The organism is Sorangium sp. So ce887 (assembly GCF_051521455.1).
Taxonomy (GTDB): domain Bacteria; phylum Myxococcota_A; class Polyangia; order Polyangiales; family Polyangiaceae; genus Sorangium.
Map to the genome: position 1 here is coordinate 12,535,451 of NZ_CP150354.1, position 57,514 is coordinate 12,592,964.

The following is a 57,514-nucleotide window of genomic DNA, read 5'->3' on the forward strand; positions in this document are numbered from 1 at the left end:
ATGATCACCTCCGAGCCGAGCAGGCGCACCGCGGTGGCGGCGCGCAGGAGCTCGTCGGCGCACTGGCCGTCGATCCGCGGCACCCCGGTGATGTCGAGGATCGCGACGTGCGCGCGGCGGGCCGCGACGCCGCGGACCAGCGTCTCCTGCACGCGGCGCGCCCGCTGCGCGTCGAGGGCGCCGACGAGCGGCATCACGACGATATCGTCGCTGATGGGGATGAGCGGGGTCGACAGCGCCGCCAGGATCTCGTTCTGCGCCCGGAGGGCCTCCTCCCGGGCGCGCCGCGCCTCGGTCTCCGCCTCGGCGCGCTTGCGCTCGGTGATGTCCCGCACGATCACGACCGCCTCGGCCTGCTCGCTGCCGGCGATCCGGACCTCGTAGTCGCGCGTGCCCTCTCGGAGCTGCTCCTGGTACTCGAAGACGTGCGTCGCCTCGTCGGCCAGCGCCCGCGCGACGAGCTCGGTGATCTGCTCTGCCACGCGGGCAGGGAACACGTCGGCGACGTGCCGGTGCACGAAATCCTCGGCGCGGAGCGACGGCCTCGACTCCCTCGACGCCTTGAAGTCCAGGCAGATGCCGTCGCTGCTGATCCGGAGGATCGTGTCGGGGATGGCGTAGAGCAGCGCGCGGTTGTTCGCCTCGCTCCGGCGCAGGGCCGCCTCGACGCGCTTGCTGCCGATGAAGTGGCCGGCCTTGGCGGCGATGGCGAGCAGCACGTCGAGCAGCCCCGGGTCGGGCTCGCGCGGCTCGGCATCCATGAGCTCCAGCACGGCCGCGACCTGCGCGTCGGCGCGGACCGCGATGGGGAGCTCGACCGCGAAGCGGAGGCCGGCGCCCCGCGCCGCCCGCGCGCGCGGGTCGTCCTCGACCGCGTCGAGGTCGCAGAACCAGCTCGGCTCCCCCTGGGCGAGCGCGCGGCCGGGCAGCCCCGCGTCGCGGGCGAACCGCGTACCCCGCGTCGCCGCCTCGAGCGCGGCCGAGTCGTCGGGCGCGGCGCTCCAGGTGTGCTCGCAGCGCAGCCCGTCGCTCTCGTCGTCGCCGAGCCACAGGGCGCCGAACCGGAAGCCGAGCGTCTCCCCGAGCGCGCTGAGGAGCGCGAGGACGCCCGAAGACAGCGTCGTCGACTCGACAAGGATCTTGGTCACCGTGTACTGCGCCGACACCTTGTGGTTGGCCCCGGACAGGGCGCGGCGCTGGTTCCACTTCTCGGTGAGCGCAAAGGCCATCTGGCGGACCTCGTTCGGGTCGAACGGCTTTGCGAGGATGAGGAGGTTGTCGGTGTTCCCGAACCGGGTGGAGATCTCCTCCCAGGAGTAATCCGAGTACGCCGAGCAGATGACCGCCTGGATCGCGCCGTCTTCCTGCCAGATGCGCGAGAGCGTCTCGATGCCGTCCCACCCCGGCGGCATGCGCACGTCCACGAAGGCGAGGGCGTACGGCGCGCCGCGCTGCTGCGCCTCACGGACCTTCTCCAGCCCCTCCGCGCCCTGGGTCGCGGTCGTGAGCTCGAACCTCACCGACCTCCGGCCGGGCGCTTCGCGGAAGAGCGCCGACTCGAGGCCATCGAAGGTCGATCGCTCCGCGTCGGATCGGAGGATCCTGCGGAAATCCCCGTGGATGGCCTCGTTGTCGTCGATCAGCAGAATGCGCCGGTTCTGCTGCCACCTGGGGTCCCGCATGGCCTTGTCCTTGGAGCGTGAGGTCGAGGTCCTATTCGACCGGAGGCGCGCCCTCGCCTTCCGCGGGCGGAGGGGGCGTCGGCCGCGATCGCGCCTCGCCCGTGGGCGATTCATCCTCGGTGGACGGCGGCGGCGGCGGCGGCGGCGGCGGCTGCATCAGCGGAGGAGGGCTCGCCTCCTCCTCGCTGTCCCGCGCGGGGGCCTCCGAGGCGCCGAGGGGGAGGTTCACGCCGCCGGGCTTCCTGGCGGTCGCGGCCGCGCCCGAGCCCGGAGAGTCGCCGGCCTTGCCGCGGCCCCGCGCGGCGGGCGAGTCCGCCGCGTGCGGATCGAACCGCGGCCGCTTCAGCGCGCCGTGGACGTGCCAGCCGTAGAAGCCGTCGGAGCGCTTCGACCGCTTCATCTTGGGCTGCTGCATCTCGATCAGCCCGGGCACGCTCGACCCCGGCGCGCCGAGCAGCGACTTTGTGACGTCGTTCTTCGACCGGTAGGCGTCGGCGAACTTGAAGCGGACGTAGAGGTCCGCCGTGGAGTTGTTCCACGGCTCGCGCATGTTGACCTTGCCGTCGCCGTCGAGCTCGAGGTCCTGGCCGTTCGCGGTCATCTTCGTGATCTTGAGGACGCCGTCCTTCGCCTCCGCCGACAGGAGGAGCTCGCCGAGCTTCGCCTCCGGGAGCGCGATGAGCCCCTGGATCTTCGTCTTGCCGTCGCCGACCGAGACCTCCTTGGCCGAGACCTCGAGCGCGCCGTTCGCCTTGTTGAACTTGCCTTCGGGCGCGCTGAGATCGAGGTTCGCGCTCAGCGTGCCGGCGATCGGCAGGCCGAGGATGTCCCCGAGCGGCTCCACCTGGGCGAGCTCCACGTCCGAGACCTCGACGTGCACGTCGCCGTCCGACTTGCCCATCGGGACCACGCCCTCGACCTCCCCGCCGAACACGCTCGCCCAGAACGAGATCCGCATCCGCCCGATCAGGAAGGGCAGGATCTTCACCCGGGCGTGCGCCTCCTCGATCTCGATGACGCTCGGCTTCGGCGCGCTGTCCTTGGCGGCGTCGCCCGAGGTGAAGGCGGCGGCGCCGCTCGGCCTGCTGCTCGATCCGAGCTCGTTCGGCGGCAGGATGAGCCGCACGCCCTTCATCTCCACGCCCGTGAACCAGTACGAGTCGAGCTCGTCGATCTCGAGGCGCTGCGCCGGGCCGGAGCCCCGCTTCTGCTGCGTGCGATCGAACTCGGCGATCAGCCGATCCTTGAGCCGGTCGTAGGGGAACGTGAGGTAGCCGAAGAGGCCCAGACAGAAGAGGTAAAAGAGCGGGTAGGCCGCCCACTTCGCGATCTTGACGAGGCGCTCCTTCATGGCTCTTGCTCCTCCTCGTCGGCGGCGGCCGCGGGCGCGGCCGGCGCAGGGCTCGCCGGCTGGGGGTCGCCCTTCCGGTCGAACGCGGACACGCCGAGCTCCACCTCGTACGAGTCCGGCTCGCCGGCGCGCGGCTTGATGTTGAGCTTCGTCACCGCGACCGGGTGGCCCGAGCTCTCGATGCGCTCGAGCATCTTGGCGAGCCCGAGCATCCCGATCCGGTGCATCTTCACCACCGTGACCCGCTCGGTGTATTTCTTGCCGTGCGGGACGTCGGGGCGATCCTGCGACTCGGCCGCGGTGAGCCCCTGCTGCTTCGCCGCGTCCTCGATGAAGCCGGCGAGGGGCGGCGCAGGCCGCGCGTAGCGCGCGAGCAGCGCGTCCTTCTGCGCCTTTCGCTCGTTGACCTTCCCCGAGGCCTCGTAGATCGACTGCAGCAGATCGCGAACCTCGTGGTTCTCGGTGCGCTTGCCGGAGGCGATGCTCGCGAGCCCGATCGGCACGAGCAGGAGCACGATCACCCCGAGGAATCCGAGAAGGATGGTGAGGAGCCGGCGCTCGCGCGGCTCCAGCTTGTCGAGTCGCTCGCGGAGCGTCATCGCGATCCCTCTGGCTTGTCCGGCGCGCCGGCCGAGGCGCTGTCCGCTCCATCCGCGGCGCCGGTCTTCTTCTTCTTCTTGTCCTCGCACTTGAGATCCAGCTCGAGGACGTACTTGTGCTTGCCCTCCGTGAACTGGCTCGTCCGCCCGATCTTCACGTCGCGGAAGCAGCGGTGTTCCTTCAGGTGATCCGCGATGATCTGCGCGTCCGACACCGACGGGACGACGCCCTGGAGGGTCACGTGGCCGCGGTTCACGTCGAGCTCGAGCACGTCGTGCGTGATCTCCTTCGGCACGGCCTTCGAGAGCTGCACCATGACGTCGAAGGCGTCGACGCGGGGCATCGGGTCCTCGTCGGCCGCGGCGGGGCCCTGGTCGAGCAGCTCGCGCGCCTTCTGCGGGTCGCTCGTCTCCTCGCCGAGCACGTCGCGCGAGGCGGTCGCGAGCGACGCGAGCAGGAGCTCGCGCTCCGCGTCGAGGGTGCGCAGCTCCGCGACGATGGAGAACCCGAAGCTCAGCGCGATGACGGTGCCGAGGCCGGCGAGGATCGGGATCTTCTCGCGCAGGAAGGGATAGCTGCGCTCGGCCTCGAGCGCGCCCCGCCTCAGGTTGAACCCCTTGGTCTTCGGCGTCAGCCCGAGGGCCAGCCCGAGCGCCTTGGCGAAGCGGGGCAGCGCCGTGGCCTGCTCGGGCGTGAGCCCTTCGAGCCGAGGGGTCGGCAGCGGCAGGATGGTGAGGCCGAGCTGGGTCGCCAGAAACATCTCCGCGCCCTGGGCGGTCGCGCCGCCGCCGACGAGGTACAGCCCGGCGAGCGGCTCGCCGCCGAGGTTGCGCCACGCCGCGAGGGTCTGGCGGAGCTCGCGCGCGAGCGCCGGCGCCGAGCCGGGGAGCCCGGCCGTCCCCCGCGACAGCGTGCGGGCGAAGACCGGCTCGCCGCCGGAGAGGATCACGATCTCGGAGGTGAGGTGGTCGAGGTCGAGCAGCGCGATCGGCACGCTCGCGCCGGCGGGCGACGGCGAGGCGAGCTCCGGCATCACGGCCTCGAGGTTGGCGAGCGCCACCGCGCCGAGCGCGACGCGCTCCGGCTCGAAGCCGAGCGCCTCCTTCACGATGGCGATGCGCTCGCGCACGTCGTCCGTGCGCGCGACCGCGGCGAAGACCGGCAGCGTCTCGGCGTTGAGCGGCCGCTTCAGCAGGCGGTAGTCGAAGACCGCGTCCTCCATCTCGAACGGCACCGTGGCCTCGAGCTCGAAGCCGAGGACATTCTCGAGCTCCTTGTGCGCGGCCGCGGGCAGATCGAGGCGGCGGTAGAACGACCGCTCCCCGGAGAGCGCGATCGCCGCGCCGTCGGGGCGGTGGAGCCCGACGGCGGCGCGGATCGCCTCGGCCTCGGAGACCGCGTCCGTGACGGCCGCCTCGCCGAGGGCCTCGACGAAGACCCTCCTGTACGAGGTGCGGATGAGCGCCGCCCGCACCACGGATTTTCCAGCATCTATCCCGAGCAGCCTGTGCATTTCCGCGCTTCTTCCCGGAGGGGTGTCCTATTCGATCCGATAGTAGATGATCGTCCCGGCGGGGTTCGATCGTACCTGCTTTTCGTACGTCTCCGGCGTCGCGGGGGCGCCGGTCGGATCGCCGTTGAGCTCGTTGGATCCGCCCGGACCGCCGCCCTCCCCGCCCGGCTCGGTCTCGGTGATCTTCGTCGCCCCCGTGAGATCGAGCACCGCGTGGATGCGCACGCGCGTCTCACGCTTGTTCCCCGGGACGATGCCATCGGCGTAGATGCTCAGGAAGCTGCTCCTGTTGCCGAGGGACTTCGTGGCGTTCGGCTTGAACTTGACCGCTTCGACGCCCATCGCCTTGAGCTGCTGCCCGAGCATCGCCCCGAGCGAATTGCCGGTCTTCTGGGTCATGGCGTCGACGAAATCTTTCGGGGTGGGGAAGAGGATCCCGCCCGTCATGCTCTGCACGAGCGACGCCACGGTCAGGAACGCCGTCTGCTGGTTCACGTCGGTGCAGAGCGGCGTCGCCGCGATGTCCACGAACTGGTCGCTGCAGGTGAGCGTGAGGAGAAGCTGCGCGTTCGCCGACGTCACGTTCACCTTCTGCTTCCGGCTGCCCCAGACGGTCAGGACCCGCTTGTCCGGGTTGTTCGGGTCCGGGTCGACGAACGTCGCCCAGAAGTCGTCGCTCATGCCCCGGATCAGCCGCAGCTCCTCGAACGAGTCGAAGGGGGCGTTCTTGCGCTGATAGGGGAGGCCGACCGTCTGGTAGAAGCTGTCCTCGGCGCCGGTGGAGCTCGGGGCGTTCGTCGACGAGTCGCAGGCGAACGTCTGGTCGCCGGGGTCGGCCCAGTCGATAAGCGCGCTGCAGATGGTCGCGCGATCCGAGAACTGGCCGTCGCCGTCGCGCTCCTCGAAGAGCGCATTGTACTGGGCGGAGCTCATCAGGCTGACCAGCTGTGCCCCGACGGCGATCTGATCCGCGATGCCGCCCACGTCGTCGGCGGCGCGGTTGATGTTGATCTTCGAGTCCTCGTCGACGATCTTGAGCTCGAAGCGGCCGCCGCCGGTGAGCCCGAGGTTCTTGCCCGCCGCCGCGCTGGCCTGGCCGGTGGCCTCGGCGGGCGGCGCCGCGCCCGGCTCGACGAGCTGCGCGTTGAACGGGCCGAGGAACATGTCGGTGAACTTCCAGACCGGCACCTGGAAATTGCCCTTGAGCCCGATGATCGCGAGCATCGGCCCGATCGTCTGGCTGACGCTCGGCTCGGAGGCGATGAGCATCCGCGACAGGTTCACGGCGCTCCGCGCGTAGTACTCGGCCCGGAGCGCGTCGCGATCGGCGAGCGCCGCGGAGAGCTCGGTGGAGGTCTCTTCCTGGAGCTCGGTCAGGAACACGGTGAGCACCGTGATCGCGCCGAGCACCATGACGAGCGCCACGCCCCGCCGGTCGCGCCGCCTCCGGAGGCGGCGGCGGCCGCGTCCACCCGGCGAGGTGGGGGCGGCGTGCTCCTCGGCGTGGGGGCTCCTCCGGTGGATCATCGCTCAGTTGGCCCCGAAGGCGATGGGGACCTGCATCGGGATGGGCACCTTCGTCTCGAACTGGATGGGCTTGCCGCCCGGCCCACCGTTCAGGACCAGCGTCACCCACACCTGCGACGGGAGCCGCTCGAACTGCGCCGCCGGCTGGGTCGAGTCCCACGAGTCGACCCACTCCCCGGTGACGGGATCGAGGTACTGGACATTGAAGCTCTCGATGTCCTCGGCGAGCACGTTGACGACGCCTCCCCTCGTCGGCTCGAGGTCGATGACCTTCGCCTCCCTCCGCACGAGATCGAGCCTGTCGCGATCGGGGTCGCGCGAGCCGAAATAGCCCACCTCGCACTGGTCCGACTCGTGCGTGTTCCTGACGAGCCTCCGGTGCGCGAACGCGGTGAAATCGACGCGGTCGGCGGGCGACGAGTCCTGCCCGGCGAAGGCCGTGAGCCGCACCGCGATGTTCTTGTCGGCCGGCTGGTGCCGGGACAGGAAGGCCGCCTGGAGCTCGCGCGAGATGCGGGCGATCGCGCCGCGGCCCTGGTGGTAGCGGTCGCTGATGCGCGAGATGCCCGCGCGCGACCGGCTCATGCCGTCGAACGCGCCGTAGATGAGCGTCCCGATGAGCGCCAGGATGGAGATCGAGACGAGGACCTCGAGGAGGGTCACCCCGCCCGATCGGCCGCGGCGCCTGCGGAGAGAGCTCGCCCTTCGCGCCGTCATGGTCAGCTCCCTCCTCCCTCGCCCGCGCCGCCCGCGCCTGTCTCGTCGGGCTGGCCCATCTGGGGCACCGTGACCCACTGCACGAGCTCGAGCGCGTGCTCCTGCGACCCTTGCTGCCAGGTCAGCCTGACCGTCACCCGCCGCGCGCTCGCCTCGAAGATCGGCTGGAGCGTCGGCGCGAGCATGTCCACGAACGGCTGCAGGAGCCCCGCGATCCCGCCGGCGGACTCGCCGCTCCCTTCGCCGCCCGGCGCGCCGACAAGCGACTGCGCGAGATCGTCGAGGCTGCCGCTCGGGGCGGCGGAGCCGCTCGACTCGGCCGGCTTGGTGAGCTCGCCGAGCCCCTCGAGGTTCGTATCGAGATCCAGCTCGCCGTAGTTGGGCTCGGGCATCTCCGGCTTGTCGATGCGCCAGGAGCACTTGATGAAGGTCGACTCGTCGCCCTCGCAGCACGGCCCGTTGTCGGCCTCGTCGAGCGCCGGCAGGCCGTCCTTGGCGAGCCGCTCCTCGATCTCGGTCATCTTGCAGCGCGCGAGCCCGTTCGCGAGGCTGATGTTCCGCGCGTGCGCTGCCGCCGAGAAGGCGCCGGCCTGGGCGGAGAGGATCGCGGTGAGCCCGAGGCCGAGGATGGCCACCGCCACCATGATCTCGAGCAGGGTGAAGCCGCGGGCGCGCATCAGAACCCCGTGTCCTCGCGCTCCGACTCCTCGGCGTCGTCGCGCGGCCTCGGCATGCTCACCTTGCCTCGCCTGATCTCGGTCTTGCCGGTCAGGGGCGAGACGAGCAGCGTCATCACGGCGTCCTCGGTCTCCTGGCCGCCGAGCGAGAGCTGGACGGCCGCGCGCTCGGTCTGGCCGCCAGGCCAGAAGTACAGGTAGGCGCGCCCCTCCGTCACGGGCTCGTCCTGGTGCCCTGTCTCCACCTGGAGGAAGCGGACGCCGCTCGACAGCTCCTTGCCGGGCTTGTCGCTCGTGGGGTCGAAGCCGAACGCCTTCGTCGGCTCGAACGACGGCCGCGGCGCGCGCGGCCCCTTCAGGATCGCCTCGGCCTCGGCCACCGCCGCCCGCTCGGCCTCCGTGGCCGCGGCGGCGCCGCCGGTCCGGTCATTCCTCTCGACGAGGAGCTCGCCCGTGGACTCCTCGAGCACGATCATCCGCTCCTCGAAATCGAAGACCAGGCGCATCGGCTTCGACTTCGCGTTCGCGTGGGCGTAGGCGACCCGGACGGCGCCCGCGAGCAGCGCCGCGCTCCGCTTCAGCCGGGCGCTCGTGACCGCGCCCATGCCGAGGATCACCGAGCCGCTGATGAGCGCGATCACCGTGACGGAGATCAGCACCTCGACCAGCGTGACTCCCCTCGTGCGCAGGCGGCGTGTCATGAGCGCTCCCTCCGCGTCGGCGTCACATCTCCGCGATCTTGCTGATCTCGGACTGCCTCATGTTGTCCCGGATGTCGTCCGGGGTGCTCTCTTTCTTGTCCTTGCCAATCGAGTAGACGCGGATATCGCCCTCTTCGCACTTGATCCGGTACGGCTGCCCCCAGGGGTCATCCGTCTTGTTGGCGTCGATCTGCTTCGCGCTCACGAGCGCTTGCATGGTCGGGCAGCCCTCGCCGCCCGCGCCGAGGTTCTGGTACTGATCCGCCGCCGTCTTGATGACCGACGTGCCGGTGTAGGCGCTCCTGACCTTCGCGGCCTCGAGCTTCGGCCACAGCACGAGCGTGGCGCCGCCGGCGATGATCGCCATGATCGTCACCACGATCAGCACCTCGACCAGGGTCACGCCCCGCGAGAGCTTCCGGCCCAACCTTCGAATCCTCTTTGCCCTGTTCGTCTCCATGTCCCTCACTCCACCCTGTCAAGGCCGCCGATTTCGCCGTCCGGACCGTCGCTCATCAGATCGTATCCCTCCGCGTCCGTCCTGCCAGGGCAGGTGAGCCGGAGCGGCCTCCCCCAGGCGTCGACCAGATCGATCGCGAGGTATCCCTCGCGCTTCAGCTCTTCCAGCGAAGCCGGGCACCGCCGCTCGTGGTCGGCGCGGTACAGCGTGATCGCCCCGTGGACGACAGACAACGTGGCGCGCGTCGAGCGAATTCCCACGAGCCGCCGCTCGCGCGCGCCGAGGAGCAGGAGCAGGAGCACCATCCCCAGGCCGGCGGCGAACGGCCGCGCGCGCGCCACGCCGCTCCGCCGGAAGAGCCCGCCGCCGCGCTCCCACGGGAAGAAAATCGTGCTCTCTCGGTGTCTCCGGCGCCCCATGAAGCCCTCTACCCGACGAAGTTCGACATCTGCATGAGCGGCATGAGGATGGATATCGCGATGAACGCGACCGTGCCGCCCATGATGACGATCATGAGCGGCTCGAGCAGGCTCGTGAGCACCTGGACGCGGGTCTCGACCTCGGAGTCGTAGGCGTTGGCGACGTTCTCCAGCATCGCCTCGAGCTGCCCGCTCCTCTCGCCGATGGCGATCATGTGGATGACGATCGGCGGGAAGCGGCCGCTGCGCTTCAGCGGATCGGCGATGCTCTGGCCCTCGCGGATCGAGCTGATCGCGTCGGCGATGACCTTCTCCAGGGCGGCGTTGCCGAGCACGCTCCGCACGATGTCCATCGCGCTGAGGAGCGCGACGCCCGACGAGAGCAGGGTCGCGAGGGTCCGCGCGAAGCGCGCGATGGACAGCATCTGGATGAGCTTGCCGAAGATGGGCGCGCTGAGCACGAACGTGTCCCACTTGAGGCGCCCCTTCGGCGTGCGCAGCCAGCGGCGGAACCCGTACACCGCGGAGACCATCACGATCAGCACGAGCCACCAGTAGCTCGAGGCGAACGCCGACGTGCCGATGAGCGCCGAGGTGTACCAGGGCAGCGTCTGGTCCATCGACGCGAAGATGTCCTTCACGTTCGGCACGACCGCGATCATGAGGACCGAGATGAGCCCCATGCCGATGATCGCCATGAGCGCCGGGTAGGCGAGGGCCGCGGTCACCTTTCCCACGAGCTTCGCCTGGTTCTCCATGAAGACCGTGAGGCGGAGCAGCACGCCCTCGAGCGTGCCGGACGCCTCGCCGGCGCGCACCATGCTGACGTAGAGCGGCGGGAAGACCGTGGGGTGCCCCTCCAGCGCCTTCGCGAAGCTCGTGCCCTCGCGCACCTGCTCGCGCACCTGCGTGAGGGCCCGCTTCAGGGACTCCTTCTCGACCTGCTCGATGAGCGCGTTGAGCGACTCGAAGAGGGGGATGCCGGCGCCGATGAGCGTCGCGAGCTGGCGGGTCATCATGGCGACCTCGGACGTCGAGGGGCGGCCCGCGAAGGCGAAGAGCTTGAGATCGCGCTTCGCCTTCGCCTTCGCGGCCCGCTCCTCGGTCGCGCCGGTGAGCATGATGCCGTCCTTGCGCAGGGCGACCCGGAGGGCCTTCGCGTTCTCCGCGTCACGGACCCCTTTGACCGGCTTGCCGGTGCCGACGAGGATGCCTTTGTATTCGAATACCGCCACGGCCTTCCCTACTCGTCGACGATGACGTCTTCCTGCGTCGCCGCGAGGACCTCCTCGACGGTGGTGATGCCCTTGAGCACCTTGCGCGCCCCGTCGTCGCGGAGCGTATCCATGCCCTGGGAGATGGCGACCCGCTTGATGCTCTGCGCGTCTGCGCTCTTCAGGATGAGCGGACCCACGGCGTCGTCGATGACCATCAGCTCGTAGATGCCCCGCCGGCCGACGAAGCCCTTCTGGTTGCAGGCGTCGCAGCCCCCGGGTTTGTAGAACACGGCCCGGTCGAGGTCCTGCCCGATGTAGTCATATTTCTGCCCGTGCACGCTGTAGCGGTTCGAGACCTTGCGCCGCACCTTCCAGGCGATCCGGTCCTGGTCGAGGCCGAGCTGCTGGAGCTCGTAGTCCGAGGGGTGGTAGGCGACCTTGCACGTCGGGCAGAGCAGGCGCACGAGGCGCTGGGCGAGGATGCCGATCACGCTGCTCCGCACGAGGAACGGCTCGATCTCCATCTCGACGAGGCGCGTCACGGCGCCGGCCGCGTCGTTCGTGTGGATGGTCGAGAGCACGAGGTGGCCGGTCAGCGACGCGTGGATGGCGATCTCGGCGGTCTCCTTGTCGCGGATCTCGCCGACCATGATCACGTCCGGATCCTGGCGGAGGAACGCGCGGAGCGCCGAGGCGAAGGTGAGCCCGATGCCGGGGTGGACGTGGATCTGGTGGATGCCGCCGATCTCGTACTCGACCGGGTCCTCGGCGGTGAGGATGTTCCGGCTCGGCTCGTTGATCCGGTTGAGGCAGGCGTAGAGCGTCGTCGTCTTGCCGCTGCCGGTCGGGCCGGTGACGAGGATGATGCCGTCCGGCCGCTGGATGAGCGAGTCCATGATGGCGTACTCGCGCGGCGCGAAGCCGAGGTCGTCGAGCCCGAGCAGGACCGACGCCTTGTGCAGGATGCGCATCACGATCCGCTCGAAGCCGCGGCTCGTCGGCACCGTCGAGACGCGGATGTCGACGCTGTTGCCCGCGATCTTCAGGGTGATGCGGCCGTCCTGGGGCAGCCGCTTCTCGGCGATGTTGAGCGACGCCATGATCTTCACGCGGGCGATGATCGGCGCCATGAACTGCTTCGAGGCGCGCTTCGCGATGTAGAGCTCGCCGTCGATCCGGTAGCGGACGACGACGTCGCGCTCCTCGGGCTCGATGTGGATGTCGCTCGCTCGCTCGCGGACCGCCTGCGCGAAGAGGCCGTTGACCCAGGCGATGATCGGGGCGTCGTCGTCCGAGTCGATGATGTCGACGAGGTTGTCCTCCTCGAGCGCCGTGTCGCCCTCGAGCTTCGCGCCGCCGTCCTCCTTGCGCTCCCAGATGCGGTTGATCGCGTTCAGCACCGCGTCGCTCGTGGCGACCGCGATCTCGACCGGCTTGCCGAACAGCGCCCGCACGTCGTCGATCGCGGTCGTGTCGAGGGGGTCGGCGACCGCGCAGTAGACGACCCCGTCCTGCTCGGCGAGCGGCAGGATCTTGTGCTGCTTGGCGTAGGTGATCGGCACCCGGCTCGCGAGCTCGAGCGGCACCGCGTCGATGTCGATGCGCGGGAGGAGGCCGACCTCGCACTCCTCGGCGAGCGCCTTCGCGATGCTCGCCTCGTCGGCGATGTTGGAGGAGACGATGAGGTCCGCGAGCAGCTGTCCCCGCTCGCGGACGGTGTCGTAGAGCGACGCGAGCCGCTCCGCGGGGACGACGCCCCGCCGGACCAGGATCTCGCCGAGGTACTGCTGCTGCTGCATGCTCATTCGACGCGCTCCATCTGCCGTCCGCCGATCGGCCGCCGCGGGCGCGCCGGCGGCGCCGCCCCGTTCGGCGGCGGGGGCGGGGGCACGTCGCCCTCCATGTCGACCATACCAGGCGCCATCGGCCCGCCGGCGGCGCCGGCCTTGCCTCCGAACGTCGGCAGCCCGACCGGCTCCACCGGCGCGTGCTCCTGCGGCACCCTCGGCCGCGCCTCCTCCTCGAGGCGCGCCCGCTCCTCCTCGGTCAGGATCGACTGACGGATATCCTCGACGAGCCCGTTCGCCCGGCTGAAGTCGCGCGGCGGCTCCCAGGCGGCGCTGTCGCTGAAGACGAAGTAGCGATCGATGAACTCCTGTCGCTCCTGCATCTTGCGCTCGAAGATGGCCCGGAGGTCCTCCTGGTCGCGGATGACGTAGGGCGTCAGCACGAGGAGGAGGTTCGCCTTGGTCATGGTCTTGACCCGCTGCCGGAACAGGAATCCGAGCACCGGGATGTCCCCCAGCACCGGGATCTTGGTCTCCTGGCTGGTCTGGGCGTCGCGCACCAGGCCGCCGATCACGACGGTCTGCTGATCCCTGACGACGAGGGTCGTGCTCGCGGTGCGCTTGTTGATGGGGATCGCGCCGAGCGCGCCCAGGGGGGCGCCGGCGTCCGAGATCTCCTCCGTGAGCTCCAGCCGCACCTGATCCGAGTCGTTGACGTGGGGGATGACCTTGATCTTCGTGCCGACGTCCTGGCGCGCGGCCGTGCCGCCGAGCCCGCCGAGCCCGCCGAGCAGGCCGCCGAGGCCGCCGAGCCCCGCCGCGCCGCCCGCGCCGCCCGCGAGGCTCGCGAGCTGGCCGAGCCCGCCGCCGCCCACGTTGGTCTGGAGCGGGATGTTCTGGCCGATCGAGATCTCGGCCGGCACGTTGTCGGTCGCGAGGATGTGCGGCGTCGCGAGGATGTTGGAGTCGCCGTCCTGGGCCAGCGCGTGGAGGACGACGCCGAACGCCGGGATCGAGATGCCCGTCCCGAGGATGTTGCTCGTGCCCTGGATCTCGGGGCCCCGGACGCCCAGCGCGAGCGCGCCGAGCTGCGTCGGCAGGCCGCCGACCGAGGGGACGATGTTGTTGCCGCCGTAGACCACGCTGTCGTCCTCGGCCTGGCCGGTGAAGGGCGCGCCGGCGTGGTAGCCGATGCCGAAGTCGAGCGAGCGCTTGACGTCCACGTCCATGATCACGGCCTCGATGAACACCTGCCGCCGCGGCTCGTCGAGCTGGTCGATCACGGTGCGCAGCTGGGCGTAATCGTGGGGCGACGAGGTGATGAGGAGCTTGTTGCTCGCCTCGTCGCAGGTGACCTTGACCTGGCCCTCGAAGATGTCGTCGGTCGAGCCGGGCACCGCAGGCGCGTTGCGCGCGGCCGCCCTGCCGCCCACGGCGGCGCCGCCGCCGCCCCCGCCGCCGCCGAGGACCTGGTTCAGCGTCGCCGACAGCTCCTTGCAGCCGGCGTGCTGGAGCGAGAGCACGTGGACCTGCCCCTCCCCCGACTGCGGCACGTCGAGGCGCTTCAGGATGCCGAGGACGCGCAGGTAGTCCGGCTCGGAGGCGGTGATGATGAGCGAGTTGGTCCTGTCGTCCGCGATGATGCGCGCGCCGGTGCCGCCCGCGCCGGGGCCGCCCCTGCCGGCCCTGCCGCCGCCGCCGCCCGCCCTCGGGTCCACGATCTCGTTCAGCTTCGTCGCGACCTCCGCGGCGGAGCCATAGTGGACCGGCTGCACCCACAGCTGGTCGCCGGCGCCGCCGACGTCGATCTCCTCGACGATCCGGAGCATGCGCTGGATGTTCGACCCGGTGTCCGTGATGATGAGCAGGTTGCCGGGCGGGTAGACGGTGACGTCGCCGTCCTTCGATTTGAACTTGGTCAGGACGCCGCCCGCGTCGTTGGCGTCGATATGGGACAGCCGGTACAGGCGGGTGACGAACCGGTCCTCCGCGGGCACGGGCGCGGCGGTGCCGAACACGGGGGTCGTCTCCGAGACCGCGCCGGGCGTCTCCACGATCTTGAGGAAGCGGCCGTGGGGGATGACGGTGAGGTCGTTCGAGGCGAGGATCGACAGGAACGCGCTGTACGCCTCGGCGACGGTCACCTTCTCCGGCGCGTACACCGTGGCCTTGATCTGCCGGAGCTTGCCGCCGTAGATGAACCTGCGCCCGGTGATGTTGCTGATCGCCTTCACCAGCTCGGGCAGGTCGGCCTCGTCGAGGTTGAAGCTGACCTTGTAGCCGCCGGGCTTCGGCTTGAACTCGATCTCCTGGACCCCTTGCTTGACCGCGGCGAGCGGGTCGTCCCCCGGTTCTCCCGCGGCGCCCGCCGCCCCCGGCGCGCCTGCAGCGGGAGCGCCCGCGCCGGGCGCGCCCGGCGCTGTCGGGGGGGCCCCGGCGCGGCCGGGCGCCGGCGCGCCCTGGCCAGGGGTCCGCAGCACGGGGGTGCTGCGATTCGCGGGCTGCGCTGCCGCCGGCGGGGCCGCCGCGGCGAGCACGAGCGCCGCCACCGGCGCGGCGAGGAGCCTCCTCTGGAGGCAGCAGGATCGCTCGAGGGTCGTCATCACCATCAGTCGGCTCGATATTCTCTGCGTGAGGTTGGGTTGGGGGGCGGCGCCGCTCAGTCGGCGCTCGGCGCGCTTTCGCGCTCGGCCGGCGAGGGGGGCCGCGGCCGCTTCGAGCGGGATGTCCTGCCCAGGGCGCTCTTGCTCGTCCCGGTGGTGGCCTCGCCCTCGGCTTCTTCCGCCGCGTCCGACGCGGATCCTTCGGCGCCGTGGGGCGGCAGGACGGCCCTGGCGACCGACACGAGGACCAGGCTCATGACCCCGACGAACGTGAGTGAGCCGAGGACGAACGTGCCGATATACACCAGCGTTCGCCGGAGCAGGCTCCCCTCGTTCAATCTACCTATCCATCGCGCCATGCCACTACCCTGCTTTCGTCCCTGGAATTCAGTCCGCAGCGCTCATTTGATGTTGAAGTCGATGTTCATCGGCTTGCCCTTGCGGTTGACGCTCACCGTGAGCCGGTCCGCCGTCCGGAGCCGCGCATAGGCCTCGAGGGCCTTCTGCGGATCGCTCATCTCAAACCCGTTGATGCTGGACAGCCGATCTCCGTTCTCCAGCCCGAGCGTCCCGAGCAGCGAGTCCGGTCGAATCCCGAAGAGACGGATGCCGACCACCTTGTCGCCCTCCTTTTCGGGGACGATGCGCGCAGAGCGCATCAGCTCGCCCTGGTTCTCGAGGATCTGGTCGACGGCGCTGCGCTCCACGTTGAACTCCGTCTCGCTCACCCGCTGGATCTTCGAGGCGATCTCGGGCGGGACCTTCTTGCCGCCGCGGGCGGTCGGCTTCGACGTCGTGGTCGTCGGCGCGGGTGTGGACGCCGGCGCCGCGGCGGTGCGCGCGCCAGCGTTGTTGCCGCCCACGATGGACTGGCACCGCGAGCTGCCGGAGGTCAGCCAGACCCGGTCCCACCCCACGTAGTAAACGGTCTGCCCGCTGATCTCATCCCCCTGCCGCCGCAAGATCGCCTTGCCGTCCGAGCCGGCCATGGCCGCGAACGACCACTCGGGATCGTCCGCCTGCGTGATGAGCAGGACGCGGGCGCCGTCGCACGACGGGTCCGCGTACGGGTCCTTGTTGTTCATCTCCGGCTGGACGTTCGGGAGCTCGACCGGCTTGCCATCGAGCGGCCCGGTCACCGAGTCGAACGGGTTGCGCGAGAGGATCGGCCCGGCGTGCGTCGCGTGGTCCGTGTTCGCGGTCGACCCGAACGTCGGCGATCGCGCCGGCGGGCTGACCGGCGCCGGCGGCGCGTCGACCGCGACGCTCGAGGCCACGAGCTGACCCATGCCAGACGCCTGGAAATAGGCGGCAAGCGCGATCAGCGCGCCCAAGAGCCAGGGAAAATACCGCTTCAGGATCGCGTCGATGCCCATGCGCCCATGCTCCTCTAAGCGGGTTCCATGCCAGGGGTCAATCGCTGGCAGTTCCCCCGGCTTTTCACGAAAATTCGGGGGCTGCCCCGCCAAGGTGACGCACCCGAGGCGCGCGGGATAGCCCCCTCTGCCAAAGTGACAAATGGATTTTCACGGGGGGTGCCGGCGCGCCGGAGCGCGCCCGGTCCGCCGGACGGCGCGCGCGGGGTCACTCCAGCTCGCCGAGCTTTCGGTAGATCGTGCGGGTGGAGATGCCGAGCAGCTGCGCGGCCACGGACTTGTCCCCGCGGGCGTGCCGGAGCGTCTCGCGGATGAGCCTGCGCTCGACCTCGTCGAGGGGTGTGCCGACCGAGAACGTGAGCGAGCTCGGCTCGGCGGGGGCGGCCTCGCGGATGAAGTCGGGCAGGTCGTCGACCGAGAGCTGGTCGGCGCGGCAGAGCACCACGGCGCGCTCCATCACGTTCTCGAGCTCGCGGACGTTGCCCGGCCACGTGTAGTCGGTCAGGCGCGCGAGCACGTCGCGCGGCGCCTCCAGGCGGGGGCGGTTGTTCTTCGAGCAGTAGACGCCGAGGAAGTGGTCGACGAGGAGCGGGATGTCCTCGCGCCGGGTCCGGAGCGGGGGCGCCGTGATCGCGATCACGTTGAGCCGGTAGAACAGGTCCTCGCGGAAGCGGCCCGCGGCGACCTCGGCGCGGAGGTCCTTGTTGGTGGCCGCGACGACGCGCACGTCGGCGCGGACCGTGTCGCCGCCGACGGGCTCGTACTCGCCCTCCTGCAGCACGCGGAGGAGCTTCACCTGCACCGCCGGCGAGAGCTCGCCGATCTCGTCGAGGAACAGCGTGCCGCCGGCCGCCTTGGCGAAGCGGCCGTCGCGCTTCGCGAGGGCGCCGGTGAACGCGCCGCGCTCGTGGCCGAAGAGCTCGGCCTCGAGGATGGTCTCCGGGATGGCCGCGCAGTTGACCGCGACGAACGGCCCCCGCGACCGCGCGCTGCGCTCGTGGATGAAGCGCGCGAGCAGCTCCTTGCCGGTGCCGCTCTCGCCGAGCACGAGCACCGTGGCGCTCGAGGGCGCCGCCTGGGTCGCGATGTCGAGCACGCGGCGGAGCGTCGGGCTCGAGCCGACGATCTCGCGCTTCATGAGCAGCTTGATCTCTTGCCGCAGCGAGCGGTTCTCGGCGACGAGCGACTGGCGCTCGGCGGCCTTGCGGACGCTCTTGATGATCGTCATCCGCTTGAGCGGCTTCTCCACGAAGTCGTAAGCGCCCTCGCGCATGGCCTGGACCGCGGTCTCGACGGTGCCGTACGCGGTCATCATCACGACCTCGGTGTCGGGCGCGAGCTGCTTCAGCGCGCGGAGCAGCTCGAGCCCGCTGACCCCGGGCATCATGAGGTCGGTGAGGACGACCTCGACGCGGCGGCTGCGCACGATCTCGAGCGCCGCCTTCGCGCTGTCCGCCGTGATGACGCGCATGCCGTCGCGCTGGAAGATCTTCTCGATCGAGGCGACGTTCGACGGCTCGTCGTCGACCACGAGGACCGTCGGCGCGCCGGGCGGCGGCGCGGCGCCGGCGGGCGGCGGCGCGCTCGGGGGGGCTCCGATTTGTGCCAGATCGTCAGCCATGCGTCACCATGTCACAGGCGGCGCCGACGTGTCCAGATGAGCACGGGTCTGACAACGTCCGGGCCGGCGGCTGACAAACTGACACGGCGACCTCGTCGCCGCGGCGCCCGGCAGAGATCGCAGGGTTCTCAGCGGATGAGCTTCGACAGGTGCTTGAAGTCGTCCGTTCCGGCGACCCTGAGCCAGTCGAAGACGACGGTCTCGGCGGTGGTGATGGTGGCGCCTGCGGCGCGGCAGAGGTCGAGGCCGGCGAGCCGGTGGTCGTCGCGGCGCGAGGCGACGCCGTCGAGCGGCACGTGGACCGCGACGCCGCGCGCGGCGAGCTCGCGCACGGTCTGGAAGACGCAGACGTGCGCCTCCATGCCGACGACGATGGCGGCGCGGGGCGCGCGCTCGTTGAAGGCGCGCTCGAAATCGAGCGCATCGCAGGCGGAGAACTCCAGCTTGTGGATGACCGGCGCGCCCGCGTGGGCGAGCTTCTCGGCGATGGGCGCGACCGTGCGCCCGAGCCCGGCGGGGTACTGCTCGGTCGCGATGACCGCCGCGCCGAGCCGCCGCGCCGCCTCGATCAGCACCGTGGCCGCGCGGGTCAGGGCGTCCATCTGGGGCGCCGGCATCGCGGCCGCGAGCTTCTCCTGGACGTCGATGACGATGACCGCGCTGGTGGAGGGCTCGATCCTTCGCATGGCTACCTCGTGGTCCGGAAGCTCCTCAAGAACCGGAGCAGGTCGCTCCGCAGGTCGAAGCGGAGCAGCGCCTCGCCGATGACGGCGCCCCCGTCGCCGACGAGGACGCCGGGCAGGAGGGTCATCGACTCGAGGAGATCGCCCGGGCGCACGGTCTTCCGGCCGGCGAACGCGCAGCGGCGGCCGTCGTTCGCGGTGAACTCGAAGGAGTAGGGCAGGGTGCCGGTGCGCGCGAGATCGAGGCCGAGCCGCCCGGACAGGTAGCGGTGGTCGGCGAACCCCTCGGCGTCGATCTCGCCCTCGATCTCGACCTCGGGCCTGCGCAGGAAGTCGAGGAGGCGGCGCGAGCGCGCGCGGATGGTGAACGACATGGGCCGCTCGTCGGCGGGGGACTCGACGAGGTGGAAGCTCCCGGCCATGGTCTCGCAGAACTCGAAGCCGCGCATCACGCCTCCGCCCATCACGCCTCCGGGGGCGCGCCGCGGGGCGGCGCCGGCAGCGGCGGGCCGGCCGTGGCCTCCGTGAAGTCCTCGGGCGGGAGCACGAGCCGCTCGACGCGGCGGCCCGCGGCGAGGGCGTCGACGATCTCCGGGATGTCCGCGGGGGTCACGCGCCCGTAGAAGTAGCCGTCCGGCTCGACGGCGATGACGGGGCCGACCCAGCAGACGTCGAGGCAGCTGGCGGAGCAGGCGCGCACCTCGAGCTTCGCGAGGCCGCGCTCGGCGAGGGCGGCCTTGAGCTGCGCGTGGATGCCCTCGGCGCCGCGCTGGGCGCAGGAGCCCTTGGGGACCCCGTCCGGGCGGCGGTTGACGCAGACGAAGAGGTAGCGTTTTCGCTGGGGCACGGGGCGAATCCTCGTGCGTGGCGGGCGCCAGGTCAAGCTGGGCGCCGGCGCAGCGCCAGGTTCACGAGCCCGATCGGCGCCACGACGAGCACGAACGCGAAGCCCACGGCACCCACCGCGAGCCCCGCCAGGCTCGCGAGCGCGAGCCAGAGCACGTCGAGCGCCGCCGGGCTGGAAGACGGCGCATCGACGCGCATCTCTCCGCGGAGATCGCCCACCGTGCGGCCCAGCAAGTCCTCGAAGGGGCGGCCGTACAGGCTCTCGCTGCGGCGGCCGCGGAGGAACGCGCGCACCGTCCGGCGCGGGGCCGAGAGCAGCCCCGCGAAGAGACCGCCCAGGTTGAGCTGCCACGCCGCGACGAAGTCCTTGCAGCCGGCGCCGAGCTCCCAGGCCGAGATCTCGAACTCGCCGATCGTGTTCGTGTCGTAGCCCGTGAGCACGTGGTGCAGGTCGTGGTACCCCACGGCCCGCACGCGCGCCTGGGTGTTCGGGAACGGGACGGGCAGCGGGCCGAGCTTGAAGTCGACCCACGCATCCCCGTACCCGCCGTCCGCGCCGAACCGGTTCACCTCGAAGTAGATCGCCCGCGCCTCCCGCATCGTGAGGCCTTCGTCGTAATGCACAAGCGCCATGGCACCACCCTCGTTCAATGACCTAAGTCACTGACCATGGTCATTCGTCGAGGCTGATCTGTCAAGGGAATCCGGCTTGACTCGAGGACAGGTGCGGCAACACATTGCGCGAGCGATGAGCAGGGTCAGTCAAGGAGCGGCGAAGCGCCGGAAGGGAGCCGCCTCGCCGGACGCGCCTCCGGTGCCGGCGTCCGAGCGCGGCGGTCGCGCCCAGCAGAAGCTCGACACCCGCCGCCGGATCCGGGACGCCGCGTGGGCGCTCTTCACCGAGCTCGGTTACGACGGCACGACGACCAAGGCGGTGGCGGAGCGCGCGGAGGTCGCGGCGGGGACGGTGTTCGTGCACGCGCGCGACAAGGCCGACCTGCTCATGATGGTGATGCACGACCGGCTCGCGGCCGCGGTCGACGCGGCGTTCGAGACGCTGCCGCGGAGAGAGCCCCTGCTGCCCCAGCTGCTCCACGTGTTCCAGCAGCTGTTCGCGATGTACGGCGAGCAGCCGGTCGTGTCGCAGGCGTTCGTGAAGGCCTTCCCCGGCGCGTCAGGCCCGAACGGAGAGCGGCTGAACGCCCTCACGTTCGCGTTCCTGCACCGCATCGCGGGCCTCGTGCGCGACGCCCAGGCGCGCGGCGAGGTGGGCTGCGACATCGACCCGCTCGCCGCGGCGCACAACGTGTTCGCCCTCTACTTCGCGGCGCTCCTGTCCTGGCTCAGCGGCTTCGTGACGCTCGGCGCAGCGCTGGACCCGGTGCTGAAGAACGCCCTCGCCCTCCAGTACCGAGGGCTCCGGGCATGAGGCACCGGCCGGTCGCGCCGCCTTCGGCCCGCGCCCTCGCAGCGTCAGCGCGCGCTTCGCTCCGGTAGGCCGGCGCGGAGCGCGGCGAGCACCTCGGCGTGGGCGCGCGGATCGCCGGCGGCCACCACATCGCCGGCGCTCGCGGCGTCGAGCGGGCGCCCCTCCCAGTCGGTCATGATCCCGCCGGCGCCGGTGATCACGGGGACGAGCGCCGCGAAGTCGTGGAGCTTGAGGCCGTGCTCGACGACCACATCGATGCTGCCGCTCGCCACGAGGCCGTACTGGTAGCAGTCGCCGCCGTAGCTCAGGAGCTTCGCCCGGGCCGCGACCGCCCCGAAGGCGCGCGCCGCCGCCGGCGGGAAATACTGCGGGCCCGTGGTGGAGAGGCGCGCCAGGGAGAGCCCCGCGCAGGCGCGGACGCGCGCCGGGCTGCCGTTCCAGAGCGTCGGCCGGCCCAGGGCGCCGAGCCAGCGATCGCCGAGGACGGGCTGGTCGATGACGCCGAGCACCGGCCTCCCCCGGTGCAGCAGGGCGATGAGCGTGCCGAAGAGCGGCTTGCCCGTGAGGAACGCCTTCGTCCCGTCGATGGGATCGAGCACCCACACGAGCTCCGCCCCGTCGTTCTCGCGGCCAAGCTCCTCTCCCACGATCCCGTGGCCCGGCGCGCGCGCCGCGAGCAGCTCCCGTATCGCCGCCTCGGCCTCGCGATCCGCGACCGTGACCGGGCTCGCGTCCGCCTTGTCGTCGGCCTCGATGCCCTTGCGGAAATACCGCCGGATCACGGCGCCGCTCGCGTCCGCCAGCCGCTCGGCCAGATCGACAAGGTCTTGGGAAGGCGTCATCGTCTCCGTCCTCCTCTGAGGTCCCCGCGGAGCGACCTCAGGGCCCGATCCAGTACGCGCTGCGCGCGCGCACCGCAACGGGCGCGGAGCGAGGCTCAGGCCCGGTGCGCAGTCACGCCCACCTCACCCGGGCGGCTCGAACCCCACGGCGGGGACGCCCGCCGGGACATCGGCGTCCGCGCCCGGCGGCGGCGCGTTGGCCCCGCGTCAGCGCCGCTTCCGCGGATCGCCCCGGAGGATGGGGTACGCCATCAGGAGGCTCAGCCACACCACCAGGAATTTCGGATCGGCCAGCGTCTCGAACGGGATCTCGAAGCGCTCGTTCGTGGACTCCACCTTGCGCTGCTGCGCCTGCGCCGCCGCGGGGCCCACGACCTCGGGCAACCGCCTCCTGCCGCCCTCGAGGCTCGCGCCGCCGGCCGTGGGCAGCTTCGGCAGCAGGGCGCCCTCGGCCGCCAGCGCCTGCTCCTCGGGCGTCCGCCGCGTCGAGAGATCCGGATCGATGATCACCGCCGCCGGATCGAGCCCCTCGGGACGCTCGGCGCCGGGCTCCTCGGGACGCTCGGCGCCGGACTCCTCGGGACGCTCGACGCCGGAAGGCTCCGCGGTCGCGATCCGCGCGTCCCCTTCCGGCTCCTCGGGGCGGTCCAGCGGGGCGTAGCGCGGCGCGATCTCGCCCCGCGTCCGGTCGCGGAGCTCGACCGTCACCCGGGTCGGGATGTACAGGCGCCGCACCTCCTCGACCGTGACCACGGTGTCCTCGGCCGACCCTCCGGCGAGCTCGGGCACCTTCGCGCGCGCGGCGTCGATCGCCGCCTGCTCCGCGTCCATCGCGGCCTTGCAGCTCGGGAGGGACGGGTCGAAGTCGAGGCCGACGGCGCTGCTGCCCCCCTTCCTCTGCTCGGGGCTCGCCGTGCACTCCTGGAGCACGCGCTCCGCGACGGCGTCGTCCTCCCGGTGCAGGAGCCCGAGCGCGAGCTCCTTGCGATCGTCGACGCTGTTCGCGACCTCCGGCCGGCCGACGAAGCGGTAGCGCACGCGGAGCGCGACGTTGCGCTGCCCCGACGCCGTATCGACGACGGTCACGGCCTCCTTGACGAGGTTGTCCGTGGTCGCGCCCTGGACCTCGCGCCGGCTCACCATCACCCGGGACCGCCGCAGCCCCGTGAACACCGAGCGCGTCTGTGCCCGCACGCGCTCGAGGATCTTGAAATCGCTCGTCTCGGTCGGGACGTAAACGTAGCCGTCGAACTCCAGCCGAGCGGGCGGGCGCTTCACGTTCTCGTTGCCCGCCGTCTTGCCCCGATCGCCGCACCCCGCGAGCGCCACTACCCCGACGAACGGGATAACGCGGAACACTGCACGGAGAAGTGCTACCACAACGGATCTCCCCGACGGCGAGGGTGCAATCTCGGTGAATCTAGCGCCGCCGCCCTTCTGACGAAACCCTTACCCTCCGGAAAAGCCGAGCGAGGATGCGGGGATCGCGGTGCAACGACCTGAACGTCAGGACCCGGCGCGCAGCGCCCGACCTCGGGTCAGGTCTCGACCTGTGACCCCGTGAGCCCCCACCTCGGGAGCGAGCGCCGTCGCTGGTGAGCCCCGTTGCGTCAGCCGCCTCGCGAGCGCCGTGGAGGGGGAGAGCGCCGAGCAAGGTGACGCCTCGCGGCGTGGTCCGCATGTCGCTCCGCAGCGCGCCAGGGGATTGCCCTTTCGAAAATCGGATCCATTTGGTCGCCGAGATGAACACGGAAAGCCAGAACCCCGAAACCAGCGGTGCCACGCCCTCTGCCGAGCCCACGGGCGCGGCTCCGGGCCCCCAGCCGCCCGCGTCGACCGCGTCCAGGGAGGCCACGGCGGCCGGCGCGGTCGAGCTCCCCTTCCAGGCCGAGGTGCAGCAGGTCCTCGCGCTGGTCATCAACTCGCTCTACGCGAACCAGGAGGTCTTCCTGCGCGAGCTCATCTCGAACGCGTCGGACGCCCTCGACAAGGGCCGCTTCCTGGCCCTCACGCGCGAAGGCGTCGCCGAGCAGGCCGGCGAGCCCGCGATCCTCATCACGCTCGACGACGACGCCCGGACCCTCACCATCGAGGACAACGGCATCGGGATGACCCGCGACGAGGTGGTGGAGAACCTCGGCACCATCGCCCGCTCGGGGTCCCTGGAGTTCCTGAAGGCCAACGCCGAGGCCGCGAAGCAGAAGAAGGACGGCGGCAAGCTCCAGCTCATCGGCCAGTTCGGCGTCGGTTTCTACGCCGCGTTCATGGTCGCCTCGCGCGTCGACGTGCAGACCCGCTCGATGCTGCCGGGCGCCGAGCCCGTCCTGTGGCGCTCGTCCGGCGCGGGCTCCTTCACCGTGGCCCCCGGCGACCGCGAGCACCCCGGCACGAAGATCGTCCTCCACCTCAAGGAGGACGCGCGCGAGTACACGAAGGTCTGGCGGGTCAAGGAGATCATCCGCAAGTACTCCGACTTCGTTCATTTCCCCATCAAGGTGAACGACGAGGTCGCGAACCGCTCGGCCGCCCTCTGGACGCTGCCCAAGTCGCAGATCACCGAGGAGCAGCACGCGGAGTTCTTCCGGCACGTGACCGGCGGCCACGAGGGCGACAAGCCGCTGCTCACGGTGCACCTGTCGATCGACGCGCCCGTGCAGTTCCACGCCCTGCTCTACGTGCCCGAGAAGGCGGCGGCGGACATGTTCCACAAGGACCGCAGGGCGATGCGCCTCTACGCGAAGCGGGTCCTCATCGTCGAGGAGTGCGACAAGCTCACGCCGATGTACCTGCGCTTCGTGCGCGGCGTCGTCGACTCCGAGGACCTCTCGCTGAACGTCTCGCGCGAGATGCTCCAGGAGAACCGCACGCTCTCCCAGATCGAGCAGCAGATCGTCAAGCAGGTGCTCAAGTCGCTGAAGGACCTCTCCGAGTCGGATCCCGAGCGCTACGCGACCTTCTGGAAGGAGTTCGGCCGGGTCGTCAAGGAAGGGGCCACCAGCGACTGGAAGAACAAGGACGCGATCGCCGAGCTCTGCCGGTTCGAGTCGATGAACACGGAGGACGGCAAGTTCATCTCGCTCCGCGACTACGTGGAGAAGATGCCGGAGGGGCAGAAGGAGATCTATTACGTGACGGGGCTCGGCCGCCGCGCGGTGGAGCAGAGCCCGCACCTCGAGGCGTTCCGGAAGCGCGGCTACGACGTGCTGTTCCTCGTGGATCCGGTCGACGAGTGGCTGGTGAAGGCGCTGAACGAGTTCGACAAGCGCCGCCTCAAGAGCGTGACGCACGGCGACGTCGACCTCGGCGGCGAGCCGGAGAAGAAGGACCAGCCGGAGGAGCCCGTGGACGCGGCCGTGGCGGCGGTCAAGGCGGCGCTGGGCGACCGGGTGAAGGACGTGCGCATCTCGCGGCGCCTGACCGACAGCGCGAGCTGCCTCGTCGCCGCCGAGGGCGACCCAGGGGCGAACCTCGAGCGGATCATGAAGCTCATCGACCAGAGCACCGAGGAATCCAAGCGGATCCTGGAGCTCAACCCGGGCCACCAGGTGGTGAAGAACCTCAACATCCTGGCAGGGCGCGAGCCCGGCTCGGAGCGGGTGCAGCAGTGGTCCGAGCTCCTCCTCGACCAGGCCCTCCTCGTCGAGGGCGTGGTGCAGGAGCCGGCGAAGCTCGTCCGGCGCATCCAGGACCTGCTCGCGCAGGTGAGCACGGCGGCGGTCAGCAGCCAGCCATGAAGCGGCGGGCGAGCTGAAGAGGAAGCCGCCAGGACGCCAAGCACGCCAGGGGGAGAAGTCCTCTTGGCGTGCTTGCTTCCGGGCTCCGGCGGCCTTTCGGTTTCTTGGCCCGGATCGGGCGCCCGGGGTACGCGCGGGTGGCATCGGACGAGGTCGCCAGGATGTCCCGCTTCGCAACTCCCTCGCTCAGCCGTCGGACCTTCCTCCATGCGCTCGGCGCGGCGGGGGGCGCGGTGGCCGCGCCCGGGCTCTTCGGGCCGGCGCCGGCGCTCGCCAGGGCCGCCTCGAAGGTGAAGCGCGTCGAGGCCTCGGACCTCGGCGTGACGCTGAAGCTCGAGCTGTCGCACGCGCCGTTTCCCTGCGACGGGGCCCCGTACAGGGACGCGACGGTGCTGGTCTTCGTGCCGGCCCACTACCGCGCGCCGGAGAGCGGTGAGCTCGACCTCGTGATGCACTTCCACGGTCACGTCACGACCGCGGAGCGGGCCATCGCGGCGCACAAGCTCCGCGAGCAGCTCCACGAGAGCAAGCAGAACGCGGTGCTCGTCGTGCCGCAGGGCGCGGTGAACGCCGCCGAGTCGCCCCCGGGCCAGCTGGGGCAACCGGGCGGCCTCCGGCGGCTGTGCGGCGAGCTCGCCGCGGTGCTCGCGGGCCCGTCGGCGCGGCGGGCGCTCGGCGACTGCGCCGTCCCGAGGCAGGCGAAGCTCGGGATGCTCTGCCTGTCGGCGCACTCGGGCGGGTACCGCGTCGCGGCCGCGTGCCTGCGCCACGGCGGCTGCGAGGTGAACGAGGTGTACCTGTTCGACGCGCTGTACGGGGAAGTCGACGCGTTCCGCGACTGGGTGCTCGCCCGGAAGGACAGGTCGGGGCGGGACAGGCACAAGCTCATCAGCCACTTCGTCGCGGGCGACGTGCGGCGGCTCAACCTCGAGCTCGAGCGCGCGCTCGAGGCCAGGGGCGTCGCCTGCCTGCACGAGCGCCGCCCGGGCGAGCTCTCGCGCAAGCAGCTCCTGAACGGCCGCGCCATCTTCATCGAGACCCCGCTCGCGCACAGCGCGGTGACGTTCCAAGAGAACGCGTTCCGCGATTGCCTGTTCGCGTCAGGCCTCCGCCGCCAGCTCCGATCCAGCTGGTTCAAGAGGAAGAACGAGCCGCGCCAGATCGACGTGCGCCCCCCGTCCTGAGGCGACCCGCCGGCGCCCGCCGGCGGGCGTCAGCGCCGGGCGCGGCGGCGGGCGTCAGTGCCGGAGCGAGACGTCGGCCAGCGCGAGGCGCGCGTCGTTGATGTACGCGCTGTCCGGGAAGCGGCGAATGAACGACCGCAGCGTCGTCTTCGCGTCGTTCCAGGCCTGGATGTCGAGGAGGCACTCGGCGAGGAGGAAGGTCGCGTCATCCATGACCTCGCGGTCGGGCGACGCCTCGGAGAGCGTCATGAGCAGCGGGATCGCGTCGCGCTGCCGGTTCAGCCTGCGGTAGGCGCGCGCCAGGTTGAGGCGGGCCGACGGGGTGTGCGACGCGGTCTCCTTCTGGCGGATCGCGTCCTCGAAGGCGACCGCGGCCTCGTGCCAGCGGCCCGTCCGCATGTGATCGAGGCCCGTCTGGTACGATTTGATCGAGAGCTCCGAGCGCGCCTTGTCGACCGAGTCCGTGAAGAAGGCGAGCTCGGCCCGGGTGAGCGGCGCCTTGCGCAGCACCTCGAACCCCTCGAGCACCTCCTGCCGCCGCTCGGCACGGATGAGCTCGTAGAAGGCCGCGGCGTCGCTCTCGGCCTTGGCGCGCGCGTCGTTCCGCTGCTGCATCTCCTTGAGATCCGCCTCGTGCTTCGCGATGCGGTCCCGGGCGCCCTTCGTCTCGGCCTGGACGGCGTCGACGCGCGCGTCCCAGGCGAGCTTGACCACGCCGATCACCACGATCACGAAGAGCAGGTTCGCGCTCGCGCTGTTCCAGAAGGCGCGCCGCTCGTACACCATCTGGCGCTTGGAGATGCTCTTGAGGTCCGCCGCGAGGGCGTTCGTGAGGTTGTTCGTCTTGATGATGAGCCCACGGGATTCCACGATCTCACGCTTGATCTCCCGGAGCTCGTCGTCGAAGTCGTGCATTTTCAGGTCCTGAAACCGCGCGCTGTGCAGGGGGCCGCGCTCGTGCTAAGGGGGCCGCGACGCGGACCCCTCAGCCGCGCCCCGGAGGCCGCGAAGGCGAACTCCCGGGCCGCGCCAGGGGGCCGATGACGCGGATCCCCGGCCTCGCCGACAGGCCGCCCTTACGCTACCAGGAAGCTCTGCCCATGGACACAAGCGACATCCGAAAAGGCCTCAAGATGATGGTCGACGGCCAGCCCTACTCGGTCATCGACTTCCAGTTCGTCAAGCCGGGAAAGGGGCAGGCGTTCACCCGCGTCAAGATCCGGAACATGGCGACGGGCGCGGTGCTCGAGCGCACGTACAAGTCGGGCGAGAAGCTGGAGCCGGCGGACGTGGAGGAGCGCAGCCTCCAGTACATCTATCCCGAGGGCACCGACTTCGTGTTCATGGACGCGGCGACCGGCGAGCAGCTCACGGTCCCCGGCGAGAAGATCGGCGACGATTCGAAGTGGCTGAGCGACGGGATGTCAATCGATGTGACCCTGTTCAACGGGCAGCCGATCGGCGTCAGCATGCCCCCGCACGTGGTGCTCCAGATCGTGACCAGCGAGCCGGGCGTGAAGGGCGACACGGCGAGCGGCGCCACAAAGCCCGCCACGGTGTCGACCGGCGCGACCGTGAACGTCCCGCTCTTCGTGAAGGAGGGCGAGTGGATCAAGATCGACACGGCCGACGGCAAGTACCTGGAGCGCGTCAACAAGGGCTGACCCTCGGCTGACCCCCGGGGCCACGGCCGCGGGGGTCACTTCGCCTCGAAGATCACCGCGGCCGCGCCGGCGACGCACGCGACGCGGGCGCCTCCGTTGGCCGGCGCGCACGCGGTCGCCTGCGCGAGGTCGCCGCCCGACCAGAGGCGCGCGGCGCCGCCGGCCGTCGCCACGAGGAGCCCGCCGGCGGCGGGGACCGCGAGCGTGGTGCCGTCCGGCGACCGCGCCGCGCCCTGCGGGGCGGGCGTGGTGAGCGGGAACGAGAGCGCGGACGAGGCCGGCGCGGCCGCGCGCAGGTCGATCGAGACCAGCGCGGCGCCGAGGGCGATGTCGAAGCCGCCCTCGGACGCGGCGAGCGGGGAGTACGGCAGCCGCTCGGTCCCGGCGCAGCGCTCGGCCGAGGCCGCGCCCGCCCGGGCGCGGGGCCCCTGGCCGCGGAGCAGCGGGAGGGGGACCTCCATCTCGCCGACGGCGTCGGGCGAGCTGCGGAAGAGCGCGAGCAGCGTGGGCGCGTCGCAGCGCCGCTCGACGGCGACGAGCTCCGCGGGCCCGGCGCGGACGGCGGTGGGCCAGGGGGGGATGTCCGTCGCGGACTCGGTGGACGCGGCGGGGTCGACGCGGACGACGCCCTGCGCGGTCCGGACGAGCAGGGCGCCGCTCGCCTCGAACGCGAGCGGGCCGAAGGCGCCGGGCCGGGTCGGCTGCGGGGCGGCGGCGGTGCGGTACACGGCGCTCGGGGTCACCGGCGGCGCGAGCTTCGCGAGGAGCTTGCCTTCCTCCTTGGTGCGGGGCTCGGCGCCGCCGCCGTCGAGCGCCGCGACGGCCGCGAGCGGCGCGCCTCGCGTCGACGCCGCGACCGCCTCGGCGTGGTCGATCGCCGCCGCGAGCCCCGGCTCGCCGCAGCGCACCGGGCCGGCGCCCGTCCAGACGCGGGCCTCGCCGGCGCGCGCGGCGTCGCGGCCGGCGATCGCCCCGCCGCCGCCCGCGGCGTCCGCGCAGAGGACCGCATAGAGCCGGCGCAGCCGCTGGGCGGAGGCGGCCACGGCCGGCGCGGTGGATTTGCCGCGCGCGTCGCGGAGCAGGGAGGCGGCGAGGGCGCGCAGCGTCTCGCCGGGCTGCGCCGCGTCGCGCGACAGGCCGGCGGGGCGATCGAGGAAGACGAGCGGGGCGCGGAGCTCGGAGGCGGCGCCCGCCGGGGCGGGGAACGGACGCAGCGCGCCTTCGATTCCGACGGAGACGACGAGGTCGTCGCGGCCGTCCGCGTCGTGGTCGGCGACCTCGAGGGCGGCGGAGAGCGCTTCCGCCGGCGGCGGCGCGCGGAGGCGGAGCTCCAGGGCGAGCTCCGGCGGCGCGCCCGCGCCCGCGGCGGACCCGGGCAGGCGGATCACGGCGATCCAGCGCGTGGCGCCCGCGCCGGCGGCGCGCTGCGGATCGGCGCACTGCGGCGCGAAATCGAGGGCGAGCGTCGAGGGGCCGATCTGGCTGAGGCCGACGCGCGGGGTGCACCCCTGCGGGGCGAGATCGCCGGGGAGCGCGGTGAGCGTGCGCAGCGCCTGGGGCCGCGCGGCGGGCGCGAACAGGAGCTCGCCGCGCAGGCCGTCGGGCGCCCGCGTCCAGGCGACGAGATCGCGCGCGCCGTCCCCGTCGAGGTCGAGGAGGAGGCCGGTCTCGAAGGTGCGCCCGGTCGGCGCGGCGACCATGGCGCCGCCGTCGAGGGGCCACCGCTTGCCGCCCTCGGGCGCCGGGACGCTCGGCACGGCCGCGAACCGGGGCGGGGCGGCGGCGTCGGGCGCGCCGGCGTCGGCCTTGAGGCCCGGGTCCGGGGCGCCGGGGCCGACGCCGCTCAGCGGGGGCGGGGAGCCGGAGGGCGCCGCCGAGCCGAGCGTGTAGGGCGTGTAGGGCTTGGAGCTCGGGCAGCCGTCGCAGCCGGTCGCGGCGAGGAGCGGGAGCAGGGCGGGGAGGAGCTTCGAGCAGGATCGATCGGGCATCGCGGGCGGACCCGCCGGAGCAGCGGCGTGCGGCGGGCCGCGCAGGCGTAGCACGGGCGGCGCGCGGGCGTCGTGGAGCCGGCGCGCCCCGGGGCCGGATGGCGCCGGCGCGCGTTTCGGAGTAGCTTGATCGAGGGCAGATGCGCGGGCCGAAACCTCCCAGGGCCATCGAAGGCGAAGACTATTACCTCGAGGGAGGCCGGGTGGTGTTTACAGAGGCGTATCACCTGAAGCGGGGATACTGCTGTAACTCGAAATGCCGTCATTGCCCTTACCGTGAGAGCGCGCCGACGGAAGCGATAACCGTCATGGCACCTCGCCTGAAACTTCTCTGACGCAGAGGCCGCGCTCGAGCGCCCGCGGCGGAGCGCGGCGTTCCGCCGTCAACGCATGAGGCGACATGGCGGTCTCTGTTGCGCGGCTCGCACGTGCCGCCGGCCCGCGGCGATCTCTGGGCCACACTTCGTCGTGCTGTCGATGACGGTGGAAGCTCGCGCTCGCGATGGAATGCCGGTTGATCCGGATTGTGCGAAGCGTCTAGGATTTCGCATCCCACACTCGCGCAGGAGTTCCTATGCGTCGCAGTCTTCGCCCTCTGCTCTACTGCCTCTTGCTCTCGGTGCCGGTCGGCTGCAACGCCGCGCCGGACGACAAGGCGCCGCCGCCGCCGCCGGTGGTCGACCCGGAGCCGACGATCGAGGACACGGATGAGGACGGCATCAGCGACGCGGAGGAGGGGCGCGACGAGGCGGTGGACACCGACGATGACGGCGTGCCGGATTTCGAGGACACCGACTCCGACGACGACGGCGTGTCCGATGAGGTCGAGGGCGCCATCCCGCTGGGGCAAACGGGGCTGCCTGACAGCGACAGCGATGGCGTGCCCGATTTCCGCGACGAGGACTCCGACAACAACGGTCGCCCCGACGGAGAGGACGGCGAGGACGACCTCGATGGCGACGGCAGGGCCGATTACGCGGACCTCGACGATGACGGCGACGGCCTCTTCGACAAGGACGAGCTGGGAGCGGACCCGCTCGACCCGGTGAACACCGACGGCGACAGGTGGCCTGACTTCCGCGACACCGACTCCGATAAGGACGGCATCCTGGATCGGTTCGAGCGAGCGCTCGACGCTGACGGCGATGAGATCCCGGCGTTCCGAGATCTCGATTCGGACAATGACTGCCGGCCCGATTCGGTCGAGCGGGGCGAGGGCGAGCCCGAGCATCCGCCCATCGACAGCGACGACGACGGCGGGGCCGATTTCGTCGATCTGGACAGCGACAACGACGGCCTCCTCGACCAGCTCGAGGACGTCAACTGCGACGGCGTGCTCGATCCGAGCGAGTCGAGCATCGCGAGCGAGGACACGGACGAGGACGGCGTGAGCGACCTCATCGAGCAGTCCGCCGGCACGAACCCGAACGACGACATGGATAACCCGCGGGCCAACGGGGACTTCGTGTTCGTCGTGCCCTATCGGGCCGATCCGGATCCGGCGCAGGACACGCTCGATTTCTCGACCAACATCTCGCAGGCCGACGTGGTGTTCGCGATGGATACCACCGGCTCGATGGGCCGTGTGATCTCGAGCTTGAGGGAGACGCTCCAGGAGATCATCGCGCAGCTCGCCGAGGAGATCCCGAGCATCGGCATCGGGGTGACTCACTACAGGGACTTTCCGACCAATCCGTACGGGGCCTCCTCCGATCGGCCGTTCTATCTGCAGCATCGGGTGATGAGCGTCCTCACGCCGGAAGGGAAGGAATCGGTGCAGGACGCGGTGGACTCCCTCGCGGCCGCGGGCGGCGCCGATACTCCGGAGAGCGGCTGGGAGGCTCTCTATCAGATCGCCACCGGAGAGGGCACGCGCGCGGGAGGCTCCAACGTGCCTGCGTTCAATCCGGTGACCGCGCCGCCGAGCGAGATCCCGGCGGGCGAGTCGGTGGGGACCCTCGGCGGCGTGGGCTTCCGCCCCGGCTCGCTGCCCATCGTGGTGATGCTCACCGACGCGCCGAGCCACAACGGGACGATCCCGGAGAACAACTACTCGAGGCTCGACTCGCCGAACTACGCGCAGGCGCTTCGCTCGCTGACCGCTCTTGGCGGCCGCCTCATCGGCATGGCGACGACCGATGGGGACTCGGACGAGCCCAAGGCCGACCTCACCGCCGGCGCGCTGGGGACCGGCTCGGTCGTTCCGCCGTCCGCGTGGGGATCGGCTGAGTTGCGCCCGCCGGGGTGCGCGGTGGATCAGTGCTGCATCGGGGACGACGGGAGCGGCGTGACGGCGACGAACGGCAAGTGCCCGCTCGTGTTCTCCGTCTCCCTCAGCGGCGCCGGCCTGAACCTGGCTGTCATCCAGGCGATCAAGGTGCTCACGACCTACGTCACGCTCGACATCTCGGCGGCGGCGGAGGACGACGAGACCGACACGGTCGACGCCGTGAGCGCGTTCATCGACAGGATCATCGCGAACAACCAGGCTCCGGAGCCCTGCACCGCCGGGCTCAGGGTCGTGGACAGGAACCTCGACAGCGTCGCGGACACCTACGCCAACGTGTTCCCGGGGCCGACGGTCTGCTTCGACGTGATCCCGAAGATCAACGTCTCGGTGCCTCCGACGACGGAGCCGCAGGTGTTCACGGCGAACATCGTCGTCACCGGCGACGGCGTGACCACGCTGAGCACCCGCAAGGTCTTCTTCCTCGTTCCGCCGGAAATCCCGGAGCCCCCCATCCAGTGACGAGCGGCCGGCGCTCGCCGGCACGCGCCCGGAGCCGCCGAGGGGTCGCCCTGGCGGCTCTCTCGAGGCCGTTCGGGGCCCGCTTCTGGTACACCACGGTCATGGTCGAAGGCTCGGTCAGCGGGGGTGCCCGGGCGCCCGGGGAGGCCCGCGGCGCGGCGCTCTGGGAGCTCGCGCGGCTCTTCTTCCGGCTGGGCGCCACGGCCTTCGGCGGCCCCGCGGCCCATGTCGCGATGATGGAGGACGAGGTGGTCCGCCGGCGCGGCTGGATGACGCGCGAGGACTTCCTCGATCTCTACGGTGTGACCAACCTGATCCCGGGACCCAGCTCGACCGAGCTGGCGATCCACATCGGGCACCGCCGGGCCGGCTGGGCGGGGCTGCTCGTGGCCGGGGCGTGCTTCATTGTCCCGGCGGCGCTCATCACGCTCGGGTTCGCGTGGGGCTATGTCCGGTTCGGCGCTGTGCCGGAGATGTCGGCGCTCCTCTACGGGGTGAAGCCGGTGATCATCGCGGTGGTGGTCCAGGCGCTCTGGGGTCTCGGCCGCGCCGGCTTGCGCTCGAAGCGCTCGATGGGCCTCGCGGCGCTCTGCGCGGGAGCGAACCTGCTCGGCGTCCACGAGCTCGCGGTCCTGGCCGGCGCCGGCGCGCTCGCGGTGGCGCACCGGCTCGCGGCCGGGCGTCCTGCGGGCCCGTCTCCCGGCGTGGCGGCCTTTGCGGTCCCGCTCGTCGGGGGCGCCGCGACGGCCGCGGCCGCGGGCGTCCCGTTCGGGCTCCTGCCGCTGTTCCTGTTCTTTCTCAAGGTGGGCTCGGTCCTCTTCGGGAGCGGCTACGTGCTCCTCGCGTTCCTCCGCGCGGACCTCGTCGAGCGATACGGGTGGATGACCGAGGCGCAGCTGCTCGACGCGGTGGCGGTCGGCCAGGTGACGCCCGGTCCCGTCTTCACGACGGCGACGTTCATCGGATATCTCCTGGGCCGCGTCCCGGGCGCTCTGGTCGCCACGGTGGGCATCTTCCTTCCGGCGTTCTTCTTCGTCGCGCTGAGCGGCCCGCTGATCCCCCGCGTCCGCCGTTCGGCCGTGGCCTCGGCCTTCCTTGACGGCGTGAACGCGGCGTCGCTCGCGCTGATGGCGGTCGTGTCCTACCGCCTTGCCCGCGCGGCCGTGGTCGACTGGCTCACCGGCGCCCTGGCCCTCGTCGCAGCGCTCCTCCTCGTCCGTTACCGCGTGAGCTCGCTCTGGCTCATCCTGGCCGGCGCGGCCCTCGGCATCCTCTCCGTTCATCTCTAGAGCGACCCATCGAGGCTCGCAGCCTCAACGTTGCCTCCTCGGCGGCCCCCCGCGGCCCGGAGCCCCTCTCGCTCGCGATCCTCTATCTGGCCGGCGATCGTACGGAGGCGGGCTCCTCCGCGGCCACCAGCGTCGACCCGGCCCCGAGGTAGAACGCGTTGCCTCGCCAGGCGACCCGCCGGTTCGAATAGGCGTTCAGCCAGCAGAAGAACCAGCACAGCGTCCGCAGCGGCTCCGCCGCCACCAGCGTCAGGTTGAAGCGCGCCGGCCGCAGCGCCCTCAGGGCCAGGAACGTCCCCAGGCTCTGCAGCGCCCAGGCGAACAGCCAGACTTCCAGGGCGAAGCGCGTCGGGCTGAGCAGCAATGTCAGCCAGGCGATGAGCAGCGGCGAGTTGAACGGCTCCACCGCGAAGCAGCGCGGAACGAGCGCGCGCCGCATCTTCGCCCAGCGGGTGTGCCGATCCAGCGTGCGCATGAGCGAGCAGCTCGTATTGCGGTTCTCGATCGGATCCAGGCAGAGGTCGACCACGAACCCGCGCGCGCTGAAGCGCTGCCCGAGCACGTCGTCCTCCGCCAGCACGCTGGCCACGCTCTCGAACCCGCCCACCCGCTCGAGATCGATCCGTCGCATCGCCATCGACTTGCCCACGCTGATCGACCGCCCCGCGAGCTCGGCGGCGGCGACGACTCCGGGCGCGATGAACGCCCCGAGCTGCGCGTTCTCGACCACCGCGCCGAGCGTGCGCTCCCCCGTGCCCACGACCAGGCTCGAGACGAGCCCCACGCCGGGCCGCATCAAGCTCGACAGCAGCGCGTGGAGGTAGTCCGGGCGGACACGCACGTTCGCGTCCGAGATGACGAGGACGCTGCCCTCCGCCCTGCGCGTGAGCTCGAGGAGCTGCGCCACCTTCGGGTTCAACGCCTCGCTCGGATCCGTCAGGCAGAGCCGCGCCCTCACCTCGGGGTGCGCCGCGATGAAGGCCTGGATCACCGGCACCGCCGGGTCTTCACGCGAGGCGACGCCGAAGACGAGCTCGTAACAGGGGTAATCGAGGTGAGCGAAGGATTCGAGGTTGCCGGCGAGCTCGTCATCGACACCGGCGACAGGCTTGAGGACGCTGACGACCGGGGTCGCCGCGAGCGGCGGCGGCGCCTCGAGCCGACGCCGGCTGATCCTCCAGAGGAAGGAGGCCTGAAGCGTCGCGTAGATGGTGGATGACAGCGCCGTCGGCGCGACCGTCGCCAGAGCTCCCCAATCCATGGATGGCGATGCTGACCGAGGCGCGTGGCGTCTCGATGGCCGGACCGCAAATCCAGCGCTGCCTTTTCGCGACCGGGGCGTGACAGGACCTCACCGCGCCCCCTGCCGCCTGGGAGCGACTCCCCACGACACGCCGCGAATTCCCTGGTGACATCCCATTCACCAGAGGATCTGTCGCCGACACACGCGCGCCGGGCCGCAGCGAGCGGGGCCGCGCGGCCGGGCAACGTCAGCCCATGCGGCCGATCAGCTCTCGCGTGATGTTCTTTTGATGGGACTCGAGCGTACCGCCGCCGATCTCGAGCAGCTTCGCGTCTCGGAAGAACCGCTCCACCTTGTACTCGGTGCAGTAGCCCCAGCCGCCGAGCACCTGCATGGCGTTGTCGGCCACCTCCTTGCCCACCGGCGCCGCGAAGAGCTTCGCCGCGTCCGTCCCGAGGCGGTTTCTCCGGTCGGGGCTGACGCCGCGGGCCACCGAGTAGATGAGGGCGCGCGCCGCCTCGGTCTTGGCGTAGCTCTCCGCGATGTAGCGCTGGATCTGCCCGTGCTCGGCGATCGGCTTGCCAAAGCTCCTTCGCTCTCCTGCGTACTGGATCATGATGTCCATACAGCGATCCGCGATTCCGAGGCTCATGGCGGCCAGGGTGAGGCGCTCCAGCTCCAGGTTCCTCATCATGTTGCGGATCCCGCCCCCCTCCTGGCCCAGGACGTTCCGGGCGGGCACCACGCAGTCATCGAAGATGAGCTCGCTCATCGTGCTGGCGCGCATTCCCATCTTCGGCGTCTTCTCGTCCGTCGAGAACCCGGGGAAGCCGCGCTCCACCACGAAGGTCGTGACCCTGTCCTCGATGGTCGCATAGACCAGGAAGATCCGGGCTTCGGGGGCGTTCGTGATGAGCGCCTTGCGCCCTTTCAGGATGAATCGATCCCCGTCGCGCCGGGCGAACGTCTTCATGCCGAGCACGTCTGTCCCGCTCGTGGGCTCGGTCATGCCCATCGCGCCGATCCACTCGCCGGAGAGCACCTTCGGCAGGTACCGCGCGCGCTGCTCGTCGTTGCCGGCGTGGAAGAAGTTGTTCACGAACAGCATCGCGTGGGCGAGATACGCGAGCGTGAAGCCGGGGTCGCTCTTTGCGAGCTCGTGGTGGATGATCACGGCGGCGACCGCGTCCATGCCCGCGCCCCCGTGCTCCGACGGCACGGTCACGCCGAGCAGGCCGAGCTCGCCCAGCCGCTGCATCAGGGGGATGTTGAGGGTCGCGCTCCGGTCGTGCTCGTCGGCCTGCGGCTCGACGACCTCACGGGCGAAATCCCGCACCATTTGCCGCAGCATCCGGTGCTCTTCCGTCGGGTTTTCTAGATCGCTTTCCATGGCGGAGGATGACGCGCTCATCGCCGCCCAACGTAGCACGTGGAAGCGCGCACCCGCGACGGCGTGGCACGCGATTCGCTTGATCCCTGGACGAACCCTCTCGAAAGGGGCCGAATGAAACACTGGACCGATATGGTGCTCTGGGGCGTGGCCCTAGTGTCGCTGCTGATCTGGCTGCTCGCCGTGCTCGGTGCGCGGCACGCGAACAACTGGATCCACGTGCTCCTGGTGATCTCCGCCGCGTTCGCCGTGACCGGGATGCTCCGGCAGATGCCCGCGCGGCCGCGGCGCTGAGCCGGCGGGCGCCGCGGGCGCCGCTGGCGGCAACTCCACCTCTGTCGCCGTCGGCGCGGGCCCGTCCTGGCAGCAGCGGACGCCGGTCGAGTAATCGAGGTAGCTCCTCGGGTGGGCCGTGATGAGCGCCTCGCAGCCGGACCGGGTCGAGCGCGCGTAGAAGCCGCCGGCGAACGCGCCGCCCGGCTCGTTCACCCACTCATCGAGGTTGCCCACGAGATCGTAGACCGCGTCGCTGCCCCAGCGGCTCCTGCACCGGGGGCTCGCGCCCGTCTCGCGCAGCAGGGGCTCTCGGGCGCTGCGCACACGGTTCAGCCGGGGGTCCAGGTGGCCGATCGACGCGTTGCCATGGAGCAGGGAGGCGGGGTGCGCTGGCCGGAAGACATTGCACGCGCCCTCCTCGAACGTGTCGCCGTACGGGTACAGGGTGTCGTCCTCACCGCGGCACGCCGTGACGAACTCCTCGACCGAGCAGAGCCGCTTGCCCGCGGCGGCGCAGGAGCTCTCGGCGACGAGGCCGGTCGCGTAGCCGCTCGGCCGCACCCCGAACCGGGAGCGGGCCAGGGCGGCGATCGTCCGGCCGCGCTGCCAGCCGGGGAGCAGGGGCAGCGGGAAGGCGCGGGCGTGGACGTCGCCGATCCGCCGCCGGCCGGTCGACCACTCGGCGAGCGTGAGCTCGAGGAGGTTCGGGGTCGACGGGTAGTCGGGCGAGAGCGCCTGTCCCGTGGCGCCGTCGACGAGCATCGCCTCGAAGCGATCGATGCAGAAGCGGCCGCCCTCGATGGCGACCATGTCCGCGGGGCACGCGGGCGCGGCCGGCAGCGCGGGGGCGAGCGCCTCTGTCGGCTCTCCCGCCGCCGCGCGCACCGCCGCGACCGCGCTCTCGGGCAGCGCGGGGCGCGCGACGCCCGCCTCGGCCTGCGCGTCGAGGCCGCTCACCGCGCTCCCGAACCACCGCAGGCTGCCGTCGGCGGCCCAGACGACGTCGCCCACCACGCAGGCGCCGGGGGCCGCGAGCTCCGGCACGGTCACGAAGGCGCCCGGCGAAGGCGCCGGGACCGCGCGCCGCGCCGGCTGCCCGTCGACGCAGAGCGCGCCGGTGTCGTCCTCCGGCCACGGCTGCGACGCGAGCTCCGCGCCGTCGTCGTCCAGCCAGACCACGTGGCGCCGGGCCGCGTCGCTGAGCAGCGCGCCCCCCTCGGGCAGGGCGACGAGCCGCACCGCGAGGTCGCCCTCGGCGAGCGGCAGCGACGTCTCGCGCGCCGCGCCGGGCCGGCCGAGCGCGTCGATCGAGAGCGCCACGACCCTGCGTGGGTCGCCGGCGCTCACGCCGGCGACGAGGGCCCCGCCGCCCCGGCGCTCGCAGGCGTCGAACCCCGCGCGCACCGGCGACGCGATCGCGACGGCGGGCGTCGCGGGGCCGGCCGCGGCGGCGTGGGGCGCCGCCGGCGCGAGCGCGCCCGGCCCGGCGAGCGCGCCCGAGGCGTCGATGCCGGTGATCTGGAGCCGATCGCCGAGCACCTCGAGAAAGAGCCCCCGCTCGCGCCCGCCGACGAGCGCCGTACCGCCCTCGTGGGCGCGCCCCCGCAGCGCGGGCACCACGAAGGGCTCGGGCACGAGCCGCACGACGTCGGTCCTCGCGAGCCACCAGGACGCTCCGATGCGCGCGGCGCGCCGCCTGTCGGCGGGGCGCTCCGGCTCGCCGATCGGCGTGCCCGGCGCGCCCCCCGGCGGCGCGGCGCCGATCCCCTCGGGCGCCGCCGCCGCCGAGATCGGCCCGCGCGGGTCGAGCCGGTGGAGCTGCCCCGCGGCGAAGGCGAGCCCCTCGCCGTCGGTCGCGAGCGCGCCCCACGCGATGCGCGCGCGCCGCGCCGGGAACGGGTCCGGCTCGCGGCGCGGCTGCCCGTCGGCGCGCGACGCCGAGAAGAGCTCGCCGGAGGTCGTCTGGAAGTAGGCGCGATCTCCCGCCCACGCGGCGAGCCCCGGGTCGTACGCCGGCTGCCCTGTGGCGCGCCGGGCGCCGCTCGCGGCGATGCGCGCGAGCGCGTCGATCTCGGCCGGCGCGAGCGGGGTCGCGTCGGCGAGGCGCGCCGGATCCACGGCGCAGACCGCCCTGGGCGCGGCGCCGGCGGGGAGCCGCTGGAGCGAGGGCGCGACGCGCGTCGCCTGGCAGGCCCCGTTGCGGCCGGTGACGCCGACGACCACGGCGCCCGCGCTCGCCGTCACGAGGCGCGGATCCAGGTGGCCGCGCAGCGTGCCGTAGTCGAGGTCCCCCTCGGCCACGACGGCGCGCCGGCTCGCGTCGAGCTTGCCGTCCTCTCCGAGCGACGCGAAGGCGATCTGCGCGCTCCCGAGCCATGACGTGCTCGTCTTCTTCGCGCTCGCCGCGTAGTAGAGCAGATCGATCGCGCCCGGCCTCCCGCCGGCGTCGATGAGCCCCATGCCGTCGAGCGGCGGCCGGAACCGGAGCCCGGTGGGCGACGACGTGGCCGCGATCCCGCCGGCCGGCGAGATCCAGCGGACCCGCACCTCGACCTCGGGCAGCGGATCCGGCCGCTTCGGCCGGGGCGCCGCGCGCGGGGCCTTCCTGGGCCGGCCTTCGCGCCCTCGATCCGCGCCGCGCTTCTTCTTCTCGACCGCCGCGCCGCGCGCGCCGGTCGTCTTTCCGGGCCGGCTCGCCGCGGGCGTCTTGCGGGCCGGCGCCTTGCGGGCGGTCTTCGCCGGGGCGGAGCGCTCGCGCGCCGCGCGCTGCGCCTTCGCGGTGCTCCTGTCGCCCTTCGCGGGATCGGCGATCTCGAGCTCGATCAGCGCGACGCGCTCGCCCACGGCCGCCGCCGCGTGCGCGCGGGCTCTCGCGCACGAGCGGGACGCGGCCGAGGTCTCGCCGGGGAGGAACGCCGTCGCGCAGATCTCGCCGTCCTGCGAGGTGAGCAGCGTGGTGCTCCCGCCGGGCGAGGAGAGGGCGCCGGCGAGGTCCTCGTCGACCAGCGGGAGCGGCGGCCCGAGCTCGCCGGTCGCGGCGTCGAGGCGCCTGACCCAGCCGGATCGGTCCGACGACGTTTTCGAGAGGAACAGCACCGAGCGGCCGTCGAGCGACGGCTCGAGCGTGAACGGGAGCGGCTCGACCTCTGGCGCGCCGACCGGCGTGCGGCCGGGTTGCGCCGTGGCTGCGCTCGTCGCCGCGGCCTCGGCCGAGGTCGATGCCGCCGGGGCCGCGGCCGGCTCGCGGTCGGAGGCGCGCGCCGCCGTGCCGGCAGGCGCGGGCGATGCCGTCATCGGGCGGCCGGAGCACGCGCCTGCGCCACAGGCGAGCGGCACGAGCAGCGCAGCGATGAGGGAGAGGGGCGATCGGGGATGTCGCATGCTTCGCACGGTCGGCCTCCCTCGCGGCGCGGCCGGGAGGGGGCGGCGGCCGAGCCTAGCGCAGATGGGCCGGCGATCGTCGCCGGGGGCTCACGCGTCGCGCGCCGTGGGCGCCCACACGCCGGAGCGTGCGCCGCGGTGCCGCTCTGTACGGGCCACGAGCGTCGCGGGGGCGCGCGCCCGCGGGCACGGCGGCTGCAACCCGGCAGGGCGGAGAAATTCCAGGAGGCCTCCATGAACGCGTCGATTCACCGCATGCACGTAACTCTGGGCTCCGTCGCGCTCCTCGCGCTCGCCTCCGGGTGCGGCGGCGAGCGGCGGCCGGCCCAGCCGATCGGCAGGACGCCGACGTTCGAGTCCGAGGCGCCCTACGCCGCCGAGCCGCAGCCGTACGCCGCCGATCAGCATCCCCCGGGCGCCGCTCCGGGGCGCGCGCCGGAGCCCGGCTCGGACGAGCTCGGTCGGCGCCCCACCGAGCCCACCGAGGAGGACCGGACGCGCCACGGGGCCGCGGGCGGCCTGGACGAGCACGAGCTCTGCGAGGAGATCTCGGCGTCGACGAGCGTCACCGCGGAGGACATCCCGGGCGGCGTGCAGATCGTGATGACGCCGAGCCCCGGCGCCAGCGCGACGTCGCTCGACATGCTCGCCCGCCGGCTCGACACGCACCTCGGCGCGCTCCGCCAGGCGCAGCAACCGCCGGAGGACATCGTGACGCGCTGCCGCCTGTTCGACATGGCCCGCATGGGCGCGCGCGGCAGGGTCGTCGAGGCGGCGGACGGGCTCCGCGTGCTCTTCACGACCGACGACGCCGCGAGCGTCTCGACCCTCCGCGAGCAGGCGCGCCAGTTCGTTCAGTCCGCTCGCGAGGGACAAGTCCGGTAGGGCTGTCCAGTGCCGCGGGGGTGCCGCCGGCCGAGATCGGGGCCGTGCAGGTGGCGCTCGACCGGTCGTGGGGTGCGGGCTAGCCTGTGAAGGCGCGGGCTAGCCTGTGCCTGAAGGGTCCCCACGATGAGCAAGAAGCTGGATGAAGAGTTGGCTCAGGCGCTGTCTCTGGTGGAGCAGCAGGACACGCCCGCGGTGGTGAAGCCGGCCGCGGCGAGCCCGCCGACCAAGCCGCGCGCGTCGCGCAGCCTCGGCCTGCTCGCGACGCTGCTCGTCATGGTGGGCGCGCTCGTCTCCCTGTTCCTCGTCGGCTTCAAGGAAGCGGCCGTCTACGCGACGCCGGTCGATCAGCTGCTCGCCTCGAAGGAGAAGCTCGCCGGCCGCAAGGTCCGCGTCGAGGGCGAGCTCGTGCCCGGCACGCTGGCCAAGCGCGACACCCCCTGCGAGTACCGCTTCCAGATCCACGGCACGCAGGCGCCGCTGCCGGTGCGCTACGCCCAGTGCGTCATTCCCGATACCTTCCGCGACGTTCCGAGCGGCGGCGTCCAGGTGACCGTCGAGGGCACGCTCCAGCAGGACGGCAACTTCGAGGCGAGCCTCGTGATGGCGAAGTGCACCTCGAAGTACGATCCCAACTCGCACGAGATGAAGGGCGGCGCCGCGGCCGTCGAGGGTCCGCTCTCGCTCAAGTGAGCGGGACGCGCCCGTCCGCTGCCCCTGCGCCCGCGCGCGGCGCAGCCCTGGCAGACCCGGTAGCGCTCGCCTTCGCCCGCGCATCCTCCACACTGCGACGATGATCCCCCGTGACCGCCGGTTGCTGAGCCCCGTCGGCGACGGACGCAGCTCGCCTGTTCCGGGCGAGCCGCCCTCCGGCCGCGGCGCCGCGAGCGCCGGCGCGTCGAATCCCATCGGCCCCGTCCTGACGGCGCAGCACGCGCTCACCCTCCTGCCCGACATGGAGGCGGTGCTGGGGTCGATCTTCCGCGACGTCGAGCGCGCAGAGCGGCGCGTCGACATCGAGACGTACATCTACCGCGACGATCTGCTCGGGAGCTCGTTCGGGGACATCATGGGGCGGGCTGCGGCGCGCGGCGTGCGCACGCGGCTCCTCTACGACCCGCTCGGCTCCCACGAGACCGACGCCCCGTTCTTCGACGAGCTCCGGCGCCGCGACATCGAGGTCCGCGCTTACCGCCCGATGGCGTCGGGGCTCGGCCAAGGCGGGCTCCTGCCGCGGGACCACTCGCGCGTCATCGTGATCGACGACAACGCCTACACCGGCGGGGCCGCGTGGGGAGACGAGTGGCTGCCCACGCGGCGCGGAGGCAAGGGGTGGCACGACGTCTGTATGCGTCTCGAGGGCCCCTGCGTCGACGATTTCGCCTTCCTCTTCGAGCAGCGCTGGCGTGAGGCCGACGGCGGATCCGAGGGGCTGCGCGACTTCGCGACGGGGCGCAAGTACCCGGATCTCGAGCTCGTCGCGGACACGCCGGACGACAACGCCCGGGTCTATTCCCGTTACCGCGAGGCGATCCAGCGCTCGAGGGAGCGCGTCTGGATCGAGAACGCCTATTTCTTCCCGCCCGCCGGGATGCTCAAGGATCTCGTCGACGCCGCCTCGCGCGGCGTCGATGTCCAGATCATCCTCCCCGGCGAGACCGATCTGCCGATCATCCAGCGCGCCGCGCGCGCCGAGCACGCCGCGTGGCTCGATCGCGGCTTCAAGCTCTTCGAGTACCAGCGGGATGTCATGCACTCGAAGTTCGCGCTGGTCGACGACGACTGGTGCACGATAGGCACGTTCAACGCGAACCCGAGCAGCCTGAGCGCCGTCAACGAGGTGAATCTGTTCGTGTTCGATCCGGCGTTCGTCGCGCAGGTGGCGGACCTGTTCTCGAAGGACAGGGCGGACTCGCGGCCGGTGATCCGGGGCTCGCTCGCGGCGCGGTCGCTCCAGGGCAAGGCCGCTGACTGGCTCGCTCACGGGGCCTTGAGCCTCCTCGACAAGCTGGTCAAGACATCCCCGGATTGACCCCCGAGGAGGAGGCATTTGAGCCAGGATCGCGACCTCGTCATCCTGACCCAGAACATCTGGGGGGGAGCCGCCCTCTGGGAGCGGCGCCGGACGATGCTGGCCCGGCTCATCAGCGATCTGCGCCCCGGCATCATCGGGCTCCAGGAGGTGCACGCACCGGGCGCGAGCGGCGATCTCGGCCAGGCCGGCGAGCTCTCGCGGCTCGCCGGCGGATACAGGGCCTGGTTCGCGCCCGGCCGGGTCGCCGCGGGCGGCGAGTGCGAGGGGGTCGCGCTGCTCTGCAGGGAGGACATCGAGGTGCTCGATCACTCCCTGGAGGCGCTCACGCTCGATCGCGAGGACCCGTTCGAGCGCGACAGCCAGCGCGTGGTCCTGCGCGCCGCGATCCGGCACGCGGGCGCGGTGATCGACGTGCTCGTCACGCACCTCTCGCTGTCGAAGCGCGCGCGGGCGCGCACCGTGCGCGAGCTCGTCAGCTTCGCGGCGCGCGAGCGCGAGAAGTCGGGGAGCCTCGGCGCCGTGCTGATGGGCGACTTCAACGCGCTCCCGAGCGAGGAGGCGGTCTGTTACCTCCAGGCGAGCGCCGGAGACGGCTGCTGGCTCGACGCCTGGACGCAGGCGCACCCCGGCAAGGCCGGCGGGACCTGGCCGGCGGGCCTGCCGCTGCGCCGCATCGATTATGTCTTCGTTCAACCGGGGGAGGGGTGGACGATCACGCGCTGCGAGCGGGCGCCGTTCTCCGGCTCGGATCACCACGGCGTTGTCGCGTGGCTGCGGCTCGGCGCCTGACGGGCGGAGCGCCGCTCGCCCGGATCCCGGGCAGATCTCGATGGATGAGGCCGGCGTCCCGCCCCCGGCGGCGCGCCTGCCGCTTCACGACGCAGAACGAGGTTCGGGGATCATTCGTATCGGTGAGTCGGGGGTTGCCCGTGTCGTCTTGTGAGCACACCCAGGATTCGCTCACGCGGCGAGCGTGAGCGACAGCGCGCCTCTGCGGCGCGTCACGACGCGCGTGTTGAACCCGCCGCGGCAGACCGAGTAGGCTGGCGGCTCATGAGCAGACTGCTGATCTTGGGGGCGACCGGGGGCACGGGCGCCGCGTTGGTCCGTCAGGCCCTGGAGGCTGGCCACGAGGTCTCCGCATTCGCGCGCACGCCGGCCACCCTCCCTGTCCCGCACCACGAGCGGCTGCGCGCGCTCCGGGGCGACATCATGGATGCCGAGCAGGTGTCGCGCGCCGTGCCCGGCCACGACGTCGTCCTCTCCGCCCTCGGGGCGCGAGGCCTGGGTCCGACGCGCGTCTACTCCGAGGGCATCGCCAATGTCCTCCGCGCGATGAAGGAGCACGGCGTCCGCCGCCTGATCGCCGTCACCTCGGCGGGCATCGGCGAGGAGCAGCAGAGCGCGCTCTGGTTCCGCCTCCTGGTCAAGCCGCTGCTCCGCAACCGGCATTCCGACATGATGCGCATGGAAGAGGCCGTCCGCCAGAGCGATGTGACCTGGACCGTCGTGCGCCCCTCCAAGCTCACGGATGGACGGCTCACCAAGGAGTACCGCGCCAGCGTCGACGACCTGCCGCTGGGCGGCTATTTCTTTGGTGGTCCCACGATCTCGCGCGAGGACGTGGCGCATTTCATGCTCTCCCAGATCGACAGCGACGAGTACCTGCGCAAGAGGGTCGTCGTGACGTACTGAGGCACGGCGCGCGCTGTCCCTTGACGCAACGGCGGGGCTTCGGTCTGCTGCCGGCCGCGGCGCATCGGAGCGCCTGTAACGCTCCTACCGTGATGGCCGCGATTGCCATGATCGCGCCGAGCCGAGGCCTCAGACTTCATGATTTTCGATCGCAGGACCGCGCTCCCGTTGCTCGTTGGTCTGGCGGCTCCGGCCCTGAGCGGGTGCGAGCTGCTCGTCACCGCGGACCGCAGCAAGATTGATGCGCCCCCCGCCGGCAGCGGCGGCGCCGGCGGCGAAGGCGGCGCCGGCGGCGAAGGCGGCAGCGGCGGCGAAGGCGGCAGCGGCGGCGATGGGGGCAGCGGCGGCGCGCCCGGCGCGGTGTGTGGCGACGGGGCCGTCGGCGCGCCCGCCGAGGCGTGCGACGACGGGAATCGGACGGCCGGCGACGGGTGCGACCCGGGCTGCGCGATCGAGCCCGGATTCGCATGCGCCGGGGCGCCGAGCACGTGCACCGCCGGGTGCGGCAATGGCGCGCTGGGCGGCGCGGAGACCTGCGACGACGGCGGCAGCGAGGACGGCGATTGCTGCTCGCGCGCATGTCAGGTGGAGCCCGGGTGCGAGGTCGAGCCGAACGACGGCTTCACGTCGGCCAATGACGCCTTCTCGATCGCGCCCGACGGCCGGATCCGCGCGTTCATCGATCCCGAAGGCGATGTGGACGTGTTCTCTGTGACCGTCCCCGACGGGTCGGTCGGGCGCATCAGGGCAGAGACGCTCGACGGCCCGCTGGGCACGACGTGCAGCTCGCTCGGCGTCGATACCTACGTGACGATCGTCGACGCGAGCCTGGTGACCCTCGCGGACCACGACGATATCGCCGGCGACAACTACTGTTCGTCTCTTGTGCTGGAGAGGCTGAGCCCTGGTGAGTACCTCGTCAGCGTGCAGATCTCCCCTGCAGCGGCGCCCGCGACGTTCGACTACACGCTCTCGCTCACGCTGGACACCTCGGTGTGCGGCGACGGCGCGCTGGAGGGCCCGGAGCTCTGCGACGACGGGAACACGACCGGCGGCGACGGTTGCAGCGCGGCGTGCGAGCTGGACACCCCGCTGTCCGAGGTCGAGCCGAACAACATCGCCGCGGAGGCGGACGAGCGCGCCGCGCTCCGGCCGAACGCGCTCGTCTCCGGGGCGATCGAGCCGCTCGGCGACGTCGACGTCTTCGCCCTCGAGGTGCCGAATCGCGCGGAGATCCTGCTCGCCACGTTCAGCCCCGGGACCCTGAGCGCGTGCGTCCAGGGGGTCGACACCTTCCTCCAGCTGCTCGACGTGGACGGCGCGACGGTGCTGGCGAGCGACGACGACAGCGGCCCCGAGGCCTGCTCGCTCATCGACGCGAGCGTCGCCCCCTGGGCGACCCAGCTCCAGGCGGGCACGTATTACGTGACCGTCGAGGAGTTCACCAGCGACGCCACGATCCCCGGTTACAACCTCCTTGTCGTGTTCACCGCGCGCTGCGGCGATGGCGTGGTCGAGGGGGCCGAGGCGTGCGACGGCGGCGAGGGGTGTTCCCCGGAGTGCGCGCGGATCCAGGTGTGCGGCGACGGATCCGTCGACGGCGCCGAGACGTGCGACGACGGCGACACCGAGAGCGGAGACGGCTGCAGCGCCGCGTGCGAGCTCGAGGGGACGCTCCCGGAGGTCGAGCCGAACGACGCGCTGGGACAGGCGACCCCGGGGCAGGCGACCGCGATGGGCGCGCTGTTCACCGCGTCGATCTATCCGACGGGCGAGGTCGACTATTTTGCCATCGACGTCCCCGGCGTGGCCGACCTCGAGGTGGAGACGTTCGACACGTCCGGCCCGACCTCCTGCCGCGACATCGATACGGTGATGCAGCTCCTTTCGCCCGATGGCGACGTGATGGCCGAGGACGACGACGGCGGCGAGGACACGTGCTCGCGCATCCAGGCCGCCGTCGCCTTGCCGGGCACCTATTACGTGCGCGTCGAGGAGTTCGGTGGAGGCTACATCGCCGGATACACCCTGCGCGCCAGGACGACGACCGTCTGCGGCGACGGCCTCGTCGAGGGCCTGGAGGAGTGCGACGGCGGCGCCGCGTGCGGGCCGACGTGCCAGCGCATCCCTGTGTGCGGCGACGGCTTCATCGACGCTCCCGAGGTCTGCGACGACGGCAACACCGGAGGCGGGGACGGCTGTGACGCCGCGTGCCGGCTCGAGGGGGCGACGGACGAGATCGAGCCCAACTCGACCCTTGCCGAGGCCGACGCGAACGGCGCTGTGGCGCCGGGAGCGCTCGTGTCCGGCGCGATCGAGCCGGAGAGCGATGTCGATCTCTTCGCCTTGCGGCTCACGACCGTATCCGACCTCCGGATCGAGACCTTCGACTCGAGCGGCCCCGAGCACTGCGCCGACAGCGTCGACACCGCCCTCTCGCTCCTCGCGGCGGACGGCGTGACCGTGCTCGCGTCCGACGACGATGGCGGCGTCGGCGCCTGCTCGCTCATCGACTCGACGAGCCCGGGCGGCGCCGCGGCGCGCGGCCTGGAGCCGGGGACGTACTATGTCCGCGTCCGCGGCTTCCCCGAGCTGCCGGCGGCTCGCTACGCGCTGCGCGTCTCGCTCGACGCCTCGTGCGGCAACGGCGTGCGCGAGGGCGCGGAGGAGTGCGACGGCGGCGCGCTCTGCGGTCCGCGCTGCGAGCGGGTCGCGGTCTGCGGCGACGGCCTCCGCGACGCGCCGGAGGGGTGCGACGACGGCAATGCCGCGGGCGGCGACGGGTGCAGCGCCGCCTGCCAGCTCGAGGCGGTCACGGCGGAGATCGAGCCGAACGACACCCCTGCTGAGGCGGGGGCGAGCGAGCTCGTGATCGCGGGCGACGCGCTCGTCGCGGCGAGCCTCGCCGCGGGCGGCGACAGGGACGTATTCCACCTGAGCTTGTCGGCCGCCTCGGTCGTGCGCCTCGAGGTCCTCGACGGCACCGCCGCGGGCTGCGAGGGCGGTATCCTCACGACGCTCCGCGTGCTCGACGCGGAGGGGGCTCCGGTCGCGACCGACGAGGGGCTCTCCGACGCCGAGTATGCGGGCGGCATCGGCGGCTGCTCGGCGCTCGTCGTGGGGCTGCCTGCCGGCGAATACGACGTCGAGGCGGCGGCGCGCGACGGCGGCGCGGCGATCCCGCTCTATCTCCTCCAGGCGAAGATCCTCGCGCCCGCGGGCGCCGAGGAGGAGCCGAACGGCACCACTGTCGACGCGAACGGGCCAGTCGGCTCCGATGTGTTCATCGCTGGCACGCGGGAGCGCGACGACTTCGACGTCTACGCCGTGGACCTCGCCGAGGGCCGGTCGATCCGCGCCGAGATCGTCGAGGGCGGCGCGGAGACGTGCGAGTCGCTCGAGATGGACAGCCGGCTCTCGCTGCTCGACGCGGAGGGCTCGCTCATCGCGGACGACGACGACGGCGGCCGGGGGAGCTGCTCGATCCTCGACGGCACCGGGGACGGCCCGCGCCACCCCGGGGCGCACGCGCTCCCGGCGGGAACGTACTTCCTCCGCGTCCGCGCCGCGTCGGGCGCCTCGGGCTCCGCGGCCCTCTTCGATTACCGGCTGGCCGTCACGCTCCGCTGACGGGCGGCGCCGCCGGGGGTCCGGGGCCTTCGCGCCCCACGTCCAGCCGGCATGCCGCGCGCCCGCTCCGGGCGCCGCCGGGAGGCCGGGACGAACCCGGCGCGCCGCGACGACTCGAGTTCTCGATATGCCATCATCGCGGGACTGCCGCGCTCCGTCGCGCCGCCCTGCGGTGTGGCTCCGCGGTGCTCATCGGCGTCACATGGGGGGGCAGGGCCCACAAGGCGCCTCGTGAATCGAGCGCGTGGGCCCCGCGCGGATTCCCCGTGTTCCCTCCTCTCGCGCCCGGCGTGCGCCTGCGCTGGCGTTCTCCGGGCCACTCGGGCCTGGACCGCTCTTCGCAGCGCCGCCGCACAGCGCCTCTCGCGGCGCGGGTGCGTGATACTTCGGCTGGATGTGGGAGCCCATGGGGTGCGTTCGAGGCAGAGGGCATGAGAGCATAATCGAGGAGTGTCGTTATTCTCTCTGGTTCTACCTCCGTCGTGTTTTCGGCCGGAAAGATGCCAGTCAAAAGTGCTTGCGTGAGCCCGTGGGGAGAATAGTCTCCTGTTGTTCGCGGCATGACCTCGGGGCGGGTTCCTCCGGGGGCGTGGCCATGACGGGCCGACGACAACGCGCGTCGCACCCGTCGGGCACCGCTCTCCTGGCGCAGGCCCCGGGGCATGGATCCCTTGGCTGACGATCTGGATAGGTATCTGCATCAAACTTCACCACAGATTCGATTCCTCGGAGGTATTTCTCATGAAGAAGATTGCTCGTTGGGCGCTCGCTTTTGCGGCGGTCGTGTCGGTCTCTGGCAGCGCCATGGCCCTCCCTGAGGGGCTGGTCTACAAAATCACGCTCAACACGGGGCTGAGGAAGGTCCCCTCCGGTAAGGTCGCGTTCACCTGGGTCGAGCAGGCGGGCAGTATGTGGAACGACACCTGTGTCAGCGCGGTCAAATGGTGCACCGATTATGGTTTGCCGTCGTGCTCCAACATGCTCGTTCACGAGGAGCTGACGTCATTGGATCAAGATTGCGAGTACCGCGCGGTGTTCCCGGCGGACGCGACCATCTACAACGACCCGCTCTACGAGAACTGGGGCTACAATTCACGGCAGCAGAAGACGCGCGTGGCGCGCCTGAGCGCGATGCAGGATGGCGCGAACTTCGTGATCAAGGGCGTGTGCCAGTTCAATTCGGCGCTGTCGATGGCCCAGAGCTTCGCGATGGTTCAAGCCACGCACCCTTGATGTCGGTGCGTCGTTAAGACCGGTCTCCATCCGGCGACAAGACGACGCCCATCGCTCGACCGATCGGCGAGAGCCTCCCTGCAGAAAGCCCTCTGTAACGGCCCCGGGCAGGACGGGGAGGCGCTCGCCGATCGCGTCATGCGGAACAGATCGAGGAGGAGGGGCGCCGGCTGCTGCCGGCAGCCCCTTTCTCTTTCTCCGCCTCCGTCGAGCGTCAGGCGCAGAGCTCTCGCCAGGTCCATTTGTCTGGAGGAACAATGATGCAAGCGAACACGTCGCAACGGAAACCTTCGCGCCGGCCTCTGTGGATCGCCGCCGGACTGCTCCTGGCCGCCCTCGCCGGTGTCGCGCTCTTCCTCGTCCTCCGCCCGCGAGACGAGCAGACCGCCGGCTCGCGGGCCCCGGCCGAGGGGGCGGAGAAGCGCGTCCGCTATCGCAACAGGGCGCTCCTCCGCGGCGGCGCGCTCGCGGCGCGGCCGGAGGCGCGGCCCACGATCAGCGGCCATGTCTACGGGACCGACGGGAGCACCATCGCGGGCGTGACCGTCGTCGCGTCGACCTTCGAGGTGGCCGGCAACGTGCTCTCGGCGGCAGGTTCCGTGAGGAGCGACGACAGCGGGCGGTTCGAGCTCACGCTCCCGGACGGCACCTACCAGCTGAGCGCGAGCGCCGAGGGGTACGGGACCACGTCGACCACGGCCCACCCCGGCGAGGCGGTGAGCCTCGTGCTGCCGAAGAGCGGCGTCGTCGAGGGGCGCGTGCTGGACGAGCGGGGCGAGCCCGTGCGGCGCTTCGCGATCGACGTCCTCTCGGCCGTGACGGCGGAGACCCCTGCGACGCCGCCCCTGTTCTCTCGCACGTTCGAGAGCGCGGACGGCTCGTTCCGCATCGATCAGCTGCCCTCCTGGGAGTTCACCGTCAGGGCGACGGCGGCCGAGTTCGCGCCGGCGTTCTCTCCGCTGGTCATCGTTCGCGCCGGGGATGTCGAGAAGATGGATCTGACCCTCTCCAAGGGTTGTATCCTGACCGGTCGGGCGGTGGACCTGTCCGGCGCTCCGTTGCCGGGCGTGTACGTCGACGCCGAGTCGTTGCTCGTCGCCGGCGAGATGAGCAACGTCGCCATGGAGGCCGCCGCCCAGGCCCAGACCGAGGACGACGGCTCGTTCAGCCTGCCGCACGTGCCGAAGGGCACGGTGCTCGTCCGCGGCTACGACGGGAGCAACGCCGTGAGCTCGACGGAGATCGAGGTCTCGAGCTGCGACAGCCTCTCACCGGTGAAGCTCGTGATGTCGCCCGGCGGCAGCCTCTCCGGCGTGGCGCGCGACGCCGACGGCAAGCCCGTCGCGGGCGCCCGGCTCACCCTGGCGCACCGGCCGATCGGCTTCGTGAACACGGTGAGCGACGCGGACGGCCGCTTCCACTTCGACCAGGTCCCGGCCGGCCCGCTCCGCGTGATGCTGCGGCACGGTGAGCAGGTGATGCTGGCGGGCGTCGAGATCCAGGAGGGGAAGACCACGCAGCAGGACATCGTCCTTGCGCCCCAGGGCACCGGGGACGTTCGCGGCCGCGTCACGGTCGGCGGCAAGCCGCTCCCCGGGGCTCGCCTCATGCTGGCCACCTCGGTCGGCGACGAGGGCGCGATCGGCATGTACTACCCCGTCACCGCGGAGGACGGCTCGTACCGCGTGTCCGGGCTCCTGCCCGGGGCCTACATCATCAACGTCGAGTCGACGAGCGTCGGCGCCGGCATGCGGGTGAAGCCGGGCGAGGTCACGACGATGGATCTCCAGGTCGTCGACCTGCCGAGCCTCAAGGGCAAGGAGGTTGCGATCCCGCCAAAGCAGTGAACGCAGCGTCGGCGGCGATCCCCGGCTGTCCGGAGGCGGCTCCTCCCGGACGGCCGGTTCCCATTTCTCGCGCCGGCACGCGCCTCTCGCGGACCCTGCCGTGGAATCGCGGCGAGCTCGCCCCCCGCGGGGCGCCCTCGCCCATCGACAGGTCACTCCGCCGGCTCGATCGTCAGGCCGAACGGCCCCGAGGACATGGCGCCGAAGCTGTCGACGAAGATGTCGATCGGCTCTCCCGCCGTGGCCGTCACCGTGATCGACTCGGGGACCTCGGCGTCGAGCGGATCATCCGAGCACGCGAGCTCGCTGTCCCGGTCTGTGCAGTCGGTCCGCGCGTAGAGGACGACATCGGTGCTGCCCTCCGGCGTCGCGGTGATCGTCACGTCGCCGCTCGCCGCAGGGGTGTATCGATAGACGAGCTCCTTTCCGGCGCCCCCGCACGACCCCGTGAAGCCCTCCGTGCCCTCGGACGTGTCCCCCGCCGTCTCCGCCTCCGTGAGCGCCACCGCGTGCGCGCACAGGAACTCCGTGTTCACCACGCACGCGCTCGTGCACACGTCGTCGTCCACGGCATTCCCGTCGTCGCACTCCTCCGTGCCGACGAGCTCTCCGTCCCCGCAGACCTGCTTCACGAACGACACGTTGAGCTCATACGCCGCGTCTGCCCCGCTCGGGGCCTCGATGAAGATGACGTGGGTGTCGCCCGTGTCGACGAGGAGCTCCACGGGGGCGGCGTCCGGGGCGAACGAAACAAGGCAGCCGAGCAGCGTCGCCGCGTCGTCACAGCGGGTCCGGACGTACCAGTCGAACTCGCTCTCCGGCTCGGTCGAGCGCGCGGCGATCTGGACCACGCCCTTGGCCGGCGCGACGAAATGGAAGACCTTCTCCTTGAGCCCCCCGCCGGCGGCGTAGGTGCCGAGGCCCGAGCAGATCGCGCCGAACACGTTGGTGCCGTCCTCGGTCGTGCCGGTGAACGCCCCTCCCGCCGACACATCGGTCGCCTCCGCGCACGCCGCCGTGATGCTCCCGGAGCACGCGCTCAGCGCGGAGCAGTCGCGCTCCTCGCAGTCCTGCAGGCCGTCGCCGTCGTCGTCCTCGGCGTTGTCGCAGGCCTCACCCGTCGCGGTGCAGAACCCGAAGTCGTCGTCGCAGGCGCCCTCGCACTGCGTATCGGCGTCGCAGCCGCCAACGCACATCTGCCAGCCGTCCCCGCTCACATCGATGCAGGTCTGCCCCGCTCTCCCGCAGTCGGCCGTCTCGCCACAGGACGTGAGGCAGAGCGAGTAGCTGCCCTGGGGCAGGCACTCGGACCCAGCCGCGCAAGGCAAGAGCTCCGCGTCGCAGAGCGAAGAGCAGTATCCGCCCGCCCACCCGAAGGACCCCTCCGTCAAGCAGAGCCCGCCGAGACACTCCTCGTTGGCCGCGCAGGCCTCGCCGTCCGCCTTCGCCTCCGGGGCGCCGCCGCCGTCGCCGCCCTGGCCGCCGTCGTCGTCGCCGCCCTGGCCGCCGTCGTCGCCCTGGCCGCCTCCACCGCCATCGCCACCCTCGCCGCCCGTGCCGGCCGTCGCCCCTGGCGAGCTCGGATCATCGTCGCCGCACGCGGCGACCGACAGGCACATCGCGGCAACCGCTGACAGGGAAAGACCAAGTCGCATCTTGTTTCTCCTTCGTAGGGGTACGGCGCTCGTGGCGCCGTGTACGCCACCACGTGCCCCACCGAGAGAAAAGTCAGGAAGGATTGTATTCGTTACGTCCACAGCAAAATGCAGTGGTAATAAAAGTGTCCTTACAATCTTTCAACGCTGAGATCGTGGCGTTTCAGAATCGAAACATTGGAAGGGATGTCCGCGACGCACTGCCGCAATTCTGGCGGGTTCTAGGGATCCTCCGGATGGCATGGTCAGTGCTTCATGGGAGGCCAGCTCCGCCGCGCGGCCTCCGCCCCCCCTGAGGCCCCGGCGGCGCTGTACTTTTGTCTGTCGCTCTCCCGGCTGTCGCGCCCTGCCACGCTTGAGCCCTCCCGCTCGCTTGGCCCGGCGCGGCCGGGGGCCGGCGGGTGAACCGGTGGGCGCGGGCGGGCGCGGGCGCGGATCGAGAGCGCGGCTCGCCGTCGCGTTGTATCGTCCGCCGCCCCATGGCGACGAAGCTCTCCTCTCCGCCGAACCAGAAGTTCGAGTGCCGCGACTGCCCAGCTCGGTGCTGCCGGCTGCCGTGGAACATCCGCTTCAGCAGCGACGAAGCCAGGCGGTACCTCGCCGAGCCCTGGGTGCGGGAGCGCGCCGGGGACGAGGGGGCCCTCGTCATCTCGCGCGGCGTCCTGCCCATGCGGGAGAAGGACCACCGGCTCCAGTGCGTCTTCCTCGACGACGACATGCTCTGCAGCATGCAGAAGCGGTTTGGCCACGAGTACATCCCGAAATCGTGCCAGGCGTTCCCCTTCGGGTTCGTCCGCGATGAGAAGGACGTCGTTGTCGCGCAGCTCTCCCAGCTCTGCCCGTCGATCCGCGACAACTACGGCAAGCCCGTGGACCGCCAGCTCAAGGCCAAGCTCCAGCAGCGCGGCGACACCGAGCGGATGTCGAAGGCGCTGGCGACGCTGAGCGGCGTCATCCTCCCCCAGCCGCAGTACCTGCGCGCCGTGAAGCACTGGGAAGACCAGCTCGCGACCGACGCCTCGCCGGCGTCGACGCTGGCGCGGCTCTACGACTGGACAGCCGCCTTCGAGCGGGCCCTCCCCCAGGGCGGAGGCCGCGCCGCGGACGCCTCGGTCGACGCCGCCCTCGCGCACGCGAGCGCCGAGGCGCCCGCGCCGCTCGAGCCCCGCAAGAAGCCCTCTTTCTACGCCCGGGTGCTGTTCGGCTATCTCCTCGGCAACCTCTGTTATCCGTCGCGGGTCCGGGAGGCCCACCGCGTCGAGAAGGCCTCGTGGACGGAGCTCCAGGCGCTGCGCAGCTTCGGGAACAAGGTCGCCTGGATGCTCGGGCGAGGCACCGTCGACCTGCTGTTCATCCCCAGGCCGTTCAAGCTGCAGCGGGTGAGGACGGTCGATCGCTTCCTCGCCGGCGACGAGGGGACCGTCGTCAAGGACTACCTGCGCGTCGTGCTCCAGCGCCGGCACATCTTCTCGGCGCCCCGGCACCTCCTGGCCGCCGTGCTCGACCTGTCGCTCGCCACCGTCGTGATCTCCCGCTTCGCCCGCTGCCGCGCTGCGGCGGACGGCCGGGTCAAGGTCTCCCTGGAGGACGTCCGGGAGGGCATCAGCGTCGCCGAGCTCACCCTCCTGAGCCACGCCGCCCTCTCGGAGCAAGGCAAGCTCATGAAGAACCTGCGCTGGCTCCTCCTCACGAAGCGCGAGGGCTTCCGGGCCCTCCTCGCGACCGAGGCCTAGTCCCGTGCGTCAGAGATCCCGCCAGGGCTAGCCCAGCGCGTCAGGTGTTCGCGGGGCTCGCTTACCGGCCGAGCATGACTATCCTTCCGCGCCCACCGGGCCGCCAGGCCCATGGAGGCACGCGCATGATCGTCATGAAGTTCGGCGGCAGCTCGGTCGAGAGCCGCGCGCAGATCGAGAAGGTCCTTCACATCGTCAGAGCCCGTCTGGACCGCCGCCCCGTCGTCGTGAGCTCCGCCCACAAGGGCATGACCGACGCGCTGATCAACGCGGCCAGGCTCGCCGCCACCGGGCGGTTCGACCCCTCCGTCCCGGTGAGCAAGCAGCGCGCGGTCGCCGAGTCGCTCGGCTGCGCGCCCGATCTCCTCGCGCCCTTCTACGAGGAGATCGCGGACCTCTTGCGCGGCATCAGCCTCGTCAAGGAGCTCAGCCCGAGGAGCCTCGACTACATCGCGAGCTTCGGAGAGCGCCTGGCCGTCCGCTGCATCGCGGACTTCTTCGCCCGGAGCGGCGTGCCGGCCCGCGCCTACGACGTCTGGGACCTCGGCTTCATCACCGACGCGAGCTTCGGCCGCGCGCGCCCGCTGCCCGGCTTCGACGCCCGGGTCAAGGCCATGTTCGCCGAGCGCGTCCCCGAGGGCGTCGTCCCGATCGTCACCGGCTTCGTCGGCCGCAACGAGGCCGGCGAGATCACGACCGTCGGCCGCAACGGGAGCGACCTCACGGCCACGCTGCTCGCCGCGGGCCTCGGCGCCGAGGAGGCGCAGATCTGGAGCGACACCGACGGCGTGATGACCGCCGACCCGAGCGTCGTGAAGACGGCCCGGAACATCCCCACGATGCGCTTCGACGAGGCCGCGGAGCTCGCGTTCTTCGGCTCCCGCGTCCTGCACCCCTCCACGCTCCTGCCCGCCATGGAGAAGGGCATCCCGGTGCGGGTGCTCAACACGAACCGGCCGGATCACCCCGGCACGGTCATCGACTTCAACACCGACGCCGCGTCCCCGCCCGTGACGAGCATCGCGTACCGCGAGCGGCAGGTCGTGCTCAAGATCAGCTCGACCCGGATGTTCGGCGAGGTCGGCTTCCTCGCGCAGGTCCTCGCCGTGCTGGCCCGGCACGAGGTCGTGATCGACGTGATCACCACGTCCGAGGTGTCGGTCTCGATGACCACCGACGACCTCGGGAAGCTCAGCCGCGCGCTGCCCGAGCTCGAGCGGTTCGGCGGCTGCGAGGTCCTGCCCAACCGGACGACGCTCGTGATCGTCGGCCAGGGCCTGCCCAACCGGAAGGGCGTCGCCGCGCAGGTGCTCGAGGCGATGGCCGAGGCCGGCGTCAACGTCGAGATGCTGAGCTACGCCATGGGCAGCATCAACCTGTCGATGGTCATCGAGGACGCGAGCGTCGCGGCCGCGGTCGCGGTGCTGCACCGCTCTCTCTTCGAGAGGGCGCGGTAACGCCCTTCGATCCCAGGAGAAGGTGCGGCGACGCTCCTCGAGGAGGGCGAGGTCGCGCCGCGGCGCCGCGATGGCTCAATGCGGCCGGCCGCCGCCCGGGTGACGGGACGTTGACAGGCGTGACGCGACGCGGGCGCCGCAGTAGGCGTAGCCCTCGGCCGGACCCGGCGTCCGGCCCCGGGAGACCATGACAGCGGCACACCTCGACGGCAGCGCGGCGGCGGCATCCGCAGCATCATCAGCCATCCCGCGCGAGAGCACGAGCGACATCCTGCGGAGGATCGAGGCTGCGCACGGAGCCGTCGGCCCGGGCGCCCTCGCGTTCGACGCGGACGGCACCCTCTGGGAGGGTGACGTGGGCGTCGACCTCTTCGAGGCGTTCCTCGCCGGGCGCT

At 71.7% G+C, this 57,514-nt stretch carries 46 protein-coding genes (2 of these 46 cut by a window edge); 18 read left to right on the top strand and 28 right to left on the bottom strand.

What is annotated here, in order from left to right; translation table 11 throughout:
- The 20 genes from WMF36_RS46930 to WMF36_RS47025 form a co-directional block, all read right to left on the bottom strand.
- On the bottom strand, positions 1-1,682 hold the 5' portion of the coding sequence (locus tag WMF36_RS46930) for an STAS domain-containing protein (RefSeq protein ID WP_437577389.1). It extends 163 nt beyond the left edge of the window; the window shows 1,682 of its 1,845 coding nt (coding positions 1-1,682); the start codon lies at positions 1,680-1,682; its stop codon lies beyond the left edge, outside the window.
- Positions 1,683-1,713: 31 nt separating this feature from the next.
- Positions 1,714-3,033, bottom strand: coding sequence for a type II secretion system protein GspN (gene gspN, locus WMF36_RS46935; RefSeq protein WP_437577390.1), 1,320 nt, complete (start codon positions 3,031-3,033; stop codon positions 1,714-1,716).
- Positions 3,030-3,632 (bottom strand): hypothetical protein, encoded by a 603-nt coding sequence (locus WMF36_RS46940; RefSeq protein WP_437577391.1) that lies wholly within the window; start codon positions 3,630-3,632, stop codon positions 3,030-3,032. Before WMF36_RS46940 ends, gspN begins: the two co-directional genes overlap by 4 nt.
- The gene (pilM, locus tag WMF36_RS46945) at positions 3,629-5,146 is read right to left on the bottom strand and encodes a type IV pilus biogenesis protein PilM (RefSeq protein WP_437577392.1); all 1,518 of its coding nucleotides are present in this window, start codon (positions 5,144-5,146) and stop codon (positions 3,629-3,631) included. The genes WMF36_RS46940 and pilM overlap by 4 nt, the downstream gene beginning before the upstream one ends.
- A 27-nt stretch (positions 5,147-5,173) precedes the next feature.
- Positions 5,174-6,673, bottom strand: coding sequence for a general secretion pathway protein GspK (locus tag WMF36_RS46950; protein ID WP_437577393.1), 1,500 nt, complete (start codon positions 6,671-6,673; stop codon positions 5,174-5,176).
- A 3-nt stretch (positions 6,674-6,676) separates the two neighbouring features.
- Positions 6,677-7,390 carry a type II secretion system protein GspJ gene (locus WMF36_RS46955; protein WP_437577394.1) on the bottom strand — a complete coding sequence of 238 codons (714 nt, stop codon included), beginning with the start codon at positions 7,388-7,390 and terminating at the stop codon, positions 6,677-6,679.
- 2 nt (positions 7,391-7,392) lie between these two features.
- Complete coding sequence (locus WMF36_RS46960) at positions 7,393-8,067, bottom strand: type IV pilus modification PilV family protein (protein WP_437577395.1); 675 nt, start codon at positions 8,065-8,067, stop codon at positions 7,393-7,395.
- Positions 8,067-8,768, bottom strand: a complete 702-nt coding sequence (locus WMF36_RS46965) for a pilus assembly FimT family protein (RefSeq protein WP_437577396.1) — start codon at positions 8,766-8,768, stop codon at positions 8,067-8,069. The genes WMF36_RS46960 and WMF36_RS46965 overlap by 1 nt, the downstream gene beginning before the upstream one ends.
- Before the next feature lie 22 nt (positions 8,769-8,790).
- Complete coding sequence (locus WMF36_RS46970) at positions 8,791-9,195, bottom strand: prepilin-type N-terminal cleavage/methylation domain-containing protein (protein WP_437577397.1); 405 nt, start codon at positions 9,193-9,195, stop codon at positions 8,791-8,793.
- A gap of 38 nt (positions 9,196-9,233) precedes the next feature.
- Positions 9,234-9,647 carry a type II secretion system protein GspG gene (locus tag WMF36_RS46975; protein WP_437484867.1) on the bottom strand — a complete coding sequence of 138 codons (414 nt, stop codon included), beginning with the start codon at positions 9,645-9,647 and terminating at the stop codon, positions 9,234-9,236.
- An 8-nt stretch (positions 9,648-9,655) separates the two neighbouring features.
- Positions 9,656-10,882 (bottom strand): type II secretion system inner membrane protein GspF, encoded by a 1,227-nt coding sequence (gspF, locus tag WMF36_RS46980; protein WP_437484869.1) that lies wholly within the window; start codon positions 10,880-10,882, stop codon positions 9,656-9,658.
- Positions 10,883-10,890: 8 nt separating this feature from the next.
- The gene (gspE, locus tag WMF36_RS46985; RefSeq protein WP_437577398.1) at positions 10,891-12,669 is read right to left on the bottom strand and encodes a type II secretion system ATPase GspE; all 1,779 of its coding nucleotides are present in this window, start codon (positions 12,667-12,669) and stop codon (positions 10,891-10,893) included.
- Positions 12,666-15,260, bottom strand: coding sequence for a type II secretion system secretin GspD (gspD, locus tag WMF36_RS46990; RefSeq protein ID WP_437577399.1), 2,595 nt, complete (start codon positions 15,258-15,260; stop codon positions 12,666-12,668). The genes gspE and gspD overlap by 4 nt, the downstream gene beginning before the upstream one ends.
- 50 nt (positions 15,261-15,310) lie before the next feature.
- On the bottom strand, positions 15,311-15,592 hold the full coding sequence (locus WMF36_RS46995) for a hypothetical protein (RefSeq protein ID WP_437577400.1): 282 nt from the start codon (positions 15,590-15,592) through the stop codon (positions 15,311-15,313).
- A gap of 63 nt (positions 15,593-15,655) precedes the next feature.
- On the bottom strand, positions 15,656-16,630 hold the full coding sequence (gspC, locus tag WMF36_RS47000) for a type II secretion system protein GspC (RefSeq protein WP_437577401.1): 975 nt from the start codon (positions 16,628-16,630) through the stop codon (positions 15,656-15,658).
- A gap of 208 nt (positions 16,631-16,838) precedes the next feature.
- Entirely contained in the window at positions 16,839-18,251 is a 1,413-nt protein-coding gene (locus WMF36_RS47005; RefSeq protein WP_437484878.1) for a sigma-54-dependent transcriptional regulator, read from the bottom strand.
- A gap of 128 nt (positions 18,252-18,379) precedes the next feature.
- Positions 18,380-18,937, bottom strand: coding sequence for an isochorismatase family protein (locus WMF36_RS47010; RefSeq protein WP_437577402.1), 558 nt, complete (start codon positions 18,935-18,937; stop codon positions 18,380-18,382).
- A 2-nt stretch (positions 18,938-18,939) separates the two neighbouring features.
- A complete protein-coding gene (locus WMF36_RS47015) occupies positions 18,940-19,398 on the bottom strand; it encodes a hypothetical protein (RefSeq protein ID WP_437577403.1) in 459 nt (152 codons plus the stop codon).
- Positions 19,398-19,781 (bottom strand): (2Fe-2S) ferredoxin domain-containing protein, encoded by a 384-nt coding sequence (locus WMF36_RS47020; RefSeq protein ID WP_437484884.1) that lies wholly within the window; start codon positions 19,779-19,781, stop codon positions 19,398-19,400. The genes WMF36_RS47015 and WMF36_RS47020 overlap by 1 nt, the downstream gene beginning before the upstream one ends.
- 32 nt (positions 19,782-19,813) lie before the next feature.
- On the bottom strand, positions 19,814-20,413 hold the full coding sequence (locus tag WMF36_RS47025; RefSeq protein WP_437577404.1) for a hypothetical protein: 600 nt from the start codon (positions 20,411-20,413) through the stop codon (positions 19,814-19,816).
- A 115-nt stretch (positions 20,414-20,528) separates the two neighbouring features.
- Between WMF36_RS47025 and WMF36_RS47030 the strand changes: the two genes are divergently transcribed.
- Positions 20,529-21,209, top strand: a complete 681-nt coding sequence (locus tag WMF36_RS47030) for a TetR/AcrR family transcriptional regulator (protein WP_437577405.1) — start codon at positions 20,529-20,531, stop codon at positions 21,207-21,209.
- Between the two features lie 44 nt (positions 21,210-21,253).
- Here WMF36_RS47030 and hisN read toward each other — a convergent pair whose 3' ends face one another.
- Entirely contained in the window at positions 21,254-22,051 is a 798-nt protein-coding gene (gene hisN, locus WMF36_RS47035; protein ID WP_437577406.1) for a histidinol-phosphatase, read from the bottom strand.
- A gap of 207 nt (positions 22,052-22,258) precedes the next feature.
- Positions 22,259-23,410, bottom strand: coding sequence for a hypothetical protein (locus WMF36_RS47040; protein WP_437577407.1), 1,152 nt, complete (start codon positions 23,408-23,410; stop codon positions 22,259-22,261).
- A 383-nt stretch (positions 23,411-23,793) separates the two neighbouring features.
- On the opposite strand from WMF36_RS47040, the gene htpG reads away from it, so the two are divergent.
- A complete protein-coding gene (htpG, locus tag WMF36_RS47045) occupies positions 23,794-25,785 on the top strand; it encodes a molecular chaperone HtpG (protein WP_437577408.1) in 1,992 nt (663 codons plus the stop codon).
- 161 nt (positions 25,786-25,946) lie between these two features.
- Entirely contained in the window at positions 25,947-26,969 is a 1,023-nt protein-coding gene (locus WMF36_RS47050) for a hypothetical protein (RefSeq protein ID WP_437577409.1), read from the top strand.
- A gap of 54 nt (positions 26,970-27,023) precedes the next feature.
- Here WMF36_RS47050 and WMF36_RS47055 read toward each other — a convergent pair whose 3' ends face one another.
- Complete coding sequence (locus WMF36_RS47055) at positions 27,024-27,884, bottom strand: tetratricopeptide repeat protein (RefSeq protein ID WP_437577410.1); 861 nt, start codon at positions 27,882-27,884, stop codon at positions 27,024-27,026.
- A gap of 185 nt (positions 27,885-28,069) precedes the next feature.
- Here WMF36_RS47055 and efp point away from each other — a divergent pair, with 185 nt between their 5' ends.
- The gene (gene efp, locus WMF36_RS47060) at positions 28,070-28,633 is read left to right on the top strand and encodes an elongation factor P (RefSeq protein ID WP_437577411.1); all 564 of its coding nucleotides are present in this window, start codon (positions 28,070-28,072) and stop codon (positions 28,631-28,633) included.
- Positions 28,634-28,668: 35 nt separating this feature from the next.
- Here efp and WMF36_RS47065 read toward each other — a convergent pair whose 3' ends face one another.
- Positions 28,669-30,621: a hypothetical protein gene (locus tag WMF36_RS47065; RefSeq protein ID WP_437577412.1), complete on the bottom strand. Its 1,953-nt coding sequence runs from the start codon at positions 30,619-30,621 to the stop codon at positions 28,669-28,671.
- A 140-nt stretch (positions 30,622-30,761) separates the two neighbouring features.
- Here WMF36_RS47065 and WMF36_RS47070 point away from each other — a divergent pair, with 140 nt between their 5' ends.
- From WMF36_RS47070 to chrA, 3 genes are all read left to right on the top strand, one after another.
- Positions 30,762-30,956, top strand: a complete 195-nt coding sequence (locus tag WMF36_RS47070) for a DUF5522 domain-containing protein (protein WP_437577413.1) — start codon at positions 30,762-30,764, stop codon at positions 30,954-30,956.
- A gap of 239 nt (positions 30,957-31,195) precedes the next feature.
- Positions 31,196-33,370: a VWA domain-containing protein gene (locus tag WMF36_RS47075; RefSeq protein ID WP_437577414.1), complete on the top strand. Its 2,175-nt coding sequence runs from the start codon at positions 31,196-31,198 to the stop codon at positions 33,368-33,370.
- A 101-nt stretch (positions 33,371-33,471) separates the two neighbouring features.
- Positions 33,472-34,659 carry a chromate efflux transporter gene (chrA, locus tag WMF36_RS47080; protein WP_437577415.1) on the top strand — a complete coding sequence of 396 codons (1,188 nt, stop codon included), beginning with the start codon at positions 33,472-33,474 and terminating at the stop codon, positions 34,657-34,659.
- A gap of 82 nt (positions 34,660-34,741) precedes the next feature.
- On the opposite strand, the gene WMF36_RS47085 is transcribed toward chrA, so the two are convergent.
- The 3 genes from WMF36_RS47085 to WMF36_RS47095 all read right to left on the bottom strand — a co-directional run bounded on the left by WMF36_RS47085 (position 34,742) and on the right by WMF36_RS47095 (position 40,958).
- Entirely contained in the window at positions 34,742-35,920 is a 1,179-nt protein-coding gene (locus tag WMF36_RS47085) for a glycosyltransferase (RefSeq protein ID WP_437577416.1), read from the bottom strand.
- Positions 35,921-36,149: 229 nt separating this feature from the next.
- Entirely contained in the window at positions 36,150-37,292 is a 1,143-nt protein-coding gene (locus WMF36_RS47090) for an acyl-CoA dehydrogenase family protein (RefSeq protein WP_437577417.1), read from the bottom strand.
- A gap of 153 nt (positions 37,293-37,445) precedes the next feature.
- A complete protein-coding gene (locus WMF36_RS47095) occupies positions 37,446-40,958 on the bottom strand; it encodes a hypothetical protein (RefSeq protein ID WP_437577418.1) in 3,513 nt (1,170 codons plus the stop codon).
- A 225-nt stretch (positions 40,959-41,183) separates the two neighbouring features.
- On the opposite strand from WMF36_RS47095, the gene WMF36_RS47100 reads away from it, so the two are divergent.
- The 8 genes from WMF36_RS47100 (at position 41,184) to WMF36_RS47135 (ending at position 52,274) form a co-directional block, all read left to right on the top strand.
- Positions 41,184-41,834: a hypothetical protein gene (locus tag WMF36_RS47100; protein ID WP_437577419.1), complete on the top strand. Its 651-nt coding sequence runs from the start codon at positions 41,184-41,186 to the stop codon at positions 41,832-41,834.
- A 126-nt stretch (positions 41,835-41,960) separates the two neighbouring features.
- Positions 41,961-42,527, top strand: coding sequence for a cytochrome c maturation protein CcmE (locus tag WMF36_RS47105; RefSeq protein ID WP_437577420.1), 567 nt, complete (start codon positions 41,961-41,963; stop codon positions 42,525-42,527).
- 100 nt (positions 42,528-42,627) lie between these two features.
- Positions 42,628-43,866 (top strand): phospholipase D-like domain-containing protein, encoded by a 1,239-nt coding sequence (locus WMF36_RS47110; RefSeq protein WP_437577421.1) that lies wholly within the window; start codon positions 42,628-42,630, stop codon positions 43,864-43,866.
- An 18-nt stretch (positions 43,867-43,884) separates the two neighbouring features.
- Positions 43,885-44,658, top strand: a complete 774-nt coding sequence (locus WMF36_RS47115) for an endonuclease/exonuclease/phosphatase family protein (RefSeq protein WP_437577422.1) — start codon at positions 43,885-43,887, stop codon at positions 44,656-44,658.
- A 264-nt stretch (positions 44,659-44,922) separates the two neighbouring features.
- Positions 44,923-45,564, top strand: coding sequence for an NAD(P)-dependent oxidoreductase (locus WMF36_RS47120; RefSeq protein WP_437577423.1), 642 nt, complete (start codon positions 44,923-44,925; stop codon positions 45,562-45,564).
- Positions 45,565-45,702: 138 nt separating this feature from the next.
- Positions 45,703-49,194, top strand: coding sequence for a DUF4215 domain-containing protein (locus WMF36_RS47125; protein WP_437577424.1), 3,492 nt, complete (start codon positions 45,703-45,705; stop codon positions 49,192-49,194).
- A 741-nt stretch (positions 49,195-49,935) separates the two neighbouring features.
- Complete coding sequence (locus WMF36_RS47130) at positions 49,936-50,427, top strand: hypothetical protein (protein ID WP_437577425.1); 492 nt, start codon at positions 49,936-49,938, stop codon at positions 50,425-50,427.
- Between the two features lie 257 nt (positions 50,428-50,684).
- Entirely contained in the window at positions 50,685-52,274 is a 1,590-nt protein-coding gene (locus tag WMF36_RS47135) for an MSCRAMM family protein (RefSeq protein WP_437577426.1), read from the top strand.
- A 152-nt stretch (positions 52,275-52,426) separates the two neighbouring features.
- On the opposite strand, the gene WMF36_RS47140 is transcribed toward WMF36_RS47135, so the two are convergent.
- Positions 52,427-53,929: a DUF4215 domain-containing protein gene (locus WMF36_RS47140; RefSeq protein ID WP_437577427.1), complete on the bottom strand. Its 1,503-nt coding sequence runs from the start codon at positions 53,927-53,929 to the stop codon at positions 52,427-52,429.
- A gap of 479 nt (positions 53,930-54,408) precedes the next feature.
- Between WMF36_RS47140 and WMF36_RS47145 the strand changes: the two genes are divergently transcribed.
- The 3 genes from WMF36_RS47145 to WMF36_RS47155 all read left to right on the top strand — a co-directional run.
- Positions 54,409-55,662 carry a YkgJ family cysteine cluster protein gene (locus WMF36_RS47145; protein ID WP_437577428.1) on the top strand — a complete coding sequence of 418 codons (1,254 nt, stop codon included), beginning with the start codon at positions 54,409-54,411 and terminating at the stop codon, positions 55,660-55,662.
- A gap of 125 nt (positions 55,663-55,787) precedes the next feature.
- Positions 55,788-57,119, top strand: coding sequence for an aspartate kinase (locus WMF36_RS47150; protein ID WP_437577429.1), 1,332 nt, complete (start codon positions 55,788-55,790; stop codon positions 57,117-57,119).
- Positions 57,120-57,306: 187 nt separating this feature from the next.
- Positions 57,307-57,514: the 5' end (the start) of an HAD family hydrolase gene (locus WMF36_RS47155; protein ID WP_437577430.1), read on the top strand. It continues 617 nt past the right edge of the window; 208 of the gene's 825 nt are visible here — the first part of the coding sequence; the start codon lies at positions 57,307-57,309; the stop codon falls past the right edge of the window.

Excerpts from the sequence above, each read along its gene's own strand:
- gspN (WP_437577390.1), bottom strand. The coding sequence starts at position 3,033 with ATGAAGGAGCGCCTCGTCAAGATCGCGAAGTGGGCGGCCTACCCGCTC.
- WMF36_RS46940 (WP_437577391.1), bottom strand. The coding sequence starts at position 3,632 with ATGACGCTCCGCGAGCGACTCGACAAGCTGGAGCCGCGCGAGCGCCGG.
- pilM (WP_437577392.1), bottom strand. The coding sequence starts at position 5,146 with ATGCACAGGCTGCTCGGGATAGATGCTGGAAAATCCGTGGTGCGGGCG.
- WMF36_RS46950 (WP_437577393.1), bottom strand. The coding sequence starts at position 6,673 with ATGATCCACCGGAGGAGCCCCCACGCCGAGGAGCACGCCGCCCCCACC.
- WMF36_RS46955 (WP_437577394.1), bottom strand. The coding sequence starts at position 7,390 with ATGACGGCGCGAAGGGCGAGCTCTCTCCGCAGGCGCCGCGGCCGATCG.
- WMF36_RS46960 (WP_437577395.1), bottom strand. The coding sequence starts at position 8,067 with ATGCGCGCCCGCGGCTTCACCCTGCTCGAGATCATGGTGGCGGTGGCC.
- WMF36_RS46965 (WP_437577396.1), bottom strand. The coding sequence starts at position 8,768 with ATGACACGCCGCCTGCGCACGAGGGGAGTCACGCTGGTCGAGGTGCTG.
- WMF36_RS46975 (WP_437484867.1), bottom strand. The coding sequence starts at position 9,647 with ATGGGGCGCCGGAGACACCGAGAGAGCACGATTTTCTTCCCGTGGGAG.
- gspE (WP_437577398.1), bottom strand. The coding sequence starts at position 12,669 with ATGAGCATGCAGCAGCAGCAGTACCTCGGCGAGATCCTGGTCCGGCGG.
- gspD (WP_437577399.1), bottom strand. The coding sequence starts at position 15,260 with ATGGTGATGACGACCCTCGAGCGATCCTGCTGCCTCCAGAGGAGGCTC.
- gspC (WP_437577401.1), bottom strand. The coding sequence starts at position 16,630 with ATGGGCATCGACGCGATCCTGAAGCGGTATTTTCCCTGGCTCTTGGGC.
- WMF36_RS47005 (WP_437484878.1), bottom strand. The coding sequence starts at position 18,251 with ATGGCTGACGATCTGGCACAAATCGGAGCCCCCCCGAGCGCGCCGCCG.
- WMF36_RS47010 (WP_437577402.1), bottom strand. The coding sequence starts at position 18,937 with ATGCGAAGGATCGAGCCCTCCACCAGCGCGGTCATCGTCATCGACGTC.
- WMF36_RS47015 (WP_437577403.1), bottom strand. The coding sequence starts at position 19,398 with ATGGGCGGAGGCGTGATGCGCGGCTTCGAGTTCTGCGAGACCATGGCC.
- WMF36_RS47025 (WP_437577404.1), bottom strand. The coding sequence starts at position 20,413 with ATGGCGCTTGTGCATTACGACGAAGGCCTCACGATGCGGGAGGCGCGG.
- WMF36_RS47030 (WP_437577405.1), top strand. The coding sequence starts at position 20,529 with ATGAGCAGGGTCAGTCAAGGAGCGGCGAAGCGCCGGAAGGGAGCCGCC.
- hisN (WP_437577406.1), bottom strand. The coding sequence starts at position 22,051 with ATGACGCCTTCCCAAGACCTTGTCGATCTGGCCGAGCGGCTGGCGGAC.
- htpG (WP_437577408.1), top strand. The coding sequence starts at position 23,794 with ATGAACACGGAAAGCCAGAACCCCGAAACCAGCGGTGCCACGCCCTCT.
- WMF36_RS47050 (WP_437577409.1), top strand. The coding sequence starts at position 25,947 with ATGTCCCGCTTCGCAACTCCCTCGCTCAGCCGTCGGACCTTCCTCCAT.
- WMF36_RS47055 (WP_437577410.1), bottom strand. The coding sequence starts at position 27,884 with ATGCACGACTTCGACGACGAGCTCCGGGAGATCAAGCGTGAGATCGTG.
- efp (WP_437577411.1), top strand. The coding sequence starts at position 28,070 with ATGGACACAAGCGACATCCGAAAAGGCCTCAAGATGATGGTCGACGGC.
- WMF36_RS47065 (WP_437577412.1), bottom strand. The coding sequence starts at position 30,621 with ATGCCCGATCGATCCTGCTCGAAGCTCCTCCCCGCCCTGCTCCCGCTC.
- WMF36_RS47070 (WP_437577413.1), top strand. The coding sequence starts at position 30,762 with ATGCGCGGGCCGAAACCTCCCAGGGCCATCGAAGGCGAAGACTATTAC.
- WMF36_RS47075 (WP_437577414.1), top strand. The coding sequence starts at position 31,196 with ATGCGTCGCAGTCTTCGCCCTCTGCTCTACTGCCTCTTGCTCTCGGTG.
- chrA (WP_437577415.1), top strand. The coding sequence starts at position 33,472 with ATGGTCGAAGGCTCGGTCAGCGGGGGTGCCCGGGCGCCCGGGGAGGCC.
- WMF36_RS47085 (WP_437577416.1), bottom strand. The coding sequence starts at position 35,920 with ATGGATTGGGGAGCTCTGGCGACGGTCGCGCCGACGGCGCTGTCATCC.
- WMF36_RS47090 (WP_437577417.1), bottom strand. The coding sequence starts at position 37,292 with ATGGAAAGCGATCTAGAAAACCCGACGGAAGAGCACCGGATGCTGCGG.
- WMF36_RS47100 (WP_437577419.1), top strand. The coding sequence starts at position 41,184 with ATGAACGCGTCGATTCACCGCATGCACGTAACTCTGGGCTCCGTCGCG.
- WMF36_RS47105 (WP_437577420.1), top strand. The coding sequence starts at position 41,961 with ATGAGCAAGAAGCTGGATGAAGAGTTGGCTCAGGCGCTGTCTCTGGTG.
- WMF36_RS47110 (WP_437577421.1), top strand. The coding sequence starts at position 42,628 with ATGATCCCCCGTGACCGCCGGTTGCTGAGCCCCGTCGGCGACGGACGC.
- WMF36_RS47120 (WP_437577423.1), top strand. The coding sequence starts at position 44,923 with ATGAGCAGACTGCTGATCTTGGGGGCGACCGGGGGCACGGGCGCCGCG.
- WMF36_RS47125 (WP_437577424.1), top strand. The coding sequence starts at position 45,703 with ATGATTTTCGATCGCAGGACCGCGCTCCCGTTGCTCGTTGGTCTGGCG.
- WMF36_RS47130 (WP_437577425.1), top strand. The coding sequence starts at position 49,936 with ATGAAGAAGATTGCTCGTTGGGCGCTCGCTTTTGCGGCGGTCGTGTCG.
- WMF36_RS47135 (WP_437577426.1), top strand. The coding sequence starts at position 50,685 with ATGATGCAAGCGAACACGTCGCAACGGAAACCTTCGCGCCGGCCTCTG.
- WMF36_RS47140 (WP_437577427.1), bottom strand. The coding sequence starts at position 53,929 with ATGCGACTTGGTCTTTCCCTGTCAGCGGTTGCCGCGATGTGCCTGTCG.
- WMF36_RS47145 (WP_437577428.1), top strand. The coding sequence starts at position 54,409 with ATGGCGACGAAGCTCTCCTCTCCGCCGAACCAGAAGTTCGAGTGCCGC.
- WMF36_RS47150 (WP_437577429.1), top strand. The coding sequence starts at position 55,788 with ATGATCGTCATGAAGTTCGGCGGCAGCTCGGTCGAGAGCCGCGCGCAG.